General features: G+C 49.1%; 31 protein-coding genes, 1 tRNA gene, 3 rRNA genes and 1 riboswitch (1 of these 36 running past the window's edge). Of the genes, 24 read left to right on the top strand and 11 right to left on the bottom strand.

Going from position 1 to position 44160, the window contains the following annotated elements; genetic code table 11:
* Both EQP46_RS15475 and csrD read right to left on the bottom strand, forming a co-directional pair.
* A protein-coding gene (locus EQP46_RS15475; RefSeq protein WP_240671749.1) for an MSHA biogenesis protein MshI crosses the window boundary here: on the bottom strand, positions 1 to 982 show its 5' portion. The gene continues 389 nt to the left of window position 1, outside the view; 982 of the gene's 1371 nt are visible here — the first part of the coding sequence; the start codon lies at positions 980 to 982; the stop codon falls past the left edge of the window.
* A gap of 223 nt (positions 983 to 1205) precedes the next feature.
* A complete protein-coding gene (gene csrD / locus EQP46_RS15480; RefSeq protein ID WP_129494506.1) occupies positions 1206 to 3158 on the bottom strand; it encodes an RNase E specificity factor CsrD in 1953 nt (650 codons plus the stop codon).
* Positions 3159 to 3411: 253 nt separating this feature from the next.
* Between csrD and EQP46_RS15485 the strand changes: the two genes are divergently transcribed.
* The gene (locus EQP46_RS15485; RefSeq protein WP_129494507.1) at positions 3412 to 4290 is read left to right on the top strand and encodes a LysR family transcriptional regulator; all 879 of its coding nucleotides are present in this window, start codon (positions 3412 to 3414) and stop codon (positions 4288 to 4290) included.
* 14 nt (positions 4291 to 4304) lie between these two features.
* On the opposite strand, the gene EQP46_RS15490 is transcribed toward EQP46_RS15485, so the two are convergent.
* Both EQP46_RS15490 and ssb read right to left on the bottom strand, forming a co-directional pair.
* Positions 4305 to 4859, bottom strand: coding sequence for a YbhB/YbcL family Raf kinase inhibitor-like protein (locus EQP46_RS15490; RefSeq protein ID WP_129494508.1), 555 nt, complete (start codon positions 4857 to 4859; stop codon positions 4305 to 4307).
* A gap of 231 nt (positions 4860 to 5090) precedes the next feature.
* Positions 5091 to 5615, bottom strand: a complete 525-nt coding sequence (ssb, locus tag EQP46_RS15495; protein WP_129494509.1) for a single-stranded DNA-binding protein — start codon at positions 5613 to 5615, stop codon at positions 5091 to 5093.
* A 396-nt stretch (positions 5616 to 6011) separates the two neighbouring features.
* On the opposite strand from ssb, the gene EQP46_RS15500 reads away from it, so the two are divergent.
* The 21 genes from EQP46_RS15500 (at position 6012) to EQP46_RS15600 (ending at position 34056) form a co-directional block, all read left to right on the top strand.
* A complete protein-coding gene (locus tag EQP46_RS15500; protein ID WP_017008108.1) occupies positions 6012 to 6689 on the top strand; it encodes a LuxR C-terminal-related transcriptional regulator in 678 nt (225 codons plus the stop codon).
* Between the two features lie 210 nt (positions 6690 to 6899).
* Positions 6900 to 7517 carry a calcium-binding protein gene (locus tag EQP46_RS15505; RefSeq protein WP_129494510.1) on the top strand — a complete coding sequence of 206 codons (618 nt, stop codon included), beginning with the start codon at positions 6900 to 6902 and terminating at the stop codon, positions 7515 to 7517.
* Between the two features lie 530 nt (positions 7518 to 8047).
* Positions 8048 to 8665 (top strand): calcium-binding protein, encoded by a 618-nt coding sequence (locus EQP46_RS15510; protein WP_129494511.1) that lies wholly within the window; start codon positions 8048 to 8050, stop codon positions 8663 to 8665.
* Positions 8666 to 8790: 125 nt separating this feature from the next.
* The gene (locus EQP46_RS15515; RefSeq protein ID WP_129494512.1) at positions 8791 to 10500 is read left to right on the top strand and encodes a type I secretion system permease/ATPase; all 1710 of its coding nucleotides are present in this window, start codon (positions 8791 to 8793) and stop codon (positions 10498 to 10500) included.
* Complete coding sequence (locus EQP46_RS15520; RefSeq protein ID WP_129494513.1) at positions 10500 to 11789, top strand: HlyD family type I secretion periplasmic adaptor subunit; 1290 nt, start codon at positions 10500 to 10502, stop codon at positions 11787 to 11789. Before EQP46_RS15515 ends, EQP46_RS15520 begins: the two co-directional genes overlap by 1 nt.
* 418 nt (positions 11790 to 12207) lie before the next feature.
* Positions 12208 to 13605 (top strand): undecaprenyl-phosphate glucose phosphotransferase, encoded by a 1398-nt coding sequence (locus EQP46_RS15525; RefSeq protein ID WP_129494514.1) that lies wholly within the window; start codon positions 12208 to 12210, stop codon positions 13603 to 13605.
* Between the two features lie 10 nt (positions 13606 to 13615).
* Positions 13616 to 14818, top strand: a complete 1203-nt coding sequence (locus tag EQP46_RS15530) for an outer membrane beta-barrel protein (protein WP_129494515.1) — start codon at positions 13616 to 13618, stop codon at positions 14816 to 14818.
* Positions 14819 to 15337: a polysaccharide biosynthesis/export family protein gene (locus EQP46_RS15535; protein ID WP_129494516.1), complete on the top strand. Its 519-nt coding sequence runs from the start codon at positions 14819 to 14821 to the stop codon at positions 15335 to 15337.
* 33 nt (positions 15338 to 15370) lie between these two features.
* On the top strand, positions 15371 to 17596 hold the full coding sequence (locus EQP46_RS15540; RefSeq protein WP_129494517.1) for a GumC family protein: 2226 nt from the start codon (positions 15371 to 15373) through the stop codon (positions 17594 to 17596).
* Positions 17597 to 17628: 32 nt separating this feature from the next.
* Positions 17629 to 18600, top strand: a complete 972-nt coding sequence (locus EQP46_RS15545) for a DHH family phosphoesterase (RefSeq protein WP_129494518.1) — start codon at positions 17629 to 17631, stop codon at positions 18598 to 18600.
* 13 nt (positions 18601 to 18613) lie between these two features.
* A complete protein-coding gene (gene cysD / locus EQP46_RS15550) occupies positions 18614 to 19531 on the top strand; it encodes a sulfate adenylyltransferase subunit CysD (protein WP_129494519.1) in 918 nt (305 codons plus the stop codon).
* Positions 19532 to 19585: 54 nt separating this feature from the next.
* Positions 19586 to 20995 carry a sulfate adenylyltransferase subunit CysN gene (gene cysN / locus EQP46_RS15555; protein ID WP_129494520.1) on the top strand — a complete coding sequence of 470 codons (1410 nt, stop codon included), beginning with the start codon at positions 19586 to 19588 and terminating at the stop codon, positions 20993 to 20995.
* Positions 20996 to 21066: 71 nt separating this feature from the next.
* On the top strand, positions 21067 to 22119 hold the full coding sequence (locus tag EQP46_RS15560) for a glycosyltransferase (RefSeq protein WP_129494540.1): 1053 nt from the start codon (positions 21067 to 21069) through the stop codon (positions 22117 to 22119).
* Positions 22103 to 23386 carry an O-antigen ligase family protein gene (locus EQP46_RS15565; protein WP_129494521.1) on the top strand — a complete coding sequence of 428 codons (1284 nt, stop codon included), beginning with the start codon at positions 22103 to 22105 and terminating at the stop codon, positions 23384 to 23386. The genes EQP46_RS15560 and EQP46_RS15565 overlap by 17 nt, the downstream gene beginning before the upstream one ends.
* Entirely contained in the window at positions 23386 to 24201 is an 816-nt protein-coding gene (locus EQP46_RS15570; protein WP_129494522.1) for a putative capsular polysaccharide synthesis family protein, read from the top strand. The genes EQP46_RS15565 and EQP46_RS15570 overlap by 1 nt, the downstream gene beginning before the upstream one ends.
* Positions 24198 to 25262 carry a glycosyltransferase family 4 protein gene (locus EQP46_RS15575; RefSeq protein WP_129494523.1) on the top strand — a complete coding sequence of 355 codons (1065 nt, stop codon included), beginning with the start codon at positions 24198 to 24200 and terminating at the stop codon, positions 25260 to 25262. Before EQP46_RS15570 ends, EQP46_RS15575 begins: the two co-directional genes overlap by 4 nt.
* A gap of 3 nt (positions 25263 to 25265) precedes the next feature.
* A complete protein-coding gene (locus tag EQP46_RS15580) occupies positions 25266 to 26987 on the top strand; it encodes an SLC13 family permease (RefSeq protein ID WP_129494524.1) in 1722 nt (573 codons plus the stop codon).
* Between the two features lie 7 nt (positions 26988 to 26994).
* The gene (locus EQP46_RS15585; RefSeq protein ID WP_129494525.1) at positions 26995 to 28305 is read left to right on the top strand and encodes a flippase; all 1311 of its coding nucleotides are present in this window, start codon (positions 26995 to 26997) and stop codon (positions 28303 to 28305) included.
* 117 nt (positions 28306 to 28422) lie between these two features.
* The gene (galU, locus tag EQP46_RS15590; RefSeq protein ID WP_129494526.1) at positions 28423 to 29283 is read left to right on the top strand and encodes a UTP--glucose-1-phosphate uridylyltransferase GalU; all 861 of its coding nucleotides are present in this window, start codon (positions 28423 to 28425) and stop codon (positions 29281 to 29283) included.
* A 163-nt stretch (positions 29284 to 29446) separates the two neighbouring features.
* Positions 29447 to 32281 carry an excinuclease ABC subunit UvrA gene (uvrA, locus tag EQP46_RS15595; RefSeq protein WP_129494527.1) on the top strand — a complete coding sequence of 945 codons (2835 nt, stop codon included), beginning with the start codon at positions 29447 to 29449 and terminating at the stop codon, positions 32279 to 32281.
* A gap of 74 nt (positions 32282 to 32355) precedes the next feature.
* The gene (locus tag EQP46_RS15600; RefSeq protein ID WP_129494528.1) at positions 32356 to 34056 is read left to right on the top strand and encodes a Wzy polymerase domain-containing protein; all 1701 of its coding nucleotides are present in this window, start codon (positions 32356 to 32358) and stop codon (positions 34054 to 34056) included.
* 73 nt (positions 34057 to 34129) lie between these two features.
* Here the strand turns inward: EQP46_RS15600 and EQP46_RS15605 are convergent, their stop codons facing one another.
* Positions 34130 to 35248: a pyridoxal-phosphate-dependent aminotransferase family protein gene (locus tag EQP46_RS15605; RefSeq protein ID WP_129494529.1), complete on the bottom strand. Its 1119-nt coding sequence runs from the start codon at positions 35246 to 35248 to the stop codon at positions 34130 to 34132.
* A gap of 215 nt (positions 35249 to 35463) precedes the next feature.
* Positions 35464 to 35637, top strand: a riboswitch (Lysine riboswitch).
* Positions 35638 to 35729: 92 nt separating this feature from the next.
* Here EQP46_RS15605 and lysC point away from each other — a divergent pair.
* Complete coding sequence (lysC, locus tag EQP46_RS15610; RefSeq protein WP_129494530.1) at positions 35730 to 37082, top strand: lysine-sensitive aspartokinase 3; 1353 nt, start codon at positions 35730 to 35732, stop codon at positions 37080 to 37082.
* Between the two features lie 102 nt (positions 37083 to 37184).
* Here the strand turns inward: lysC and metH are convergent, their stop codons facing one another.
* The gene (metH, locus tag EQP46_RS15615) at positions 37185 to 40859 is read right to left on the bottom strand and encodes a methionine synthase (RefSeq protein ID WP_129494531.1); all 3675 of its coding nucleotides are present in this window, start codon (positions 40857 to 40859) and stop codon (positions 37185 to 37187) included.
* Between the two features lie 190 nt (positions 40860 to 41049).
* Between metH and EQP46_RS15620 the strand changes: the two genes are divergently transcribed.
* On the top strand, positions 41050 to 42384 hold the full coding sequence (locus tag EQP46_RS15620; RefSeq protein WP_129494532.1) for a cation:proton antiporter: 1335 nt from the start codon (positions 41050 to 41052) through the stop codon (positions 42382 to 42384).
* A gap of 76 nt (positions 42385 to 42460) precedes the next feature.
* Here the strand turns inward: EQP46_RS15620 and metA are convergent, their stop codons facing one another.
* The 5 genes from metA to EQP46_RS15645 form a co-directional block, all read right to left on the bottom strand.
* Entirely contained in the window at positions 42461 to 43414 is a 954-nt protein-coding gene (gene metA / locus EQP46_RS15625; protein ID WP_129494533.1) for a homoserine O-acetyltransferase MetA, read from the bottom strand.
* A gap of 154 nt (positions 43415 to 43568) precedes the next feature.
* A 5S ribosomal RNA gene (gene rrf, locus EQP46_RS15630) occupies positions 43569 to 43684 on the bottom strand.
* A 13-nt stretch (positions 43685 to 43697) separates the two neighbouring features.
* Positions 43698 to 43773 (bottom strand) — tRNA-Thr (locus tag EQP46_RS15635).
* 86 nt (positions 43774 to 43859) lie between these two features.
* Positions 43860 to 43975 (bottom strand): 5S ribosomal RNA (gene rrf / locus EQP46_RS15640).
* Between the two features lie 96 nt (positions 43976 to 44071).
* Positions 44072 to 44160: ribosomal RNA gene (locus EQP46_RS15645) — 23S ribosomal RNA — on the bottom strand; the annotation flags it as partial.

Raw genomic sequence — 44160 nt, forward strand, 5'->3', positions numbered from 1 at the left:
TATTCAGCTCATCCGACAATGATTGCGCGACCTGAAGTTCAGACGTTGATACTTTTAATGCTTGGTTCGCACTCGACAGTTGCCACTGTTGGTAAGCGGCCACTAACACCAGCATGAATGCAGACATACCCCAGCAAAGCAACATGCGTTCAAATGAGAGTAAAGGCGTCGATTGGCGTAGATCATCGCTGAAAAGATTGATGTCTGGCGAGCTGTTGTTTTCGAGGGCAGCAAGCGCAATGTTGTGCAGGTGCTCATCGGCGTTAAACAAGGTTTGAGGTCGAACCTTCACCGTCAGGCGAGAAGAAAGCTGGAAAGCAAGTTCTGTATTGTCCGTCGCTTGAACGCTAACAACCAACCCACTGACCTGTGTTTCTTTCAATTGCGAACGCAGATAATCCAATGAACGTTGAATTTCCAACGCCAGATCATCAACAACCGATGGCGACAGCGAAACGCCATCAAACATCACGCCGCGAACCTGTCGTTGGAAGCACAATTTACCCAAACTAAAGACGCTTAATTGGATTGCACCTTGGCCGTCTTGGCTCAGTACCATTTCTGCTTTATCAAGCGCCGTCCACTGACGAAGTAACACGTCTTCAACAGAAACCTGCGTTAATCGGCACTGATTTTTCTTTAAGACATCGTCAAGCTGAGAAAGCAAAGACTTGTTACAAACAAAGACTTGGTAGCGATTTGCAACGGATAGAGCGTAGCCATCAGCAACAATCTCAGTCGGGGAGTCAGAAATATAATCTTTGATCTGGAAAGGCAATGCGGAACGTTTATCTTCCTCAGACAAACCCGGATTATCAATCAGCAATGATTGGTACAAACCGTGACCAAGCACGAGATGCACGTCCGAATGATTGACGCCTTGCTGTTGCAACAACTGGGCAACAACACGCGCAGCATCCGTTCCGGTAACAGGCAGGCTCGCCACGCGCTTATTTTCATGCAACGTGTAGCTTATAACCACCTGATTTACAGATACAATTACGCTAACAACTTGGCGCTGCCTTCGAGTGGGAATTTTTGCGATCAAAGAAGAGAGTGCCATCTACGTCTACAACTGGCCGGAGTTTGTTAAAAATATGTTTGAAGTACAGCATATTCTATCAAAAAACCCGCCAATAAATAAGTAGTTATGACGACAAAATCATGACACTCACGTATAAAATTTATCCGCTAGGATGCGTACATTATTGTTTACGCCAGCGCTGCCTTTTACGGGTTGCAGGGCTACCGGAAAGCTCCGCACCTAACCATCGACCTTGGCCGCCTTGTACGCCGAGTTGCATCAAGGTTTTCCACTCATGTTCAGATTCCACCCCAACCGCTAACACTTGTGTCGGCGTTGGCTCACAAGCCCCCAACATACTGCGTACATAAAGTTGATTTTCAGGGCGCAGGTTTATGTCACGAACAAGGCTTCTGTGCAGCTTGATATATTTAGGTTGGATATCTTTCACGTAGTGCGTACTGACCACCGAACGGCCTGCCTGATCGACCACCAAAGGACACCCTAAAGCGCGGATCATTCTGAGCGTTGGGCGAACCGCGTCGAAGTGGTTGACGAGAGGGCCTTCCGACACTTCAAACATCAATCGATTAAGCACGCTACGCGGTGTTTGCAGCAGTGTATCTCGCAGCCATTTTTGGAAAGGTCGCTGACGCAATGATTCGGCGCACACGTTAATCGCGAGGGTTTCTCTGCCATCACCTTGGCGAAGTTGTTGTAAGGCTTTGGTCACCACGGCGCGATCAAGTCGGCTGTTAAAACCGATCAAATCAATGCCATTCATGAAGCGAGATGCTTTGACCACTAAACCATTTTCGTCTTTTATTCGCGCAAGAAGCTCGGTATGAAGGTCATTTTGCTGGGTGTCTTTCACGGCTTGGCGGTATAAATCTGGACCGCCGTTTTCAAATACCCGTGTCAGCAGCGTACGCCAACGCACACTGCCGCGTGCATCTTCGGCCACCACGTCTTTCTTAAAGGCATACCAACCATTAGACGCTTGCAGAACGGCGCTGCGTTTTGCCATGTCCGCCTCTTCCATCAAACGACCGCGACGCTCGCCCGTGATAAAGAAGGTCATCCCCATGTGCGCCCAGTTCTCTTCCTCAAGCACTTCTGGTGGACTTAAACGCTCTAACGCCTTCATAAGCTGATTGGCAAACAAACGTGCCTCTTTGCCCGATTGATGAACCAGCAAGATGGCAAATTCGGTGTCGTAGTAACGCGCCAAGATGGCATCAGGAAAACGCTGCACTGCATTCGATAGCACATTACCCACCTCTTTGACCCACTCGTCTGCGCCAGATTTCCCAAGATCTTGCACCAAGGAATCCCACTCACCTATGCGGATGATCATAACCGCACCATGCGCCCCTTTGTCTTGCAGCAGGGTTTGAAGGCGGTTATCGAACATCACGCGATTCGCAGCACCGGTGAGCTTATCGAGGAAGGTGTTAGTTCGAATGAAGGTGTCGAAGCGGCTACGTTCTTGTCTCGCATCACGAAGTTCTGCAATCATTTGATCCAAGGCGATGCTGGCAGTAACAGGCCATTCACGTTCGTCCCCTTTCTGCACTTCTTCCGCGCGCCCCGCGAGGATCATTCGCCCCCTGTCTTCCAACAACTCAGCACCGTGCAATTGCATTTTCAGCCAACGAATACCCCAGGCTAACGACAGAACAATCACCAGAACAGCAAGCGAAAGGGAAAACATGGGGCCGATGGAGTACGCAAAATCCGCGTAAGGTGGCACGGCTTTTACCGTGACAAAAAAACCGGGGTTATTCGGCAGCTCATAGCGGTTTTCCACTAGCTCAACCGGGCGAACTGCAATTTGAATTTGGTCATAACGATACAAAAGCCCTGTGCGGCTGCTTATTTCAAGCTCTACCACATCACTAGCCTTCAGTAGCTTAGGTAGCCACATGCCAATGTTTTCAGCTTCGACAGGATTGCTGACCGCCTCATCGATTTGAACGACCACTTGTTTCAGGTAATGGGACAGGAAATCCGTTCCCAATTTACGGAAGCTGACGGCACCGCCAATAAAAAGCACAAACATCGCACAGACGACGATAAGCGTAACAAAAGCCACCAATCGGTTGGTGAGCTTCATCCCGGCAACTTTTCTCATGTAAAGTCCACTAGTTGGTATTGACCACTCTCTAAATCCTTTTAAAGCAGTTTAGCGAGGCCAAGGTTGCATTTCGGCAAGTGTTTTAGAATATTGGTACGCGTTTACGGGCACGCGTTGTTCCACATGTGTATCTGGCTGACGCAGCGCGATCCTGTATGAATCTCAGACCTAATCAACAGTTTGGGTATATTATCGTTCTTCCCGAAATGAAAGTGAACGCAATCTCAATACTATTGGAATGAATCATTAAATGGATTGGATTACCTGCGCCAAAAGCTATGTCACCGTGGTTGAAATGGGGTCGCTCGCGCAAGCAGCAACAAAACTCAACACCTCAAGCTCTGCGCTTTCTAAACGTCTCGCATGGCTTGAAAATCAACTCGGGGTTCAGTTGCTCAAACGCACCACACGAACCCTCACCATGACAGATGCTGGCCGCCTGTTTTACCAGCGCGGGAAACTCCTGATTGACGACTGGACCCAACTGGTGTCTGAAACCACCTCAACCTACGGTGAAGTCAGTGGCGTATTGCGTATTGCCGCCCCTCTCGCCACGGGCAGTCGCCTACTGATCAACAATATTGGCGAGTTCCTAACGGCCCACCCGAACATTCAAGTTGAGATGCACACCCTCGCGCCAGGGCAATTGCCGGATCCAAATCTCGATGTGGTCATTACGCGCGAACTGGCTGACTTCAACTCTGCCAGTTTTATCGCCACCAAGTTGTTCGATTTCCAGCCGCGCTTTTTTGCCTCACCCGGCTACCTTGCGCAGCATTCACCGATTCTAGAACCTGAACAGCTTCTTCAGCATAATTGCTTACTGTATGGATCAACGAGCCACCCTCAGGAGCATGAGTTTGAACACGGCAGAAAACTGCGATTAACGGGTAACTTTGTATCACCAAACCCTGAAGCCTTGGTAAACGCTGCGGTGGCCGGGCTAGGTATCATTTTGGTCGGCGATGTCACCATACGCAAAGAGTTGGATCAGGGCTTATTAGTGCCGGTGCTACCTGATCTCCGTCAGCCTAAAAGTGCTGCCTACGCGTATTACCCAAAGCTCGAGTACAACCACACCAAAACACGCTTATTCATCGATTTCATGAAGAACAAGGTGGCGCAGTAACACCAGAATGTCTGTTATTTTCTCGTATTGGTTGGTGCAAGCAATTGTGCCTCCCCGACTCTGTGCTGAAGAATGTAGTACCCAGCCAATGCAGGCGAGCCGTCAGTGGGCACATCCAGCGTCTCAACATCCAATGCATACACGGTGATTTTATAATTGTGTGGCGCTGAGTTTGGTGGAGGGCATGCACCACCAAAGCCCACAAAACCGAAATCATTGCGCTGCATCTGAGCCCCTTTTGGCAGATTCTCACCGCTTTGATTGCCAGCATCACTGGCTAATTGCGTTTGATTGGCAGGAATATTGATCATCACCCAATGCCACCAGCCACTGCCTGTTGGCGCGTCTGGGTCATACATGGTCACGGCAAAACTTTTCGTTCCTTTCGGCGCATCTCGCCACACTAACTCGGGAGAAACATTGCCTCCTTCACACCCCCATTGATTAAATACCTGCTGGGTGTTTAACGACGCGCCTTCCGTCACCTGAGGGCTTGTTACCACCATAGATGTTGCGGTGAATGGAAGCATCGTCAACGCACTGACCACAACCGCTAACCTTGTCTTCATATCTGTCTCTCCATTATGCATTCGAAAGAGTATTGTTCATGCTCTCTAAACAACTCGACTCATATTCAATACAGAAGGATGTTGACGGTTTTAGTGAGGGAAAGCGGTGTGAAAGGCGTTAAGGAGGAAAATCATGAAGCCGAAAACAACAAACCCCGCCGAAGCAGGGTTTGTTTATGCATTCATGTCAATCATACCAAGACGATTGAAGGTGTTTTCATCACTGTGTGATTAAAACGGAATGTCATCATCAAAATCAGGCATGTCATTGTACTGAGGCGCCTGATTTTGTTGTTGAGGTGCTTGTTGCTGTGGCTTCTGCTGGTAAGAAGGTTGCTGAGGCTGACCCCAGTTACCACCTTGTTGCTGCGACTGTTGAGCTTGTTGGCCTTGACCACCGCCCATGCCACCACCAGAACGGCTGTCTAGCATTTGCATTTCGTTCGCTACGATTTCAGTCGTGTAACGGTCTTGACCATCTTGACCCTGCCACTTACGTGTTTGCAGGCGGCCTTCCAAATACACTTTAGACCCTTTTTTCAGGTACTCACCCGCGATCTCTGCAAGACGACGATACATCACCACACGGTGCCATTCGGTCATCTCTTTGTTCTCGCCAGTGTTCTTGTCGCGCCACGTTTCTGAGGTCGCAACGGTCAGATTAGCAACTGCACCGCCATTTGGCAGATAGCGAACTTCAGGGTCATTACCCAAGTTGCCAATCAAAATTACTTTGTTTACACCACGGCTGGCCATATTTTGCTCCCAAACCTTTTCATTACGGCATCGAAATGCGCGATTAGCGCTTAAACGATGATGATAACAGATGCGGGAAAATTCTTCACAGCTTTGAATTGATTCTGTGGACTCGTTAAAAAGGCTCCATTAGTTTCATATTTGCACGAATGAAATCAAAAACATCGAGTGAAGAAACGACGACAAAGCGCAAATTGTATTAGACTTACAAGGAGTTTGAGTGAAGCATCGCAGTGTGCTGTTCATCAAAGAGTTCAAGAAATGATACGAATCCGTTTCAGCATGTGCAGTTAGAATGCTGCGACTTAATATATTTTGCGAACCATGTTCCAGATACACCACCGAGTGTCGGTGAGGGAAACCGCTTCGTACTTATTTAAAGCATTAGGGATACACATGCCAATCATTGAAACCACCTCAGACAAATACACTATCCTGCTTGTTTCTGAACCTAGCATGACAATCAATGCGTTGATTTCCTGCCTCGAGAAAGAAATAGAGAGCAGTGTGGCGCTGGTGGAAAAGCAAGAAATTGGCGACAAACTCGCAACGTCTTCCGGCCTTGTGCTTATCGATTTGAGCGCGTTCGAAGGCGATGCAGTGAACTATGTGAAACAAAGTCTTGCGCCATTTAGCGAGCAACATGTTTTTGCACTGTTTAATGCGCACGACTTGTCTGCCAAGGAACTTGCAAGCTGGCCGTTCATCAAAGGTGTCTTCAAAAAAGAAGATGACCTCGAACATTTGTGCCACGGCATCGAAAAAATGCTTTCTGGTGAATACTGGCTACCCCGCCAAAAATTGGCTGAACTCATCCACTACTACCAGCAGAACAACAACAATGCGATCGATTATTCAGAGATTTGTCTGACTAACCGAGAGCAGCAGATTTTACGTAAGCTGGTCACGGGCGCGTCCAACAGCGAAATCGCAGACAGCTTGTTCGTGTCAGAACATACCGTAAAGTCTCACCTGTATAATATCTTCAAGAAAATCAACGTTAAGAACCGTGTTCAAGCGGTATTCTGGGCGAAGAACAACCTGTCAGTCATCGGCCTCGACTACCAAGGCTAACTTGTTATAAGGAAAGGCTTTTATAAGTGTTTCCTTATATTCCCGCAAAATCGAGACACCTCTGTATAGAGTAATACACCATAGTCATAAGGCATGGTGTGCGCTTTATCCTCACATCTATTCACCTCAGTACACCCTGCAACATAACTAAAAAACATATGATGACCCAGTTGGCTTTCTTAGTAGCTCATTTAAGAAAGGGGCAGGACAATGGCTGACATAAATGGCACCGCTGTAGCGGAAACGCTTTATGGCACAGATGAATCTGACAATATTTTTAGCTTTGGAGGAGATGACGTAAAAGTAGGGTTCGGCGGAGACGATAATGTGTTCGGCGGCAGAGGTAATGACCTGATGACAGGTGGTGCTGGCAACGACTTCGTGAGCGGCGGTATTGGCGACGATGTAGTTGGTGGCGGTAGCGGTGATGACATCCTTTTCGGAGGAGAAGGCGATGATGATGTACTTGGAGGCATAGGTAACGACTTATTATTTGCAGTGTCTGGCAACGATAGATTGTTTGGCGGAGACGGCGATGATTGGTTAGTAAGTGGTATCGACAACGATTTCCTTATTGGGGGTTCAGGTGCCGATACATTTCTTTTCGATAACATTCTTGGCACCAGCACCGGCGACGATCGCGTTGTCGATTTCGAAATAGGCATAGACACATTGTTTATTCGCGCAACAGGTGACACTGATTTCGCGTCACTCAGCATCTCTCAAGTGGGTATCAATACGTTAATAAGCCTTGCGGACGGCTCAAGCTTCATCCTCAACGGCATTACATCCACTGATTTATCTGCGAGTGATTTCCATATCGTCTAAATAATTTTCACGACATCTCATGAGTAGGCAGCACACAAACCTTGCGCTGCCTGCTTTACAATTCATTTTCCCTTCCTTGTTGAATGCGCCTAAGGACGTTTTCATCGTCGCGAACAAAGAAATCTCACACCCACCGCCCCGACATTGCGACCCTAACTCAATATTGAGAGTCCTTTATTAAACCGCATGCTTAACAACCTAGACACTACATATTTAAAAACCAAGGCACACCTAATCACCTTGATTTACTTAGAGAAATAGAAAAAAACAAGAAGTCACATGGTCGTGTCACATTCACGAACCTGCTGATTTGTACCAATAAATCCGCTTCAAGCCATGACGACATTTTCTCAATCCCACTCAAGATTGAGACAACATAAAAATGTCGACTGCGTCAAAGTATACCTGCTCAAAAATTGGCAGGCCTCCCCATGTTTTAACGCTTGCCGAACATTCTAAAAACAAAGAAAACGTCAACGTTGGTATTCATTCAATTGCTTTAGGCAACTTTACAAAGGACACAGGGAAACATGGCTTTAATTAACGGTACAAGTGGCGTAGACACGCTAGGTGGTTCTCCAGACGCAGACACGATCAATGGCTTTGGTGGCGATGACCGCATCATTGGTTTTGGTGGTGATGACACTATCTTCGGCGGAAGCGGCGACGATTTCTTGATCGGCGGCGGCGGTAACGACGTAGTTCGTGGCGGTGAAGGTGACGATTACGTTGGCGGCGGAAGTGGTGATGACATCCTCTTTGGCGGCGAAGGCAATGACGATGTTCTCGGTGGCATCGGAAATGACACCTTGTATGCGAACTCAGGTCAAGATCGTCTGTTTGGTGGCTCTGGTGACGACACGCTTGTCAGCGGTACTGGCAACGATTTTCTTATCGGTGGTAGCGGTGCAGATACGTTCTTTTTCGACAACGTGTTGGAGCAAGGCACAGGCAGCGACCGCGTAACCGATTTCGAAGTCGGCGTCGATCTGATCTTCATCCGTGCATCTGGCGACACAGATTTTGCCTCACTGGATATGACACAAGTCGGCAACAACACAGTGATTGATCTGGATAACGGTTCAAGCATTACTCTTAACAATATTTCGGTTACAGATCTTACTGCTGACGACTTTCAGATTGTCTGACGGTAAGCGAACTATACTCAAGACAACCAGCGTGAATGCTGGTTGTCTTTTTTAAGAATTCACTTTAACCCTCTGCACCAACTGAAGTTATCAGTTTGGAGTAAGGTATTTGCGCTAGGTTTGCCATGTCTTTGACTACAGAAAATCAATTAAAAACGACATTAGATCAATGTAAGAAAGCGCTCCTATTGGTTATTGCTTTTAGTTGCGTCATCAATTTACTTGTTCTTGCTGTACCCATTTACATGCTTCAAATCTACGATCGCGTTATCGGTTCGCGCTCTATTGATACCCTCTTATTACTGACTGTCATTACGGTGTTCGCACTCCTCACGATGGCAGTACTCGAAAGCGTACGTACCCGTGTCATGGTGCGTATTGGTGCTTGGTTTGACCAAAGCCTGTCACCTGACATTCTCAGCGGCAGCATTGCCGCACAGCTTCGCCAAGGTATTTCAGCTTCCGTGCAGAGCTTGCGTGATGTCGCCGCAATCCGCGGCTTCATCGGCGGAAACTCGGTCATCCCCGCTCTGGATGCACCTTGGACGCCAGTGTTTCTGACGTTCGTTTTCTTCTTGCACCCTATTCTCGGCCTTATCGCGACTATCGGTGCTGTCATTCTTTTCATCATTGCCCTCGTGAATGATGCCGTGACACGTAAAGCGCACAAGACAGCCAATGAATCCGCCATTCTCGCAATGCAGCAAGCTGAATCAGCAGCACGTAATGCTGATGCCATTGAAGCCATGGGCATCATGCCGAACTTCATCAAAAATTGGAGCAGCTTGAACAGCAAAAGCATCGAAGGCCAAATCGTTGCGAACTCAAAAGGGGCAACCCTCACCGCCACATCAAAGTTCATTCGCATGCTGCTACAGATTGCCATGCTGGGAGTGGGTGCATGGTTAGTGATCGAAAACGAACTCACAGCCGGTGCCATGATTGCGAGTTCTATTTTGATGTCTCGCGCCCTTGCGCCCGTTGAACAAGCCATTGGTGCATGGGGAACGGCGATTTCAGCCCGACAAAGCTATCAGCGCCTGAAAGAGCAGATCCCAATGTTCCCTGAGCGCGCAAAATCAATGCCGCTGCCTAAACCCAATGGGGCGGTATCTGTTGAGAAAGTGACTTACTTTCACCCTGGGCAATCAGAACCTGTGCTGCATGGCATTACCTTTAAACTCGCTGCGGGTGAAGCGCTGGGCGTGATTGGGCCATCGGGGACAGGTAAATCAACCCTTGCGCGACTGTTACTGGGCAACTTAACCGCGAACGCGGGTTGTGTGCGCTTAGATAACATGGACGTCGCCAAGTGGGATCCGGACGATCTTGGTCCGCACTGTGGCTACCTGCCTCAAGATGTCGAGCTATTCCCTGGCACCATTCGCCAGAACATCGCGCGCATGTCAGACGGCGATCCGGAGCTTGTCATTCAAGCCGCCAAACTTGCAGGGTGTCATGATCTCATTTTGCGTCAACGACAAGGCTACGACACTGTTGTTGGCGAACGAGGCCTTGGGCTGTCAGGGGGCGAGCGTCAACGTATTGCACTCGCTCGCGCTTTGTATGGCGACCCTCGCCTTGTCATTCTTGATGAAGCAAATGCCAACCTTGACGGTGTCGGCGAAGTGGCGCTGCAACGGGCTATCACCTATCTCAAATCACGTAAAGCCACCGTTATTTTGGTTGGCCACCGACCAAGTATGATGCAATCAATGGATAAACTCATGGTGCTGCAAGACACCCAAATTCGCGCCTTTGGCGATCGTGACGAAGTCTTAAAACCTCTGCTTGAACAAAGCGCCGCCCTCACGTCAAAAGGAGGAAGTAAATAATGGCAATTCCAGCAATTCGTCCGCTTGCTATCACCGGCTTCGCCATTATCGCATTGTTCTTCGGCACCTTTGGCGTATGGGCAGTGTTTAGCAAACTCGATGGCGCATCCATTGCGCCAGGCATTGTGACCGTTAATAGCCAGCGTAAAACCGTTCAACATTTGGAAGGCGGCATCATTAGCCGCCTCACCGTAGCAGAAGGTGATACTGTCGAGAAAGGGCAAACCCTCATCATGCTTGATGACACCCAAGCCCGCTCACAGCTTGAACTTCTTGTGAACAACAAACGCAATGCGCAGGCTCGCGAAGCACGATTGATTGCTGAACGCGACAACCTAAAAGGCATCGTATTCCCCCAATCTTTGCTAGATGATGAAGATGACCCTCGCGTTGAAGAGCTCCTGACGAACCAACACCGCATTTTTGTCGCACGCCGTGGGTTCTTTGAATCCCAAAAAGAAATCATCAACAAGCAACTCGCGCAAAATGAAGCGGAATTAGATGGTCAATCAAAGCGCTTAACCATTGAGAAACGTCGCCTTTCTATCATCGGTGAGGAAATCGCGGGTAACCGTAAGCTGGCAGAAAAAGGGTATGTGAGTAAAACACAGGTACTTCGTCTTGAACGTGAAGAGACCCAGATACTCAGTACCATTAGCCAAATTCAATCTAACGCCACCCGCCTTGCGCAGAACGTGGCAGAAAGCCAAGCACAGCTCAAAGAGCAAGAATTGGAGCGCATAAAGGAAATCGTGGAAGGTTTGCGTGAAAGTCGTCAAGAGAGCTATGAGCTTGACCAACAGATCGCAGCAGCGACCGATGTTCTCAACAGAACAAAAATCATCGCCCCGCTCAACGGTACCGTGCTTAACCTCCAAGTCTTCTCTGAAGAAGGGGTGATCTCACCAGGACAAGAGTTGCTCGACATTGTCCCTAACAACGAACGCATGGTGATTGAAGCACGTGTCGACCCGTCAGACATCGATCAGGTCAGTGCCGGCATGAAAGCACAGATCCGCCTGACGGCGCTGAGCATGCGCAGTGTGAAGCCCTTGAATGGCGAACTGTTGACCGTCTCTGCTGACCGTCTCGTTGATGAACAATCCGGCCTTGCTTACTACCTTGCGCGGGTTGAATTAGTGGATGACGTGCAAGAGATGCTAAACGGCATTGTTCTCTATCCAGGAATGCAGGCAGAAGTCATGCTTTTGACAGAACCACGTACACCACTTAACTACTTGACTAAGCCTTTAACTGAGAGTTTTAACCGCGCATTTCGTGAGGAATAATCTAGACACCACTCAGTCTTAATACCGACTAAAGACTGAGTGACTTACTTTGACGTTTATATTTGGATGAGTGTTGAACTTTGGTCTTTTCACACTTTGTCTTAATAAAAGTACAGCAAGGCAATATGCACGTGATGGATGTCACACTAGATGGGCAATTTGTTAACTAATTGTTCTTTACGCATAAAAACGCTAGTGCACTGCAACTGGAATATCATGTTTGAAAATAGGACAAACTTCATCTTCTCTGAGTTATCGCATGCTGTTTTACTGTGCACGCTTGTTGGGAACCTATAGCAACTAGAACAAACGCTTCCCTCGCTAGCGAGCTTGGGATGAGTGGTTTACTTTTTAAGTATAAGAATTAAAAAAAATCACTCTTATTCAAACTCATGCAACAACATTGTGAGCCTGCATTATGGACAGCAGAAAAATTCGCACACACGGCACAGAATTCGCCATCCTCTATCGATTATGTGATTTGGCCGTGATTGGAGGAACGCTAGCCGTAGCAAGCTGGCTTTACTTGGGACAACTGTACCAAGACTATCTACTCATCGTCACGCTAACCGCAGTGTGCTTCTTGCTGTTTGCAGAAAGTGCGCACCTTTATCGTTCGTGGCGTGTCAGTAATTTTCAAGGTCAAATGGTTGCCACCCTACTTCCTTGGTTTGGTGCGAGCGCCGTACTTGTTACCTATTTCTTCTTTACCCAAAGCGGCATTGAGTATTCGCGTGCCGTCATGATGCTGTGGTTTTTACTCGGCTCCATCAGCCTTGTGCTGTGGCGCTATAGTGCGCGAATGGCACTTAGCCATCTTCGTAACAGCGGCATTAATACGCGCCGTGCCGCCATTATTGGCACCACGGCAAACGGCATTGATCTTGCCCGTGAATTCCAACGCAACCATGCCTTGGGCATCAAGCTAACGGGCTTCTATGAAGATCGCGGTGCGGACCGCATCGAAGGCAGTTTGCCTGCACCTATGCTCGGCAAAGTTGATGATGCGTTAGAGCAGGCCAAACGCGGCGAGTTACAGCATGTCTATATTGCCATGCCAATGCACGCAAAAGACCGTATTGCACGCTACCTAAACCTGTTTGCTGACACCACAGCAACCACGTATCTCGTGCCAGATTTTTTCACTTACAACTTACTGCATAGCCGTTGGCAAACCGTCGGCCATGTCCACACACTGAGTGTGCACGACACGCCATTTAACGGTTTAGCGGCATGGACAAAACGCATGGAAGATATCGTTTTATCGATTCTTATCCTGCTCATGATTTCGCCCATCATGCTGTTTGTCGCTGCTGGCGTGAAACTGTCATCACCCGGTCCGATCATCTTTAAGCAATACCGCTATGGCTTAGACGGTCGAAAAATTGATGTGTGGAAGTTCCGTTCCATGTCCGTCATGGATAACGGCGATGACGTAAAACAAGCCACGAAGAATGACCCTCGCGTCACCCGTTTTGGTGCGTTCATTCGCCGTACGTCGTTGGATGAATTGCCGCAGTTTTTCAACGTACTGCAAGGTTCGATGTCAATCGTTGGTCCTCGCCCTCATGCCGTGGCACACAACGAACAATACCGCGCGATTGTTGATCGCTACATGCTTCGCCACAAAGTAAAACCAGGCATCACGGGTTGGGCGCAGATCAATGGCTACCGTGGCGAGACAGACACACTCGATAAAATGGAAAAGCGTATCCAATTTGATTTGGAATACATTCAAAACTGGTCACTGTGGATGGACATAAAGATCGTCTTTGCGACGGTTTTTAAAGGGTTCGTTGGTAAAACGGCCTACTAAGGAGAGTGGTGTGAGTAACAAAGTAAGCTGTCTTGTCACACTCAGTGCGCTGCCCATGTCTGTTGCGGCGGTAGAGCCTTTGGCGTACCAAACAGAAAATGGGATCGACATTACCCCTACGGTGGAAATGAGCGCTGGGCACAATGATAACGTTCGTCGAACAATGACGGACACCGTCAGCTCCCCCATGTTGACGATCACGCCAAAGGTCATTGCACTTTTCCAGACTGATCGTGGTACTTACCAGTTTGACTACCGCCTCGATGCGGTTAACTACAACGACAGCAGTGAAGACAGCTATGTTGACCACAAAGCCCACATTGGTGCTGCTTGGATGTTCGACATTCGACACCGGCTGCGCGTTAACTACATCTACGAAAGTATCAATGAAGAGCGCGGTACAGGGCTGACAGAAGGCTACAGCCTTTCCGTCGATGAGCCTTTACGTTTCGATTACCACCAATTCAACACGCGCTATACCTATGGTGCGATAGGGGCAAAGGGCCGCCTCGTCGGTATTGTTGGCTATGACGTAAAAGATTACGACGATGCCACCTTTATGACGAACTCTGTTCAGCACACGCGCTTTTACGATTGGACACAACCTTATGTGGGTGGCGAGTTTTACTACGCCGTGTCCAACTACTTCTATGCCGTCGCTGTCGGGCGCATAGAAGACAGAACCTATGATGAAACAGATCCTAATGTGATTTCGCGTGATAACACCAACTCCACGCTGTATGGCGGTTTGGAGTGGGATATCACGGGGAAAACACAGGGTAAGTTGCTGTTTGGTGTTCAAAACAAGGATTTTGATAACAGCGGCAGAGAAACATTCCAAGGCTTTAGTTGGCGCGCCAACATCAGTTGGAGACCTGCGGAATACAGCGAATTACGTCTGGAAACGCGCGATTACGCACGCGACCCGGATTTAAACGCTGACTATGTAAAAGACCGTTCCGTAAAAGTGGATTGGGAACATTACTGGACGCCGCGATTTAGCACGCTTGCAACGGTCAGATATGGAAAAAATGAATACCCCGGCGATATCCGCGTAGACGACGATACGCTGGCTGAAATTTCGGCAACTTATAGTTTGGCGCGTTGGTGGGATGTCACTGTCGGCGTCAGCAAGTTTGACCGAGATTCTACGTTCACTGGGTTTAGTTATGATCAAACTCGGTTCTTCTTGGGAATGGAAGTGAGCCTTTAAATGCAAAAATTACTATGGATATGGATGTTCCTGTTTTCCATGAGCGTTGCTCATGCGGAAACCGAGCAGTACGTGCTGGATGATGGCGATCGGATCTCCATCAAGGTTTATGGCGAAGAAGATCTCTCCATGGACATTCTACTCAGCACACAAGGTCGATTCGATTACCCGTACTTAGGGCGTCTGCAAGCGGCGGGAAAAACCGTTGGACAGCTACAAAGTACGATTGAAAGAGGCCTTCGCGGTGATTATCTCATTGACCCCAAAGTCACGGTTAATGTGATTCAGTTCCGTAAATTCTACGTCAATGGCGAAGTCAATCAGCCTGGTGGGTACGACTATCAACCCGGTCTCACGGTCGCGAAAGCGATAGCGATTGCTGGCGGTTTTACCGACCGCGCATCGAGAAACAAAATTCAAAAGACAGACAGTAAAAAATCCACGACTCAAAAGAACGTCGGTCTGTCTCAATCTGTTGGCCCTGGTGACATCATCGTGGTTGAACAGAGCTTTTTTTAGCGCTGCTGTAAGTAAACGAAAGGACATCGCTCAATGAAATTGATAGAGCCTAACCAAGGATCGGAGCCGTCAGGTCTCGACCTAAAACGCTATTTAGGCGTTATTGCACGTTATTGGGTACCCATCACGGCGTTTGTCGCGATCGTCACCCTTATCTCTACGTTGCTGATCTTGATGATCCAGCCCGTGTATCGTGCAACTGCTACTTTGCTGATCGAGGCGCAAGCCAGTAACGCTATTTCTATTGAAGAAGTTTATGCGCTTGATACCAGTAAGAAAGAGTATTACCAAACCCAATTTGAGATCCTTCGTTCCAACCACATCGCAGAGAACGTGATTGAGGAGTTGGGCATTGGACAAGTGCGCGAGTTCAACAACCTGGTTGGCCAACCTTCTGGCCGTGACAAGTTGCTCAGCATACTTAAAAATATTCCGCTGTTAGGCGACTACCTACCTGCTGCATCACAGCCATCAGAAGATCCAAACAGCGATGCGGCCAAGCTGGCGGTATTGCGTAAGTTCAAATCGCACATGGCGATTGAACCGATTCGAAACACACAGTTAGTCAGAATCCACTTTGATTCTGCTGACCCAATGCTGGCCGCGAAAGTGGCTAACGCCATTGGTCAGGCATATATCGAGTCAAACCTTGAAGCGAAATTGGTGGCCACACAAACGGCTTCTATTTGGATCAATGAACGCCTTGGCGGTTTGAAAGATAACCTTGCCGAAGCTGAAACTGCACTGACGCAATTCTTGAAACTGGAAGGCCTTATCGAGCTCAGCGACATCGACGAGCTGGCGGGCACAGAACTCACAAACCTGACCATTCGCGTCTCCGAAGCAAAAGAGCGTCGTGTTGCTGCAGAGAGCCTCTTCTCCTTGTTGCAAAACAAAGGGGCAACAGGCGATGGCTTACTGTCTGTTCCTGAAATTTCCAATCACCCACAGGTGCGTGACGTTAAAAACGCCGAAACAGATGCTGAGCGAAAAGTGTCTGAGTTAGCAAAGCGTTATGGTCCTAAGCACGACAAAATGATCCAAGCACGAGCACAGCTCGCTGCTGTACAAAATCGCGCAAACACGGTGATCAGAGAGCTGGCACGTGGCATTGAGAAAGAGCTGTCCAGTGCACGTAAAAACGAAAAAGCACTGACGGCTGAATTGAACGTGAAGAAAGGTGAATACCAAAACATCAGCAGCAAGCGTGCGCAATATGATTCGCTTAAACGTGATGTGGAATCTAGCCGCCAGCTTTACGAAATCTTCTTGAACCGCGAGAAAGAAACCAACGCCACCAGCGACTTCCAAGACGTTCAGGCGCGCTTTACGGACATCGCAAAAACACCCCAAAACCCTTATCGCCCACAGACGGCGAAGCTAATCGTGATCAGCGCCGCATTCGCAGCGCTGCTAGGCATAGTCTGCGCTTTCCTTGCTGATGCATACCGCAATACCATTGAAAAACCGGATGATATTGAAGAGAAGCTAGGATTGCAGCATTTAGGATTCCTGCCACGCGTCAAGGCGCGACGCTTTAAGAACACCCCGTTGGATCACACCTTGTATTACGATCCCGACGCCACCTTATTTAGCGAATCCGTTCGGACCATTCGCACGTCAATTCTACTGACACTGACCAACTCGAAGCGCAATGTTCTCTCTGTGACATCCTCTCTTCCTTCAGAAGGGAAAACCACAGTGGCACTGAACCTTGCACAATCGCTGGCAAAAATGGAACGCACACTTCTTATTGACTGTGACCTTCGCATGCCAGCCATTGGTCAACGTTACGGAATGCCGAAAAACCAACCAGGACTGACCAATGTATTGGTCATGGGCACAGACGTGACAGAGTGCATTTACCACGATGACGTGTCTCAACTTGATGTGTTGCCAGCAGGCCTTCTGCCGCCTAACCCACAAGAGTTATTGAGCTCGCCGAAGTTCGCCACACTGCTTGAACAGCTCAAGCAAACGTACGACCGAATCGTGTTGGATACACCACCGATTCACGTTGTGAGTGACAGTCTGATTCTGGGTCGATTGGCGGGCGGCATGATTTTGGTCGTGAAAGCGGAAGTGACAACCGAACAACAAATTAACCATTCAGTCGGACAACTTGTCCGTCATGACATCCCTGTAGATGGCGTTGTATTGAACCAGCTATCAAGCAAATATGCAGAGGAAAAATACAAGCTGCACTATGGTTACTACAACAACAATACAAGGGACGATGGTACCTTAGAGGCGAGTTAACGCCTTCAAGGTAATAAGGAAATACCATAATAATGAAAACAAGTTTTGATGTATTTAACGGCGATGCCGATGGGATTTGTGCACTGATCCAACTCCGACTTGCGACCCCCAAGAACAGCAAGTTGATCACGGGTGTAAAGCGAGATATCGCCTTACTCAAACAAGTGGATCCGGCCGTTGCACAGGACGTCACCGTGTTAGACGTGGCGATGGGAAAGAACCGCGCAGCATTGGACAATCTATTGTCTCAAGGCGTGCGCGTGTTCTACGTGGATCATCATAACCCTGATGAGATACCTGAACACACCGCGCTGACGACGCACATCAACACCGCAGCCAACACCTGCACCAGCTTAATTGTCGATAAGTTGCTTGAAGGCAAATATCGCGAATGGGCATTGGTGGGGGCATATGGCGACAACTTGTTTGCCGTCGCAGATACCTTGGCAAACAAGTCAGGGCTAAGCGGCGCAGACAAAGAAAAACTCAAGCAATTTGGCACCTACCTGAACTACAACGGGTATGGCGCTTCTTTGGCTGATTTACTGTTTTCGCCGGCAGAACTCTACCGCCTTCTTGCTCCTTATCCTTCACCGTTCAACTTTATTGCCGAGCGCCCTGATGTGTATTCCACGTTAGAGCAAGGCTATTTGAGCGATACCGAAAAAGCCGCATCCATTGTGCCTGTTTCAGAAGAAGCAGGATCGCGCGTATTTATGCTGCCCGACGAAGCATGGGCGCGACGCATTAGCGGTGTGTACTCCAACGATCTCGCCAACCAAGACCCTGCCCGTGCGAATGCTGTTATCACAGCAAAAGCCGATGGCAACTACTTGGTCAGCATCCGTGCGCCACTCAAAAACCGCGTCGGCGCTGACGAACTCGCTGCAAAGTTCCCAACCGGGGGCGGACGCAAAGCAGCCGCAGGCATCAACGCACTGCCTGCTGAACAACTATCTGAATTTATCAATGCGTTCCACCAGCAATATTTGCTGGCAACGTAAAAAGGGACTGAACATGGTGGACAAGATTTCGCTGAACCAAACCCATTTGAAACAACTCGAAAACGAGTCGATTCATATCATTCGAGAAGTCGCCGCAGAGTTTGATAACCCTGTGATGCTGTACTCGATTGGTAAGGATTCGGCCGTCATGCTCCACCTAGCGATGAAAGCATTTTATCCAGGTAAGCCGCCTTTCCCTCTGCTCCATGTGGATACCACGTGGAAGTTTAAGGAAATGATTACCTTCCGTGATGAATTCACTAAAAAGCACGGGTTAGATTTGAAAGTTCACATCAACCAAGACGGTGTGGACATGAACATCAGCCCGTTCGTGCATGGCAGTGCCAAACACACTGACATCATGAAAACCCAAGGCTTGAAACAAGCACTGAACCAATACGGTTTTGATGCCGCATTTGGCGGTGCGCGCCGAGACGAAGAAAAAAGCCGCGCGAAAGAGCGTGTCTATTCGTTCCGCGACAAACACCACCGTTGGGATCCAAAAAACCAACGCCCAGAGTTGTGGGATACCTACAACGGCCGAGTAAACAAAGGCGAAAGCATCCGTGTTTTCCCACTGTCAAACTGGACCGAACTGGATATCTGGCAATACATCTACATGGAAAACATCGAAATCGTTCCGCTCTACTTCTCTGAGAAGCGCCCAGTGGTTGAACGTGATGGCACCTTGATCATGGTCGATGACGAACGCATGCCGCTTGAAGATGGCGAAAAGCCTGAAATGAAGTCGGTACGCTTCCGAACCTTAGGTTGTTACCCACTGACAGGTGCCGTGGAGTCAACGGCAGCAACACTGCCTGAAATCATTCAGGAAATGTTGCTCACCAAGACATCAGAACGTCAGGGCCGTGTGATTGACCATGACCAAGCGGGCTCGATGGAGCAGAAAAAACGAGAAGGCTACTTCTAACAAAGCCTCGCTATTACCCATTTAGATTATTGCTTGCCTGCAAAGGAGTGACCCATGAGCCACAGCTCAGATTTGATAGCTTCGGATATTGAAGCGTATCTTCACCAACACGAAAACAAAGACCTGCTGCGCCTACTGACGTGCGGCAGCGTGGATGACGGTAAATCCACCTTGATCGGACGCCTGCTGTTCGACACCAAGTTGATCTTTGAAGATCACCTTTCAAGCCTACACAAAGACAATGCCCGCGTCGGTAACGCTGGCGAAAACCTTGATCTCGCCTTGCTGGTCGACGGCCTGCAATCAGAGCGCGAGCAAGGTATCACCATTGACGTTGCCTACCGCTATTTCTCAACAGAAAAACGCAAATTCATCATTGCTGACTGCCCAGGGCACGAGCAATACACCCGTAACATGGCAACAGGCGCATCGAACTGCGAACTGGCCATTGTGATGGTTGATGCACGCAAAGGCTTGCTCACGCAAACGCGTCGCCACAGCTACATCGTCAGCAAGTTGGGCATTCGCCACGTAGTGGTTGCGATCAACAAAATGGATTTGGTGGACTTCGACGAAACCGTTTTTGAAAACATCAAAGCAGAATACCAAGCCATGGCCGACCAGCTTGGCATTAAAGACGTTCACTATGTACCGATTTCAGCGCTTGCTGGCGATAACGTGGTGTCGCTGAGCGACAGCACGCCTTGGTACAAAGGCTTGCCTTTGATGGGCATGTTAGAAGCCGTTGAGATCAGCCGTGACCAAAACCTCGATCTGATGCGCTTCCCCGTGCAATACGTCAACCGCCCTAACCTCGATTTTCGTGGCTACTGCGGCACATTAGCGTCGGGCATTTTACGTAAAGGTGATGAAGTGATGGCACTGCCATCCGGCCAAACCAGCACCGTCACTAGCATCGTGACTTACGACGGCGAACTTGATGCCGTTGCACCCAACAACGCCGTGACCGTCACACTCGCTGATGAAATTGATATTTCGCGTGGCGACATGATCACCCACGCCGACACAGCACCAGAGCTCACAGATCACCTTTCGGCGTCACTGGTATGGATGGCACAAGACGCGCTGAAAACAGGCCGCGACTATGACTTCAAATTTGCCAGCCACAGCCTGACGGGCCAAGTGACAAACGTTCACCACAAGATTGATATCAATACGTTTGAAGAGCTCTCTTCTGATGCGCTCGCACTCAATGAAATTGGCCTTGTCGATTTGCACTTGAATGCCCCTGTCGCTGCGGACAACTACGCCTCAGTGAAGAAAACAGGTGCCTTCATCATTATCGACAGGCTCACCAATATCACGATTGCGGCAGGCATGGTCGAAGCACTGCACACGCAAAAAGAAGCGAAAGCGACACGCCAATACACAGACGCAGAAATTGCGCTGAACCGCTACATTCGCGAAAACTTCCCTGAGTGGGAAGCGAAGTCAGTCGAATAAGACGACGAGCGAGAGGAAGGGAAACGGTGAACAGCATAGCGTGCGATGCCAACAGGGAGAATACCGCGACAATGAGCGTGAAAGTACTTCATATCATTAATGATCTGTCTCGAAATGGCGGCGCTCAGCGGTTTGTGATTGATTTGGTTTCACCTCCGCCGCAAGGCTATGACATCCGCGTTATCACGCTCGAAGATACCAATGATTTTTGCGAAGAATTGGACGCTCTCGGCGTAAAGTGCGATGTGTGGGAGCACCTGTCATGGAAGGAAAAGTGGCAGGCTTTGCGCTGGCCAGACGTAATTCATGGTCACCTTTTCCCTTCGATATACCTCGCGTTAGCGGCATTTGGTAAAAAGCGCGTTCAGACCGAACACGCGACCCACAATCGTCGACGTGATCATGTCTGGATGAAACCGTTTGAGCTGTTTCTTTACTGGCGCTACCAAGTCACAGTGTGTATCACCGAGCAGGTTAAAGATGCACTGGAAGATTTTTTGCCACAGTATAAAAAGCACTATCGTGTTATTTTTAATGGCGTTGATCTGACCAAGTATCCATTAAACGTCAAATCGCAGCCTGCGCCTGAACAGCCGCGTCGCATTGGCATGGTGGGAAGATTCCATGCCTACAAAGATCACCCTACCGTGATCCGCGCCTTGGCAGAACTACCTGAAAACTACGAACTGCATTTTGCCGGCGATGGTGATCGTCGTGATGAATACATGGCGTTGGTCAAAGAACTCGGGGTGGAAAACCGCGTCATTTTTCATGGCGTGTTAACCGACATTCCCGCCTTTTTAGATACGCTCGATGTGTACGTACAAAGCTCAAGTGTCGAAGGGTTTGGCTTGGCCGCAGTTGAAGGCATGGCAGCAGGCTTGCCAGTGCTTGCGAGCAATGTGCCGGGTCTGAGTGAAGTCATGGGAGATGAACGCTATCTGTTCGAACTCGGCAATGCACACGCATTAACCTCTGCCATTCAACGCCTGTGCGAGGACGAGAACGCCTATCAAGCCGCATCTGAATATGCCATCTCTCGCTGCCAGATATTTACGCTTGATGCCTTCCGCACGCATTACTATCAAACATATCAAGGATTGGTAGATGGCACGGTCAGTTGAGCATCTTGCTGCGTTTGCAGTCATCCTTTTCTTTGTCCCGTTGAAAACCAATCTATCGGGCATTGAACTGTATATCGCCGATCTCATTGGCATCGCCTCTTTAGGTGTGATGGGCGTTGCGACTGCCCGTGGGCGCTTGTACCACTCAACCATTCAAGCCTCTAGCTTCATTTTCTTGTTTGTACTTTATATCTTGCTGGCGGGCACACTCAGTGATGCGCCGGCTAAATTTGTGCTCATTGAGATGATTCAGTGGCTGTCTGTCGCTGCATTTTTGGGCATGTTGCATCAAGCCGGTTTACTGGCATCACCGCGATTTCTCTCGCTGGTTGCCTTGTATGCGCTGGCAGGTTCGTTGTACACCGCGGCTTGGCACTTGGCACAACCCGGCATGCCGGATTTCAAGCAATTGGCTAACACCAAATACTTCTTCGGGTTTACCTGTGCAATGATCTATCTGTTGCGCCAACACATCAGCTATAGCCGTATTTTATTTGCTATCGCATTTGTTCTGTTGGTGATGTCAGAAGAGCGTAAAGCGTTGCTGGGTGTCGTGATGATGATTGCCTGTGATCACCTCTTTTGTCAGCAAACTCATCACCCGAGAGAGCGAACCACACGCGTCGCCATCATCACCTTTGTCATCTTTGGCGGCCTACTGTCGGCATTCTCCGTTTGGTACATGGTCGGGCTCAACAGTATTTTAGATACCCTCGAATTTACGCAGTTCGACATCCTGTTTGCGGACCAACAAGCCGCGCAGTGGAACTCGGAAGTATGGCGAAAACTGCTGCTCGCAAACGGCTTCTCGTTATTCCAAGAGTATCCGATCTTCGGTGTCGGCCCTAAAATGCTCCCTGCACACATCGCGCCCTACTTCCAAAATGAAGTGTTAGCCATTTACACCCACAACTTCGCACTTGATGTGGCCATTGAATATGGCGCGGTTGGTTTGTCCATTTTGATCGGCGGTTTCCTGATTTCACTGATGCGCCTTTTCCGTGCTCGCATGGAAAACCCTGTTGCCTTCTTGTTGGGGGTATACATTCTTTCCATGGTGCTATTTGTGGCCGTCAACAGCACCATCATGCTGATGTTTTTGCTACCCCTGTTTATCAATGTTCGCACTGAATCTTTCGCACGAAGCCTCTCTCAGAGAACCAACAGTGACCGTGCCGTTTCAGTGAGTCGCGAATCAACACCCTCATCGCTCCCAACGAGTGCATCCATTATCACAGACCCAATCCCCCCTCATGAGGAGAAGTAATGAAGTTCAGCCTTGCCCGACAACGCGCGTTTGACCAAACACTGCGAGAGCCTAATTTTGTGTTGGTGTACCAAATGGGTAAAGTTGGCTCATCCTCCATTGAGGCATCGTTAGAGCACTGCAACATTCCAAGCTGGCACATTCATACCTTCGACGATAACGAAGAGTTTCAGATGTACCGCAATACGTCTGATGTCGCCTGTTTCTTTGACTGGCACATCCGCGCCGCATACAGACTCACGCTCGCTCACAGGCTGCGTATTCTGAAAAAACGCGATCACATTAAGATCATCACGCTTGTGCGCGATCCTGTTGCGACCGTGGTTTCACGCTTTTTCCAAGACCTTCACATTCAATTGATTGAAGGAAAGAAAAACAACGCCATTCACGGCGACATGGACGCGACACTTAGCCACCTCATCGATGCGTTTGATAACAAGCTACGCCATGACTATTTCACGGAATGGTTCGACCGAGAGCTTAAGCGTCAATTTGGTGTTGATGTCATGCCACACCTGACCGATCCAACCCAGACACATTGGCGTATTCAGGAAAAGGGTTGCGATGTGCTGCTGATGAAATGCGAAGCCATCAACCAATCCGCTGACGTGCTGGGCGCGTTTTTAGATCAGACAGATTTCTCGCTACAATCCAGTAATGAAGCCTCCAATAAATGGTACTCAGCCTTGTATCAGCGCTTTAAAGAAACGTACCCGTTTGAGCGCTTGTTCAGCCTTTACGACGCACCCATTTACAGGGCCGTGTATAGCGAAGATGAAATCGCACGCTTTAAACAAAAATGGGGACGCGAATGAAAACGGTGCTTCATATTACAGAGGCCTTTGGTGGCGGCATTCAAACCGCATTGTGTAGCTACGCCAAATCCACTGAAGGTGATCCCATTCGCCACCTTCTTCTTGCGAGATTGCGCCCTCAAGATGACACAGGCCTTGCCATCAAAAACGTGTTTGACGAGGTCGAAACGGTCGACGGTGGCTTGCTTCATTTCTATCGCTGCGCGCGTAAAGCCGTGCTTCAGTACAAACCAGATATCATTCACTTACACTCTAGCTTCGCAGGGTTTCTGTGCCGCTTTCTGCCTAAGGGCAATGCAAAGCTCGTATATACCCCGCATTGTTATGCCTTTGAGCGTCGTGATATTCCGGATTGGAAGCAAGAAATCTATATGCGTTTAGAAACCCTCGGTTTATCGCGTATTGATGTCATCGCCGGATGTAGCGAGCGAGAGTGCGAGCTGGGTTTAGAATTGGGCGCAAAGCGCGCGGTTCATCTAAATAACTATGCCGAGCTCAGCCCTGAACTGATGGAAGACTCGCAAGCCTCCCCAGATGACAACACGCAACAGGCAGAGACGCCGCGTATTAAAGTAGTCATTGTGGGCCGCGTTTCGCCCCAAAAAGACCCAGAGTTCCTACTGGAAACCATTGACCACCTCAGAAGCTTTCCAGAGTTTAACCAAGTCCAACTGCAGTGGCTGGGCGGAGGTGACCAAGACAAAGAACAAGAACTGAGAGCGGCAGGCGTGGATGTCACGGGAATGATCCCTCACCACGTCCTCATGAAAACCCTTAAAGATGCGGATTTGTATTTACACACCGCGGCGTGGGAAGGCATGCCTTTGACCTTGCTTGAAGCTGCACGTCTCAATGTACCAATGGTATTGCGGATCATCGGCGCGACCCAGAACCTGCATTATCCTTTCCTCGTTAGCACGCCAGATGCCATGGCGAAGCAAATCGTGGATTATTGCCGAAACCCTCAGCATCCTGATTACCAATCCTCATTGGTGTCGATTAACGACGCTTTCAGTGCGGAAAAACAACGCAGCGCGCTCATTGATATCTATGGGGCCTAAACCATGATGTGGGTAGTGGCGTTGCTCATTATCGGGCTTCTCGCAACCTTAATGCTGACCCGTGCTCGCCCCGCTTTGGTGTTTGGTGCTGTGTTTGCGGTGCTGCTGCTGCTCGACATCGTGCCTGCGACTCAACTGTTTAATCACTTCACGAACCCTGCCTTGATAACATTGGTGTTATTGGTATTGGTGTCGGTGGTACTCGAACGTACCGCATTGATTAGCGCGCTCGGTCATTGGTGCACACGCGGAAGCCTTCGCCGTGTCACCTTGCAATCCACATTAGCGGCAGGTTTGTTGTCTGCGGTGATCAACAACACCGCGGTCGTATCGACCTTGATGCGAAGCCTCACCCACACCGCATACCCTGCCAGTAAACTGCTGATCCCCCTTTCTTATGCTGCCATCTTGGGGGGCACCATGACCTTGATAGGGACGTCCACCAACCTTCTGGTCAATGGGTTCACCCTCAGCGCAGGCCTTCCAGGGCTGGGCTTTTTCGATTTTACCTTAGTGGGCGCGCCGCTGTTTTTCATCGGCATCGCGCTCATTGTCTTAATTTCTGTTCGCCTTTTGCCTACAAACGACGTGACTCAGCAATCAACCTCACAGTCCTATTTGCTGGAAAGTCGATTGGAGGCGGAATCGCCACTTGTCGGACAAACGGTCGAGGCCAGTGGCTTACGCCATCTCGAACGTTTGTTTTTGGTCGAGATCATCCGCAAACAGCGTGTCATTTCGCCTGTCTCCCCTACGGAGCCTTTGCATGCCGATGATGTGTTGGTGTTTTCAGGGGATCTGGAAGCCACGGCATTATTAGCAAGGTTCAAAGGCTTAACCTTGGTGACACAAGGGGAAGAGACACCGTCGGATAACTTGGTGGATGTGGTCGTCACGCCCCAAGCCATGGTGGCGGGAAGAACCATCAAATCGCTGAACTTCCGCTCGCAGTTTGACGCGGCAGTGGTGGCGGTAAAACGGGGCGACCACCACATCCGTGGCGGTCTTGGACAAGTGCGTTTACGCGGTGGTGACTTGCTGGTGCTGGCCGTCGGCACAGACTTCCACAGTCGAGAGAATATCGCCCAGAATTTTGTGTTGGTCGGTGAACGCAGTCGACATGCACTGCTGACGTCGCGTCAATCAACACTGTTTTGCTTAGGTGCCGTTGCCGTGTTGCTGGCAGGTGCGATGGACGTGCTGCCCTTGTACAAAGGATTGGTGCTGTTAATCGCGGCAGCTGTTGGGTCGCGCATCGTCACCATTCATGATTTACGCCGTCGCTTCCCCTTCGAATTGGTGGTGGTCATTGGCGCGGCACTGGGGTTAGCTCAAGCGATATCAACAACAGGGTTGGCAGACATCATTGCCACCAGCATGATGTCGGTTAGCCAACACTGGGGGCCGTTTGGTGCGCTCGTCATTTTGTATATTGCAACTTGGTTGATGACGGAACTCATCACCAACAACGCAGCGGCAGCGATTGCCTTTCCCATCGGCCTTGCTTTGGCAGGTCAATATGGGGTGGACCCTCTGCCTTACATCATGACGGTCGCGTTTGCGGCAAGTGCGAGTTTTCTCTCGCCGTTTGGTTATCAAACCAATTTGATGGTATTTACAGCAGGCCGCTACCAAACTCGGGATTACCTGAAAGCAGGTTTCCCATTAACACTGGCCTACGGCTTGGGTGTCATTACTCTCGTGCCTTACGTTTTTCCTTGGTGAAGTATTTATGATCGCAAGCCTTGTCACCCGATTCCAACAACTCCCCGCAGAGCGTCGGCAGTTCCTGTTCCACGCTGCGCTTGCGGCGTTGTTTCGGGTGTTTTCTGCGGGGGCTGCTTTTCTGCTTAGCGTTGTGGCCGCAAGAACGTTGGGAACACACCAATCTGGTCTGTTCTTCCTTGCGTTGAGCTTAGCAACCTTGCTTGGCACCCTCAGCTTGTTGGGCATGGATAACGCGCTATTGCGGTTCATTGGAAAATCATCGACAGAAGATGCAACAGAAACCAATCAAGTATTCACCAATGCCTATACCGCGGTTGTGCCCACCAGCACAGTAGTTGGCCTAATCGTATTTGTTCTCTCACCTTGGTTATCAACCAGTGTGTTCGACAAACCCGATGCAGTTGATGCCATGCGCGCATTTGCTGTGGCAATACCGCTGATCAGTCTGTTTTTCCTCAATGGTTATGCACTGCAAGCAACCCGACGTGTGATTGCATCTGTGTGTTCCATGCAGCTTGGGGTCACGGTGTTGCTGCTACCGGCGCTTTATGGCTTATCACATTATGCCGTTGAGCCAAGTGCCAGTGTCGCCGCCATCTTATATACGGGCGCTGCCGCCATTGTGGTGATTTCAGGGTTAGTGTTGTGGTTTCGCCAACCTTTGCACCGTATCGATAGCCGCGATTTAGGCAAACCCGCCTTGTGGCAAGCCGCGCCAAACCTGTGGCTCATTGCTGCAACGGGCCAAGCCATCCCGTGGGCGTCTGTCGTCATCGTGGGGTTTTATACGCAATCGCAAGATGTGGCGTATTTCTCCGCCGCGCAACGTACCTCGTTGCTCATCACCTTTATGTTGATGGTGGTGAATTTCGTCGCGGCTCCCCGTTTCTCCGCCTTATTTCACGCGGGTGAAATGGAGAAATTAAAACGTCTTGCTCAGTTTTCGACGCGATTAATGATCGCTTTTTCGCTGCCGGTGCTCATCGCGGTGTTGGTATGGCCGGAACACATTATGCGGTTGTTTGGTGAGGACTTTGTTCTCGGCGCGCCGCTATTGGTGATTCTCGCCATTGGTCAAACCATCAATGTGATGACAGGCTCGGTTGGGTTTCTTCTTACCATGTGCGGTCACGAACGAGACATGAGGAATGTTACGGTATTCGCAGGCTTGCTCACCTTAGCATTGACCTTCATACTCACGCACATTTGGGGCACGCTCGGTGCAGCGATTGCCGTCAGTGTGGGGTTAAGTACGCAGAACTTACTTGCCTTCCATAAAGTAAAATCGCGTTTAGGCTTTTGGCCTATTGGTTAACCTCACCCCATACTGGAAGAAATAAATAATTTTATAATGGGTAAGTGATACCATTTGCACTGCCTATTTTTAAATACAAATACTGATAGCTCGGATGTAACTAATTAAGGATATCTGATGATTAATAAGTGCCTATTTCCAGCAGCTGGTTACGGAACACGCTTCCTACCAGCAACTAAATCCATGCCAAAAGAAATGATGCCTATCGTAAACAAGCCATTGATTGAATACGGTGTTGATGAGGCGATTCAAGCTGGTATTAATGGCATGTGTATCGTCACTGGCCGTGGTAAACACAGCCTGATGGATCACTTCGATAAAAACTACGAACTCGAGCACCAAATTCTAGGCACCAACAAAGAAGCCCTGCTTGAAGATATTCGTGCAACGATTGATGCGGCGTCTTTTACATACATTCGCCAAAAAGAAATGCGCGGTTTGGGTCATGCCATCCTTACGGGTCGTGACTTGGTCGGTGATGAAGCCTTCGCTGTGGTATTGGCGGATGACCTTTGTATCAACAAAGAACAGGGCGTATTGACGCAGATGGTTGCGCTTTATAAGCAATTCCGTTGTTCAATCGTCGCCGTTGAAGAAGTGCCGGAAGACGAAACCCACAAATACGGTGTTATTTCAGGACAAGAGATCAAAGATGACTTGTTCCGCGTAGATAACATGGTTGAGAAACCAGAACCGGGCACGGCACCAAGTAACTTAGCGATCATCGGCCGCTACATTTTGACGCCAGACATCTTCGACATTCTCGAAAATACTGAGCCAGGCAAAAACGGCGAGATTCAAATTACCGATGCACTGCTCAAACAAGCACAAGACGGCTGTGTACTTGCGTATAAATTCAAAGGCGAGCGTTTCGATTGCGGCAGCGTAGAGGGCTTTATTGAAGCGACAAATTACTGCTACGAAAACATTTACCTGCAATCTGACGCACCGAACCAGCCGAAAACCGTGAAGTGTTAGTCACATTTCTTCGCGCTTTTAGACGCTAAAATCTGCTCAGGGTAGACTCTAACAAAGCTGTATATTTATACAGCTTTGTTCTTTTTCATCACGTCTATTTATGGGATACTCAATTCATTAGTCATTTCATCAGACAACGCGCTGACCAATAGGCAAGGTGGACATGGATACGATCGACGTCAGAGGGGCTCGCACCCATAATTTAAAGAATATCAATCTGACTATCCCTAGGGACAAGCTGGTTGTGATCACCGGCCTTTCAGGCTCAGGTAAGTCTTCACTCGCGTTTGACACCTTATATGCAGAGGGGCAACGCCGATACGTTGAATCGCTCTCCGCCTATGCTCGCCAGTTCTTGTCACTGATGGAAAAACCTGACGTTGACCATATTGACGGTTTATCACCCGCCATTTCGATTGAACAAAAATCCACGTCACACAACCCGCGTTCTACCGTTGGCACCATCACCGAAGTTTACGATTACCTGCGTCTGCTTTATGCACGCGTCGGCGATCCGCGGTGTCCTACACACAATGTCACGCTTGAAGCACAAACCGTCAGTCAGATGGTCGACAAAGTGTTGGAACGTGAAGAAGGCACGAAGTTGATGCTGCTCGCCCCTATCGTGAAAGAACGTAAGGGTGAACACGTTAAAACGCTCGAAAACTTGGTCGCACATGGCTTTATCCGTGCGCGCATCGACGGCGAAGTGTGTGATCTGTCCGATCCTCCGACTCTGGAGCTTCACAAGAAGCACACCATTGAAGTGGTGGTTGACCGATTTAAGGTTCGTGATGACTTGCAGCAGCGTTTGGCTGAATCCTTTGAAACCGCGCTAGAGCTGACGGGCGGTACCGCCGTTGTCAGCCACATGGACGGCGACGGTGATGACATGGTGTTCTCAGCTAACTTTGCCTGTCCACATTGTGGCTACAGCATGCAAGAGCTTGAACCCCGCCTATTCTCTTTCAATAACCCAGCCGGGGCATGCCCAACGTGTGACGGCTTAGGGGTTCAGCAGTTCTTTGATGAAAACCGCGTGGTACAAAACGAAGCCGTGAGCCTTGCAGGTGGCGCAATTCGTGGATGGGATCGTCGCAACTTTTACTATTTCCAGATGCTCACTTCACTGGCAGAACATTATAAGTTCGACATTGAAGCGCCATGGGAAAGCCTGACACCCAAGATCCGCGATGTGGTGCTAAATGGCTCCGGCACCACAGACATTGCCTTTAAGTACGTCAACGATCGTGGCGATATCACGGTACGCAAACACCCATTTGAAGGCATTTTAAATAACCTCAATCGCCGTTACCGCGACACTGAATCCATGGCGGTACGCGAAGAACTCGCCAAATACATCGCCAACAAACCGTGCGGAAGCTGCGGCGGTTCTCGCCTTCGTGAAGAAGCGCGCCACGTTTTTGTTGCCGACACCAATCTGCCAGCCGTGTGTGAAATGAGCATTCACGAAGCCCTCGACTTCTTCGCAGGTTTACAGCTTGAAGGTCAACGCGCGCAAATCGCCGACAAGGTACTGAAAGAAATTCACGACCGTCTGCGCTTCTTGGTTAACGTGGGTCTGAACTACCTGAGCTTATACCGAAGTGCGGATACCCTCTCGGGCGGCGAAGCGCAGCGTATTCGTCTTGCTAGCCAAATTGGTGCGGGACTTGTGGGTGTGATGTATGTGCTGGATGAACCGTCTATTGGCCTTCATCAGCGCGATAATGAACGTCTTTTGAGTACCCTTGATCACCTGAGAAACCTCGGTAATACCGTCTTGGTGGTAGAGCACGACGAAGATGCAATTCGTGCCGCGGACCACATCATTGATATTGGCCCTGGGGCAGGTGTGCATGGCGGTTATGTGGTGGCGGAAGGCACTTACGAAGACATCATTGCCAATGAAGACTCACTGACAGGCCAGTACCTCAGCGGTAAAAAACAAATCATGATGCCTGCCGAGCGCACGCCGTATGATCCTGAGAAAGTCGTGCGTTTGCTTGGCGCAACGGGCAACAACCTAAACAATGTAGATTTGACCCTACCTGTTGGTTTGTTTACCTGTGTAACGGGCGTCTCCGGTTCAGGTAAATCCACACTGATAAACGACACCTTCTACAAGATCGCCCACCAGCGACTGAATGGTGCGACCACTGGCGAACCCGCACCGTTTAAAGACATCGAAGGCATTGGCCATTTCGACAAAGTGATCGACATTGACCAAAGCCCTATTGGACGCACGCCGCGTTCTAACCCTGCCACTTACACCGGCATTTTCACGCCAATCCGTGAATTGTTCGCAGGCACACAAGAATCTCGCGCGCGTGGCTACAAAGTCGGGCGCTTTAGCTTTAACGTGAAAGGCGGACGCTGTGAAGCCTGCCAAGGTGATGGTGTGATCAAGGTAGAGATGCACTTCTTACCTGATGTGTATGTGCCTTGTGATGTGTGTAAAGGGAAACGCTATAACCGCGAAACCTTGGAAATTCGCTACAAAGGCAAAACCATCGACGAAGTGTTGGAAATGACCGTTGAAGATGCGCGCGAGTACTTTGACGCCGTGCCAGCGATTGCCCGTAAGCTTCAAACTTTGATGGATGTAGGCTTGTCTTATATCCGCTTAGGCCAAGCAGCAACCACCTTGTCTGGTGGTGAAGCGCAACGCGTGAAACTGGCGCGAGAGCTGTCGAAGCGCGATACAGGTAAAACGCTGTACATCCTCGATGAACCTACAACAGGCCTGCACTTCCACGACATTCAACAGTTGCTGACCGTGCTTCATCGCCTGCGCGATCACGGCAATACCATAGTGGTCATCGAGCACAACTTGGATGTTATCAAAACAGCAGACTGGATTGTCGACCTTGGCCCTGAAGGTGGAAGCGGCGGCGGTTTGATTGTCGCAGAAGGGACACCAGAAGACGTTGCAAAAGTGAAAGGCTCACACACCGCACGCTTCTTGAAACCATTATTGAAGAAAAAGGGCAAATAGACCGATACTTTCGGTAACCTATCCCCCTCACTCACCACCTCGTAAGAGGTGGTTTTACATTGATAGTAGAAAGCATGTCGACAACGCGTATTCCGATTCACTGGCCATCCAAAGTGGCGAGCAAGCCTTTAGTTAAACCCGTACTCATTGTACTGGCGACGCTTTTTTTGCTCTGTTTTCCGCTCAATCAAATACCGCTGTCGGTCACAGGCATTCAACACCCAGCGATTTCAACCTCGTTCATGTTGTCTGTCGCCATGATCTGTTTTGGTGGTTTAGAGGTCGCTCGACAACGCCGATTTAGTCTGACCAAACTGACAGGATGGATTGCGCTCAGCGCCTTGCTCGCGTCGCTCCCCGCATTCTATCTTCATGCGAACACCAGTGCGGCACTTTGGCACGCAGGGCTCGCGTTATTGAGCTTGCTGCTTTTTGTTACCTTGCAGCAATTTAGCTTCAGTCATGTTCAGCGTCAGTATTTGCTTTGGCTACCGTTGATTGCAGGGTGGATATTCGCACTGCCTTTCGTTGTGCCTCCACTCATTGAAGCATTCGAACACGACGCACCTTATTTCCTGACAGTTCAGCGCGTAGGCATTGCAAAGAACACCACAGCCATGGTGCTACTTACCGCACTTGCCTTGTCAGCCTATTTGCTAGCACGAACCCGCGCCTATAAACGCACCATCATCGCTCAGCACATTGCATTGCTGCTCACGCCGTTGCTGTGCATTACCGCTTTGATGTCGCTTCGTGAGCCTTGGCTTATCACGTTCACCCTGCTGATAGTTGCTCTCGCACAACCTTTCTTGTTTCGCTTCTGTCCCAAGTTACATCATGGACTTTGGAACATCGTTGTTTTCGCGGCTTTTGTGATTGCAGGGCAAGCAAACTGGCTACCCATCAGCGCCTTGTTTGCAGAAAGGTTCTCCCCTAGCGAATGGCAACTTTTAGGACAAACCACAGCGCTGGCAAAAACAGCGCATTTTGAAGGTGTAGGACTCGGTCAGCTTACGCTGGCGCAATTGCAGTTTGGGCTTTCACATGGAAACGCCTTGCCCATTGATACGCCCTACCCAAGCTGGTTGCTTGCGACAATCACTGAGGGGGGGATTGCCATTTGGGGAAGCTTCGCCCTCTTAGGTGGATTGATCATTAAGCGTATTGCCGACGCGCCGGGTGGCACACGATTGATGCTGACGGCAATCATCCTCCCTTCCATTGTCGGCATTGCAGCAACATCGTTTGTATCGACAAACCCCGTTCTCGCGCTGCTGTTTGTCGTTTTGGTCTATTGGATTGATAACTTGTCTGCGCGCTACGAACGCATCAGCCTAGCACGCGTTAAGCTACTCACCATTGGTGCGACAACGCTATTAGCGTCAACGGTATGCGTGGTTGTTAGCTCTATCTATTTGGGCGAGCAGGCGCTACACACCTATGACATCAAAGACAACAAGTTAACCCAGTATCAAACACACCCTTGGTGGACATCGTTTTATCAGCAAGAAGCGGGGAAACGCGACTTTTTGGAAGATGTCGAACATAACGACAAACGCGCTCAGACGACGTATCTCAGACAGCAAATCCGACACCTTTCAACACGCCCAACGGCGGAGGGGTATCAGTCTTTGATTGAGTTGGCACTGCTGACAGGCGACCGCGCGATTGCGAAACAGATCCAGCAAGAAGCCAGTGCATTGTTTCCCTACGTGGCATTTCAACCTAACTTTTCACATTTTGAAGCGTCAGAACCTGATGCTTCAAAACCGTAAGCACCCCAATCAAAAACGCCCTGATAAATCAGGGCGTTTTTTTAGGCTGTTGAAACCCAAAAGGGTCAGCCAGTTAACTCAGCACATCCTTTAGCGCTTTGGCACACAGCGCAATATTTTCTTTTCTAGCTGCATAGCCCATCAACCCAATACGCCATGCTTTGCCCGCTAACGCGCCAAGGCCAGCTCCGATTTCAAGATTATATTCATTCAACAAACGCTGACGAACAAGGGCATCATCAACACCATCAGGAATCGCGACGGCATTGAGTTGAGGAAGGCGATAAGCCTCATCAACCAAAAATTCAATGCCCAACACTTCCAGTTCTGACTTCAACAATTCATGCATATCACGATGGCGTTGCCACGCGTTCTCTAGGCCTTCTTGCTGTAACATCAATAACGACTCATGCAGCGCATACAGGCTATTTACGGGCGCGGTATGGTGATAGCTTCGTTTCCCTTCACCACTCCAATAACCGAGCACTAAGCTTTGATCTAAGAACCAGCTTTGTACTTTCCCATCATGCGTTTTCATTCTTTCTACGGCACGCGGTGAGAAGGTCACTGGCGATAAGCCCGGAACACATGACAAACACTTTTGGCTGCCGGAATAAACAGCATCAAGTTGCCATTCGTCAACCAACAAAGGCACACCGCCAAGCGATGTCACAGCATCCACGATGGTTAAACAGTCATGCTGACGTGCTAACGCAGATAAGGCCTTCGCGTCACTCAATGCACCGGTGGACGTTTCAGCATGCACAAATGCCACAATTGATGCATCGGGATTGGCATTTAACGCCGCGTCCACTTTACTCACATCAACAGGCTTCCCCCACTCATCATCAACCATCACAGCCGTCGCGCCGCAGCGCTCAACGTTTTCACGCATACGATCGCCAAACACACCATTGCGACAAACAATGACCGTATCGCCAGGAGAGACCAAATTCACAAAACAGGTTTCCATGCCTGCGCTGCCTGGTGCAGATACGGCAATGGTGAAAGGGTTCGTGGTTTGAAAGGCATATTGCAGCAAGGCTTTCACTTCATCCATCATGCCGACAAATAACGGGTCAAGGTGACCAATTGTTGGCTGTGATAACGCTTGTAGGACACGTGGTGACACGTCGGAAGGGCCCGGTCCCATCAAGGTTCGCTGAGGCGGAATAAAGCGTGAAATAGTCATTGTCTGCTCTCCTTAGTTAGTATTTTACCACCCTACCACTGCCGCTCACTCTCTCCCAAATCATGATTGCTATAACGTAAGCTCCATCAACCTAACGCCTCGCAAAAATGAAGCACCTTGCATACATTTGACGCTTTTCATGCAAACTCTGTTTGACAATCAGATTACAAAGCTTTATCAATGCAGTGTAATTTTTGTGCAGTATTTTTCTGCACGAAGACAGAAGAGGCGCGTCTATCAGGCAGTCCATTTGCGGAGCCCCAACTCCAATGCAGATCGATCAGGGGATAGACGCCGAGGTAATCGACACCTTGGGGGTTAGATTGCCGGTCTTGAAGGTTGAGTCCTTCGGATTGTCATCTCTTTCGAGATGGAGCGCTTCTGGAGAAATATCCTTTCTTCATGCCCGCCCTCTTTCTGTCTCATCCACATTTTGATCATTTAGAACATCTATATCGCGATTTATGGGAGATACAGGGAAGTGAACGCATTAACTGTCGCAAAATTTGGCGGCACGAGTGTCGCAGACTACGCAGCCATGTCTAACTGCGCTTCGGTCATCAAGGGAAATGAAAGCACACGTTTGGTTGTCATCAGTGCATGCTCTGGTGTGACTAACCTTTTGGTTGAACTCGCCAACGGTGTCAGCAGCTTAGAAAAACAAAAAGCGTTGCTCACTCGCCTTCAAGAAATCCACTTCAGCATTTTGGCGAGCCTGCCAGAAAATGAAGATGTGAATACAGCAGTGAATGACATATTGGATAATGTCGCGACGTTTGCTGCAGCCGCAGCGGAAGCCCCCTCAGATAAAATCACAGACAGCTTAGTTGCCTGTGGTGAACTCATGTCGACACACATCTTTACCCACTTACTGAATCAGCAAGGGTTAGATGCAGTGCGTTTTGATGTCCGTGATGCGTTGAAAACTGACGATGTCCATGGAAAAGCATCCCCTGATTTAATCGAAACCGCTTACCAAGCCCAAACGCTGCTTCGCCCGCTATGCGAAGAGAAAGTGGTCGTCACACAAGGTTTTATCGGCTCGGACAATAAAGGCAACACAACAACACTAGGCCGTGGCGGAAGTGACTACAGTGCGGCACTGCTTGCTGAAGCGGTTCAAGCGACAACGCTTGAAATTTGGACTGACGTGCCAGGCATCTACAGCACCGATCCTCGCATCGCACCAGCCGCTGCACCAATCGACGAAATCAGTTTTAGTGAAGCCTCTGAAATGGCGAACTTTGGTGCGAAAATCTTGCACCCGTCAACCTTAGTGCCAGCAATGCGCCAAGAAATCCCGGTGTTTGTTGGCTCTTCAAAAGCGCCAGAAAAAGGGGGAACGTGGATCCGCCGTGATGCAGAGCATTCACCTCTTTTCCGCGCATTGGCACTTCGTTGCAACCAAACCATGGTGACGCTTACCAGCCTAAACATGTTCCATGCCTACGGCTTTTTGGCAGAGGTTTTCAATATTCTGGCTAAGCATAAAGTCTCGGTGGATCTGATCACGACATCAGAAGTCAGCGTCTCTTTGACCTTAGATCAAACCAACACCAGCGGCGGTGCGCCTAAGTTGCCTGAAGCGGCCGAGCTCGAGCTTTCTAAACTGTGTAAAGTGACGGTTGAGCAAGACATGTGTTTGGTGGCGTTGATTGGTAATGAGATGGGCGAATCTCGCGGTGCTGCAGCGCAAATTTTTGGCGCTCTAGGTGAATATAACCTGCGAATGATTTGCTACGGTGCAAGTAATCACAACCTGTGTTTCTTGACCAATACCGCTGAGTCGAAAGACGTGGTACGTACCTTACACAGAGAGCTGTTTGAAAAGTAAGAGAGCCATGTCATCGCGGCTTTCGCTCTGCAAACACCCCAAGGACACAATAAAAGAAGGGCGCTCATTGAGCGCCCTTCTTGTGTTTACAATCACCAAACCTTAGTTCAGGTTTGGCCCTAGCCACTTATCGGCTTCGATCACATCCCATCCTTTACGATCTGCGTAGCTGTCACGCTGATCTTCTTGGATTTGAGCGACCGCAAAATAGCGCGATTCAGGGTGTGAGAAGTACCAACCCGATACTGCTGCCCCAGGCCACATTGCGAAGCTTTCCGTCAGGATCATGCCCGTATTCGCTTCTGCATCTAACAGCGTCCAAATCTTGCCTTTTTCAGTATGCTCAGGGCACGCAGGGTAACCCGGTGCAGGGCGAATACCTTGATACTTTTCACGGATCAAATCTTCGTTTGCCAACGCTTCATCAGGTGCATAGCCCCAAATCTCTTTACGCACCGCCTCATGCATATATTCAGCAAACGCTTCCGCTAAACGGTCCGCTACCGCTTGCACCATAATGGCGTTGTAGTCATCACCCTTCGCTTTAAACTGCTCAGCAATGTCGTACTCGCCAATGCCGCCTGTTACCGCAAACGCGCCGATCCAATCTGCTTTTCCACTCTCTTTCGGCGCAATGTAGTCCGATAGACAGTAGTTTGGCCCTTTCGGTTTTTTCGTTTGCTGACGCAAGCCATTCAATACCGTAAGCACCTCTGTGCGAGATTCGTCTACATAGACCTCAACATCATCTTCCACACTGTTTGCAGGGAACAATCCGCATACGCCATTGGCTTTGATCATGCCAGTGCGTTCAATGTCATCCAATATCGCATTGGCGTCATCAAACAAGCGCTGCGCTTCTTGCCCCACGACTTCATGACGCAAAATCGTTGGGTATTTTCCGCTAAGCGACCACGTCATGAAAAATGGCGTCCAATCGATGTATTTGCGAATTTTTGATACTGGGAAATCAGTAAACACATGCACGCCAGGTTTGTTTGGCACAGGTGGGGTATAGGTTTCCCAATCAAGCGACACTTTATTTGCGCGCGCCTCTCCAAGTGTAACCGGCGGCGTGCGCGGCTTTTTGCGTGCATGCTGTTCGCGTACCGTCACGTACTCAGCTTTTGTGCGCTCGACAAACGCCGGACGAAGTTCATCGGACAATAGCGCAGAACATACACCTACAGCACGAGAGGCATTAGACACATACACCACAGGTGCATGGTAGTTTTCTTCAATCTTCACCGCCGTATGCGCTTTAGATGTTGTCGCTCCACCAATTAGCAATGGGATATCAAAACCACGACGCTCCATCTCTTTGGCGACATGTACCATTTCATCGAGCGACGGTGTGATGAGACCACTTAACCCAATGATGTCGACGTTTTCTTCTTTAGCGACCTGCAAAATTTTGTCGCAAGATACCATGACGCCGAGATCGATGATTTCATAGTTATTACACTGCAGAACGACGCCAACGATATTCTTACCAATGTCATGCACATCGCCTTTCACCGTGGCTAAAAGAATCTTCCCGTTGGTTTGACCCGCTTGTTTTTCTGCATTGATGTAAGGTTCAAGGTACGCAACCGCCTGTTTCATGACGCGAGCGGATTTCACCACCTGCGGCAAGAACATCTTACCTTCACCAAACAAATCACCGACCACGTTCATGCCAGCCATCAATGGGCCTTCAATCACTTCAAGTGGTTTGCTCGCCTTCGCACGGGCTTCTTCCGTGTCTTCAACGATGAACTCGGTGATCCCTTTGACCAAGGCATGTTCCAGACGTTTTTCTACATCCCAGCCACGCCACTCTTGTGCCGAGCGATCTTCTTTCACTTCGCCCGTACCGCGGTATTTGTCCGCAATATCAAGAAGACGCTCTGTACCGTCGTCGCGTCGGTTCAAGACAACGTCTTCAACAGCCTCACGAAGTTCATCGGGTAGATCGTCATAAATAGCCAACTGACCCGCGTTAACGATCCCCATGTCCATGCCGTTTTTAAAACAGTAATAAAGGAAAACAGCGTGAATCGCTTCACGAACAGGGTTATTACCACGGAATGAGAACGACACGTTCGATACACCGCCCGAGACCATGGCATGTGGCAATGTGCGTTTGATATCACCGACCGCTTCGATGAAGTCGACCGCGTAGTTGTTGTGCTCTTCAATCCCCGTAGCCACCGCAAAGATATTCGGGTCGAAGATAATGTCTTCTGGTGGGAAGCCCACCTCATTCACCAGAATGTTATAGGCTTCGGTACAAATTTCGGTTTTGCGTTCACGCGTATCGGCTTGGCCCACTTCATCGAATGCCATCACGATAACCGCTGCGCCGTAGCGACGAATTAACTTGGCTTGCTCAATGAATTTCTCGACACCTTCTTTCATGGAAATCGAGTTAACAATCGGTTTGCCCTGAACACACTTGAGGCCAGCTTCTAAGATTTCCCATTTTGATGAATCAACCATGATGGGCACTTTCGAGATCTCAGGCTCAGTCGCACACAAGTTCAGGAAGCGCACCATGGCCGCTTCCGCATCCAACATGCCTTCATCCATGTTGATATCGATAACCTGCGCACCGGCCTCGACTTGCTGACGCGCAACTTCTAAGGCTTCATCATAAAGCTCTTCTTTAATCAGACGCTTAAAGCGCGCAGAGCCTGTAACATTGGTACGTTCGCCGACGTTGATAAACAAACTGTCAGGTGCAATCGTCAGTGGCTCAAGGCCAGATAAACGACAATGCTTGGGTAAATCAGGAAGCTGACGCGGCGTGACGTTTTGGGTCACTTCCGCCATCTTACGAATGTGTTCAGGTGTCGTACCACAGCAGCCGCCGACAAGGTTCAAGAATCCACTTTGTGCCCATTCAGCGATATGTTCAGCCATGTCTTCAGGGCTAAGGTCGTATTCACCGAATGCATTTGGTAGGCCGGCATTTGGGTGAGCAGAAACTGCGCACTCAGAAATTCGCGACAACTCTTCAACATACTGACGTAATTCATCAGGGCCCAATGCACAGTTGAGGCCAAACGAAATAGGTTTAACGTGTCGCAGGGAGTTATAGAACGCTTCGGTGGTTTGACCGGAAAGTGTACGGCCAGAGGCATCGGTGATCGTGCCTGAAATCATAACAGGCAGTTCAATGCCGTCTTCATCAAACACGGTTTCAATCGCGAACGTACACGCTTTGGCGTTTAACGTATCAAAGATTGTCTCTACCAAGATGATGTCAGCACCGCCTGCAATCAAGGCGCGTGTGGATTCAGAGTAGGCTTCAACCAACTGATCAAAGGTGATGTTTCGATAACCAGGATCGTTTACATCAGGAGAAATAGAACAGGTACGGTTTGTCGGGCCAAGTACGCCTGCAACAAAACGGGGTTTATCGGGATTCTTTGCCGTCCATTCGTCGGCAACTTCGCGGGCCAGCTTCGCAGCTTCTAAGTTAATCTCCGCACTGAGCGATTCCATGTCGTAATCGGCCATGGCAATCGTGGTGGCGTTAAAGGTGTTGGTTTCAAGAATATCGGCGCCGGCTTCAAGGTACTCGCCGTGAATTTGCTTGATAAGCGCTGGCTGTGTCAGAACCAAAAGGTCATTGTTACCCTTTAGATCAGAATGCCAATCAGAAAAACGCTCACCACGGTAATCGGACTCTTCCAGTTTGTAGTCCTGGATCATAGTGCCCATACCGCCATCGATAATGAGAATGCGCTCAGCCAACAGTTTTTTTAGTATGTCCTTACTACTCACAGCCACAAATTCCTTCTTAAATTGCTCGCTAATTGCATAGTAACATAGCTCAATTGGAAATCTAGACGTCTATTAGGATCTCACTCTCAACGGATCCTTAAATTCACTAGGATTTGTTGTAGTTTTCTTCTTCGCATAGATTTATATTTCGTTACAAATTTTGGGTTCTCCTTTTTTCGCTAACATGGGGTCACCTATGACCGTCTATACAACACTGTGCTTTCTCGCAGCCGCCGCCATGGCAATCGCATTTATCAACAGCAAAATTGGCCAAATGCAAACGACCATCGCAATCACTGCTGGTGCATTGATTCTTTCTCTCGGTATCGTCATTTCAGGTCAGAACAACTGGTTTGATTTAAAAGACTTGGCCGCAGAGACCCTCAATGAAGTGCACTTCGATGACTTTCTACTAAAAGGTGTACTCGGGTTCCTGCTGTTTGCTGGAGGTCTTGGGGTCAAACTCCCCAACCTAGAAGATCAGAAGTGGGAAATTACGGTGCTTGCCCTAGGGGCGACCTTGGTTTCTACCTTTTTTATCGGTGGTGCTGCTTGGCTATTCTTCCAGCTTATCGGTATTCAGTTTGATTTTATCTACTGCCTTCTTTTTGGTTCTTTAATTTCACCCACAGACCCTATTGCTGTGTTGGCCATCGTCAAAAAACTCAACGCGCCAAAACGTATCTCGACGCAGATAGAAGGCGAGTCCCTGTTTAATGACGGGTTTGGTTTGGTCATCTTTATTACCTTGTTTACCGTGGCATTCGGCAGCGAAACACCTACGGTCATGGGCGTGGTTGAGCTCTTTTTGCATGAAGCCATTGGCGGGATCGTTTACGGCTTCTTCTTGGGGCTGCTATTCCACTACTTGATTTGCAATACAGATGACCACTCAATGGAGTTGTTATTGACCCTTGGTATTCCAACCGCAGGGTATGTCTTTGCAGGTCTAATTGGTGTATCTGGACCGTTGGCCATGGTGGTCGCGGGTATCATGATTGGTAACTGGACACGCTATATTGGCTTTTCGAAAGAAAGTGAAGACCACCTTGACCACTTCTGGGAGCTCGTTGATGAGTTTCTGAATGGCGTATTATTCTTGTTGATCGGCTTAAGCATGTTGACCTTTACCTTCCACAAAGAAGATTGGATCATCATGGCGTTTGCAATTCCTTTGGTGCTTATCGCGCGTTACATGAGCGTCCGCCTTTGCTATGTCGGCTTCAACCGATACCGTGACTATAACCCTTTCTCGGTCCGTATTTTGACATGGGGTGGACTCCGCGGAGGCTTGGCCATTGCGATGGCGATGGCTGTTCCGGCTGGCTACATGGTGTTGCCTGAGAAGAACATCGATGTGCGAGAAATCATTCTTGTTATGACTTATGCCGTCGTGGTGTTCTCTATTCTCGTGCAGGGTTCTACCATCACAAAAATGATTGAGAAAGCCAAAGTCGCGGAAAGGAATATGGAGGTAAAGCCTCGTGCGCCAGTACAAAGTGAATCCGTCGCAGAGAAGAAAGCGGAATAGCGTTTCTCTTTAAGAGACAAAACACATGTGAAAAAGCCTGCATTAAGCAGGCTTTTTTTGTTTTTAAATCTGTAACTTATGCGTCGTCATCTTTTGTGAATGCTTCTTCTGAGAAGTGATCCAAGTCGAACGGCGTTTGTTGGTAAACGCAGTAGTTAAGCCAATTTGAGAACAGCATATAACCGTGACTTCTCCAGCTCACATACGGATCTTTTGATGGATCATCATCAGGATAATAGTTAACAGGAACAGCAGGCTCCATGCCTTCACTCACGTCTCGTACATATTCGTTATGCAACGTCAGTGGATCGTACTCAGGATGACCGGTAACGAAGACGTTACGCTTATCTTTTGTTGCCGCTAGGTATGTTCCCGCCGTTGGCGAGGTTGCCAAAATATCGAGATCAGTGTGTTCAGCAAGAAAGTCGGGAGAAAAGTCTGCATAGCGCGAATGTGGTGCTAGGAAGGCATCATCAAAGCCACGAAGAATAGGGTTATGGCTGTGCTCTTTATTCGTGTTATGCCAATACACGCCAGAGAGTTTCTCTTTTCGGGTTTTCTTCGGCAAGTCATACAAGAGCTTCAACCCTGCCTGAGCAGCCCAGCATACGTACAGCGTCGAAGTAACATGGTCCTTTGCCCACGTCATGATGTCCTGTAAGTGTTCCCAGTAAATCACATCTTCAAACTGAACAAGACCTAACGGCGCACCTGTGACGATCAACCCATCGAAGTTACGCTCTCTGATCATCTGAAACTGACGATAGAAAGTATCTAAGTGCTCGGTTGGCGTATTCTTACTTGGCCTATCATCTATACGCAGGAGCTCTACGTCTATCTGAAGTGGACTGTTAGATAGCAAACGCATGAACTGCGTTTCTGTCTCAATCTTCTTTGGCATTAAGTTGAGTAGCAAAACTTTAAGAGGACGAATACTTTGGCTGGCAGCACGGGTTTCAGGCATCACAAAGATGTTTTCCTGACGCAATGTACTTGCAGCGGGTAACTGATCAGGAATTTTAATGGGCATCTTAAAGCACTCCCTTTTTAAGATGTATAGACGTCTAGAATTCCAATAACCCTATAACATCCTTTTCATCTCTTCAAGACTATTTGTAAGAATCGAATTTGGGAGCGTATATACGAAAAAACCCGCAGCGTTTCCGCTACGGGTTTGAAGAGGTATCTGGCAGTGACCTACTCTCACATGGGGAAACCCCACACTACCATCGGCGCAGCAACGTTTCACTTCTGAGTTCGGCATGGGATCAGGTGGTACCATCGCGCTATGGCTGCCAGAAAAATTTTAAAGCTGGTGCTGATACCCAGATTCGAACTGGGGACCTCACCCTTACCAAGGGTGCACTCTACCAACTGAGCTATATCAGCGAATTTTTCTTCAACAAAGTCTTACTCATTGATGCTTTGTTTAAGAATCTATCGTTTGCAAAGCAAATGGATAGATTGAAATTCAAGCCTGGCGATGTCCTACTCTCACATGGGGAAGCCCCACACTACCATCGGCGCTGTTACGTTTCACTACTGAGTTCGGCATGGAGTCAGGTGGGTCCATAACGCTATGGTCGCCAAGCAAATTCATTAAAATCTGGGAAAATTCTGACTAGCTTTGTATCTCAATACACATTCAATGTTCTTCTTGAGTCCGCTAAAACCCCTTGGGTGTTGTATGGTTAAGCCTCACGGGCAATTAGTACAGGTTAGCTCAATGCCTCGCAGCACTTACACACCCTGCCTATCTACGTCGTAGTCTTCAAC

Source organism: Enterovibrio baiacu, from assembly GCF_004120195.1.
Taxonomy (GTDB): Bacteria; Pseudomonadota; Gammaproteobacteria; order Enterobacterales; family Vibrionaceae; genus Enterovibrio; species Enterovibrio baiacui.

Excerpts from the sequence above, each read along its gene's own strand:
- cysN (WP_129494520.1), top strand. The coding sequence starts at position 19,586 with ATGAGCCACAGCTCAGATTTGATAGCTTCGGATATTGAAGCGTATCTT.
- EQP46_RS15505 (WP_129494510.1), top strand. The coding sequence starts at position 6,900 with ATGGCTGACATAAATGGCACCGCTGTAGCGGAAACGCTTTATGGCACA.
- EQP46_RS15485 (WP_129494507.1), top strand. The coding sequence starts at position 3,412 with ATGGATTGGATTACCTGCGCCAAAAGCTATGTCACCGTGGTTGAAATG.
- EQP46_RS15600 (WP_129494528.1), top strand. The coding sequence starts at position 32,356 with ATGTCGACAACGCGTATTCCGATTCACTGGCCATCCAAAGTGGCGAGC.
- csrD (WP_129494506.1), bottom strand. The coding sequence starts at position 3,158 with ATGAGAAAAGTTGCCGGGATGAAGCTCACCAACCGATTGGTGGCTTTT.
- uvrA (WP_129494527.1), top strand. The coding sequence starts at position 29,447 with ATGGATACGATCGACGTCAGAGGGGCTCGCACCCATAATTTAAAGAAT.
- EQP46_RS15565 (WP_129494521.1), top strand. The coding sequence starts at position 22,103 with ATGGCACGGTCAGTTGAGCATCTTGCTGCGTTTGCAGTCATCCTTTTC.
- EQP46_RS15605 (WP_129494529.1), bottom strand. The coding sequence starts at position 35,248 with ATGACTATTTCACGCTTTATTCCGCCTCAGCGAACCTTGATGGGACCG.
- EQP46_RS15575 (WP_129494523.1), top strand. The coding sequence starts at position 24,198 with ATGAAAACGGTGCTTCATATTACAGAGGCCTTTGGTGGCGGCATTCAA.
- EQP46_RS15620 (WP_129494532.1), top strand. The coding sequence starts at position 41,050 with ATGACCGTCTATACAACACTGTGCTTTCTCGCAGCCGCCGCCATGGCA.
- ssb (WP_129494509.1), bottom strand. The coding sequence starts at position 5,615 with ATGGCCAGCCGTGGTGTAAACAAAGTAATTTTGATTGGCAACTTGGGT.
- EQP46_RS15515 (WP_129494512.1), top strand. The coding sequence starts at position 8,791 with ATGTCTTTGACTACAGAAAATCAATTAAAAACGACATTAGATCAATGT.
- EQP46_RS15585 (WP_129494525.1), top strand. The coding sequence starts at position 26,995 with ATGATCGCAAGCCTTGTCACCCGATTCCAACAACTCCCCGCAGAGCGT.
- EQP46_RS15535 (WP_129494516.1), top strand. The coding sequence starts at position 14,819 with ATGCAAAAATTACTATGGATATGGATGTTCCTGTTTTCCATGAGCGTT.
- EQP46_RS15545 (WP_129494518.1), top strand. The coding sequence starts at position 17,629 with ATGAAAACAAGTTTTGATGTATTTAACGGCGATGCCGATGGGATTTGT.
- EQP46_RS15570 (WP_129494522.1), top strand. The coding sequence starts at position 23,386 with ATGAAGTTCAGCCTTGCCCGACAACGCGCGTTTGACCAAACACTGCGA.
- EQP46_RS15490 (WP_129494508.1), bottom strand. The coding sequence starts at position 4,859 with ATGAAGACAAGGTTAGCGGTTGTGGTCAGTGCGTTGACGATGCTTCCA.
- EQP46_RS15525 (WP_129494514.1), top strand. The coding sequence starts at position 12,208 with ATGGACAGCAGAAAAATTCGCACACACGGCACAGAATTCGCCATCCTC.
- EQP46_RS15580 (WP_129494524.1), top strand. The coding sequence starts at position 25,266 with ATGATGTGGGTAGTGGCGTTGCTCATTATCGGGCTTCTCGCAACCTTA.
- EQP46_RS15520 (WP_129494513.1), top strand. The coding sequence starts at position 10,500 with ATGGCAATTCCAGCAATTCGTCCGCTTGCTATCACCGGCTTCGCCATT.
- EQP46_RS15510 (WP_129494511.1), top strand. The coding sequence starts at position 8,048 with ATGGCTTTAATTAACGGTACAAGTGGCGTAGACACGCTAGGTGGTTCT.
- galU (WP_129494526.1), top strand. The coding sequence starts at position 28,423 with ATGATTAATAAGTGCCTATTTCCAGCAGCTGGTTACGGAACACGCTTC.
- metA (WP_129494533.1), bottom strand. The coding sequence starts at position 43,414 with ATGCCCATTAAAATTCCTGATCAGTTACCCGCTGCAAGTACATTGCGT.
- EQP46_RS15500 (WP_017008108.1), top strand. The coding sequence starts at position 6,012 with ATGCCAATCATTGAAACCACCTCAGACAAATACACTATCCTGCTTGTT.
- cysD (WP_129494519.1), top strand. The coding sequence starts at position 18,614 with ATGGTGGACAAGATTTCGCTGAACCAAACCCATTTGAAACAACTCGAA.
- EQP46_RS15540 (WP_129494517.1), top strand. The coding sequence starts at position 15,371 with ATGAAATTGATAGAGCCTAACCAAGGATCGGAGCCGTCAGGTCTCGAC.
- EQP46_RS15560 (WP_129494540.1), top strand. The coding sequence starts at position 21,067 with ATGAGCGTGAAAGTACTTCATATCATTAATGATCTGTCTCGAAATGGC.